Genomic DNA, 57,671 nt, shown 5'->3' with positions numbered 1-57,671 from the left:
TCTCCTCTGGAGCATGTCCATCGTCCTGACCAGCCTCCTGCCTGAATTCCTCAATCCCCGCCTGTCCAATGTCGTAGTTGCTATTGTCGGCGCTATTACCCTAGCCCTGCGCTTCTATCTCAAAAAACGCTTCAACATCAAGAGCGCGACTATGGGACCGACGAGATAAGAAATCTTTAAATCAAATAATACTTAAAAAGACAGTCCGATTGAACTGTCTTTTTAAGTATTCTATTCTTCTATTATCTAAAAAACCCTGCCTCGGCAGGGAATCTAATTAGTCTTCATTTACGAAAGGCATCAAAGCCATTACGCGAGCGCGTTTGATAGCTGTTGTTACTTTACGTTGGTTTTTAGCTGAAGTTCCTGTTACACGACGAGGAAGGATTTTCCCACGTTCTGAAACGAAACGGCTAAGAAGCTCAGTATCTTTGTAATCAACATATTCAATTTTGTTTGCTGCGATGTAATCAACTTTTTTACGGCGTTTGAATCCGCCACGACGTTGTTGAGCCATGTGTTTTCTCCTTTATATTATAGTTAGATTCGATCCTTAGAAAGGTAGATCGTCGTCTGAGATATCCATCGGGTTAGAATTGCCAAATGGGCTCTCATCACGAGAAAAGTTCGGTACTTGGTTAGACGAGTCTGCACTGCCATAACTTGGAGCAGAGCTGCCGCCGAAGCTGTTCCCACCGTATCCGCCAGATGACTGACCTTCACGATTAGAGCGGCTTTCCAAGAGTTGGAAATTGTCCGCAACAACTTCTGTGACATAGACACGCTGGCCTTGCTGATTCTCGTAGTTACGCGTTTGAATACGGCCTGTAATTCCGATCAGGGCTCCTTTTTTAGCCCAGTTTGCAAGATTCTCTGCCTGCTGACGCCAGATGACAACATTGATAAAGTCTGCTTCTCGCTCGCCACTTTGATTTTTAAAGTTACGATTGACAGCCAGAGTAAATGTTGCGACCGCTTGGTTCTGCGGAGTATAGCGAAGCTCGGCATCACGGGTCATGCGACCCACCAGTACAACGTTATTAATCATAGTCTACCTTCTTAAGCGTCAAGTTTGACGATCATGTGACGAAGAATGTCAGCGTTGATTTTTGAAAGACGGTCAAACTCTTTAAGAGCTGCATCGTCGTTTGCTTCAACGTTAACGATGTGGTAAAGTCCTTCACGGAAATCTTGGATTTCGTATGCAAGACGACGTTTTTCCCAATCTTTTGATTCAACAACAGTTGCACCGTTGTCAGTCAAGATAGAGTCAAAGCGTGCTACCAAAGCGTTTTTTGCTTCTTCTTCAATGTTTGGACGAATAATATAAAGAATTTCGTATTTAGCCATTGATTTTTCCTCCTTTTGGTCTAATGACCCCAAGACTTTGCAAGGGGTAAGTGAGGTTTGCTCACAAATAACTATTATAGCAGACTTCCAGCAGAATGGCAAGGGAAAGTTTTGATACAAAGAAAACTCTCCCTGTCACCAGAGAGAGTCCGAAAAATACGATTCGTTTTTAGAGAGGCTAGACAATTCTACCTTGATCGACGACCAGTTTTCCAGCCTTGTAAACCTGATGGGTCAGGTTGGTCGCAAAGAAATAAAGTGGATAGTCAATATTCTTAGCGTCTAGGATGGTAATATCAGCCTGCTTGCCAGTGTCAAAGCTGCCAATCTTATCTTGGCGGTTAACTGAGTAGGCCGCATTGATGGTTACAGCGTTAAGGACTTCCACTGGCGTCAGACGCATCATAAAGCAGCCTAGCTGCATAACGAACTGCAGGTTAGCTGTTGGACAAGAGCCTGGATTGCTGTCCGTGGTCAGGGTAATGGCCATACCAGCTTCCAGCATCTTGCGAGCTGGTGCATAGGTATCTTCCATCAGACTGAAGGTAGTTGCCGGCAGGAGATTGCCGATAACCTTGGCTTCTGCCATCTTGCGAATGCCCTCATCGGTCGCTACCATCAAGTGCTCTGCACTAGTTGCTCCTAGCTCAGCTGCGACATCTACTCCACCGATAGACTCGATTTCATCAGCATGGATACGAAGCTTGAAGCCCATTTCCTTAGCCTTAGAAAGCAAGTAGCGTGACTCGTCAGCTGTAAAGACGCCTTTTTCACAGAAAATATCACAAAACTCAGCTAGATTTTCTGCTTTTACCCGAGGTAGCATTTCCTCAACGATAAGCTCCAGATATTCCTGAGAACGTCCTTTGTATTCTGGTGGAACGGCGTGGGCAGCCATAAAGGTCGAAACCAAATCAATATCGTGGTCACGGTCCAAAGCCCCAACGACATCCAGCTGGCGCTTCTCTGTTTCCCAGTCCAAACCATAGCCACTCTTGGCCTCAACAGTCGTCACCCCATGTAGCAGCATATAGTCCAGCAGTCTCTTAGACTTATCATAGAGAGTATCAAAAGAAGCTTCTCGCGTCGCCCGGACCGTACTGAGAATACCGCCGCCTTGGGCAAGAATTTCCAGATAAGGGACACCGGCTAATTTCTTAGCAAATTCATGCTCCCGGCTGCCACCGTAGACCAAGTGAGTATGGCAGTCGATCAAGCCAGGCGTAGCAATCTTGCCCTCATAAGACTGAACCTTAGTATCAGGTCCAACCAGACTGGCATCCGGCTCTCCGCTGCCAACTGCTAGGATTTTGCCGTCTTTGACTGCAATGTAGCCGTCCTCCAAGACCTGAGCTTCCTTCATCTCCTCACCAAAAAGTGGATGACCGAGATCCTTGGGACAGAAGACTTGATTAAAGTGAGTTAATAGTAAATCAGCAGTCATGCTTGTTCCTCCATTTCATTTTCCGACATATTTGCTTTTCATCATAATACACTATCGTCAAATTATAGTCAAAAGCTTGTAAAAGATAGGAGCCCCACTTTTTTTACTGTTTTTGTCATTTTCTTGACTCTTTATGGACGGGAGTCTTATAAAATGTAGGAGAAAGATATTTTACACTTGACTAAAAGGAGGATTTTTCATGTCATACTTTAGCGAAAATGAAATTGCAGCAGCAATGACCGTCAAATTAGACGATGTACTGCCTGAAAAAACAGTTTTCCAAGAAGGCATCCGTCGAGCACCTGACCGTGGCTTCCGTTTGACTCAAGCTCAAACCGAAATTGCTCTAAAAAATGCCCTTCGCTATATTCCGAAGAGATTCCATGAGGAAGTGATTCCAGAATTCTTGGAAGAACTGAAAACTCGCGGACGGATTTATGGCTACCGCTGGCGTCCAAAAGAACGCATCTACGGCAAACCAATTGACGAGTACAAAGGGAACTGTACTGCAGCCAAAGCTATGCAGGTCATGATTGACAACAACCTGAGCTTTGAAATCGCCCTTTATCCTTATGAATTGGTTACTTATGGGGAAACTGGATCTGTCTGCGCTAACTGGATGCAGTACAATCTGATCAAGAAATATTTGGAAATCATGACCGACCATCAAACCTTGGTCGTGGAATCTGGCCACCCGCTCGGACTTTTCAAGTCCAAACCAGAAGCACCTCGCGTTATCATCACCAATGGCCTCTTGGTTGGTGAATATGACAATATGAAGGACTGGGAAATTGCAGAAGAAATGGGCGTGACCAACTATGGTCAAATGACAGCCGGCGGCTGGATGTACATCGGCCCTCAAGGCATCGTCCATGGCACTTTCAACACCCTCCTCAATGCTGGACGTTTGAAGCTGGGTGTGGCTGACGACGGTGACCTAACTGGTAAACTCTTCATTTCTTCTGGTCTGGGCGGCATGAGTGGAGCTCAAGGGAAAGCAGCTGAAATTGCTAAAGCTGTGGCAATCGTAGCTGAAGTAGACCAATCTCGGATTGAAACTCGTCACTCCCAAGGCTGGATTAGCCAATTGGCTGAAAGTCCGAAGGAAGCTATCGACTTGGCTCAAAAAGCTCTGGAAGCTGGCGAATCAACTTCTATTGCCTATCATGGTAACATCGTAGATCTCTTAGAATATGTCAACGAGAACAATATCCATGTAGACCTACTGTCTGACCAAACTTCTTGCCACAATGTCTATGACGGCGGCTACTGTCCAGCTGGTATCAGCTTTGAAGAGCGGACTCGCCTCCTGGCTGAAGACAAGGAAACCTTTGCTAATTTGGTTGACCAAACATTGGAACGTCACTTCAAGGCTATCAAGACCTTGACTAGCAACGGCACCTACTTCTTTGACTACGGTAATGCCTTTATGAAGGCAGTCTATGACTCTGGCATCAAGGAAATTTCTAAGAATGGCTTTGATGACAAAGACGGCTTCATCTGGCCATCTTATGTAGAAGATATCATGGGCCCAATGCTCTTTGACTATGGTTATGGTCCTTTCCGTTGGGTATGTCTGAGCGGTAAGCACGAAGACCTAGTCGCTACTGACCATGCAGCTATGGAAGTGATCGACCCTAACCGCCGCTACCAAGACCGCGACAACTACAACTGGATTCGCGATGCAGAAAAGAACCAGTTGGTTGTTGGAACTCAGGCTCGGATTCTCTACCAAGACTGTATGGGTCGTGTCAATATCGCCCTCAAGTTCAATGAATTAGTACGCGAAGGCAAGATTGGTCCTGTCATGATTGGTCGTGACCACCACGACGTATCTGGTACTGACTCTCCATTCCGTGAAACTTCTAATATTAAAGATGGATCTAACGTTACTTGCGACATGGCCGTGCAATGTTACGCTGGTAACGCAGCTCGTGGTATGAGTCTGGTAGCTCTCCACAACGGTGGCGGAACTGGTATCGGTAAAGCAATCAACGGTGGCTTTGGCTTGGTACTGGACGGTAGCGAACGCATTGATGAAATCATCAAATCTGCTATCGCTTGGGATACAATCGGAGGAGTCGCTCGTCGTAACTGGGCACGTAATGAGCATGCCATCGAAACTGCTATCGAGTACAACCGCCTCCACCAAGGAACAGACCACATTACCATTCCATACTTAACTGACGAAGATTTGGTCAAAGAATCTGTTAAGAAATTGTTCGAATAGGAAAACTTGTCCCCCAACTTCCGACCTGAGCTGGGTATCAACCTAGCTCAGGAGGAGATTCTGCTTTATTAAGTTCATATTATAAATTAAAATTATTGATATCACGAGGTAATATCTTATGGCAAAAATTGTTGAATGTATTCCTAACTTTTCTGAAGGCCGCAACCAAGCGGTCATTGACGGTCTAGTGGAAACAGCTAAGAGCGTGCCAGGCGTAACACTTTTGGACCACTCTTCTGATGCCAGCCACAATCGCAGCGTCTTTACCTTGGTCGGTGATGACCAAAACATTCAGGAAGTTGCCTTCCGTTTGGTTAAATACGCTTCTGAAAATATTGACTTGACCAAGCACCAGGGTGAACACCCTCGTATGGGCGCAACTGATGTCCTGCCTTTTGTACCGATCAAGGACATCACAAGTGAGGAATGCGTAGAAATTGCGAAGACCGTATCTGAGCGGATCAATCGTGAGCTCGGTATTCCTATCTTCCTCTATGAAGATGCAGCGACTCGTCCTGAGCGTAAGAACTTGGCTAAGGTTCGTAAAGGACAGTTTGAAGGCATGCCTGAAAAACTCTTGGAACCTGACTGGGCTCCAGACTATGGTGAAAGAAAGATTCACCCAACTGCTGGTGTCACTGCTGTCGGAGCTAGAATGCCGCTCATCGCCTACAATATCAACTTGGATACAGACAATCTGGAAATTGCCAACAACATTGCCAAAATCATCCGTGGTTCAAGCGGTGGCTACAAATACTGTAAAGCGATCGGTGTTATGCTGGAAGACCGCAACATTGCTCAGGTTTCTATCAACATGGTCAATCTGGAAAAATTCCCACTCTATCGCGTCTTTGAAACTGTTCGCTTTGAAGCCAAGCGTTACGGAGTTGGAATCCTCGGCTCAGAAGTCATCGGTTTGGCACCAGCCAAGGCTTTGATTGACGCAGCAGAATACTATCTGCAAATCGAAGACTTTGACTACGGCAAGCAAGTTCTGGAAAACCATTTGCTGGGCTAGGAGGACAGAAAACTATGAAATTAGTAGATTTAAGTTTGACAGACTTTGCCCAAGTCCTAGGCTCAGATGCTCCTGCACCAGGAGGCGGCTCTGCCGCTGCTCTTTCCGCAGCGAACGGTATTTCCCTGACTAAGATGGTCTGTGAATTGACCCTTGGCAAGAAAAAATACGCAGAATTTGAAGCAGAAATTGCTCAAGTGCACACAGAAAGTGCTCGCCTCCAAGAAAGTCTGCTCGCAGCTATTGACAAGGACACTGAAGCCTTCAATCTAGTCTCCGCCGTCTTTGATATGCCTAAGGAAACAGACGAAGACAAGGCTGCCCGTCGAGAAGCGATGCAACAAGCCCTCAAGGAAGCGACCAAGTCCCCTTATAGCATGATGGAAGACATCTTGGCTTCCCTGCAAACAACTCAAAAGGCTGTCGGCAAGTCCAATACCAATGCTGCCAGCGACTTGGGAGTAGCAGCTCTCAATCTTAAGGCTGGTCTGCAAGGAGCTTGGCTCAATGTCCTCATCAACCTGTCAGGTGTCAAGGATGAAGCATTTGTCGCTGATTACCGCAAAAAGGGTGAAGAGCTACTGCAAAAAGGCTGCGCTCTAGCCGATGAAATTTATCAAGAAATTTTGAAAGTTGTCTAATAGATAAACGGAAGAGAAGTCCGCTCTTTCCTGTGAATGGACTTCCTCTTCTCAAGAGGTAACAATATGGTTTTATCAGATATTGAAATTGCGAATTCGGTTCAAATGAAGCCTATCAAAGAGGTGGCAGAAAAGCTAGGAATTGCTGAAGATGCCTTGTCTCTTTATGGAAATTACAAGGCAAAAATCAGTGCTGGCCAACTGGAAGCCTTAAAAGACAAGCCAGACGGCAAACTGATTCTCGTGACCGCTATTTCTCCGACACCAGCTGGAGAAGGCAAGACCACGACTTCTGTCGGATTGGTCGATGCTCTGGCTGCTATCGGTAAAAAAGCCGTTATCGCTCTGCGGGAGCCTTCACTCGGACCTGTCTTTGGTATCAAAGGCGGAGCTGCTGGCGGTGGTCACGCTCAAGTTGTGCCCATGGAGGACATCAACCTCCACTTCACTGGTGACTTTCATGCCATCGGTGTTGCCAACAACCTGCTGGCGGCCCTCATTGATAACCACATTCACCATGGCAATGCCTTAGGCATCGACTCTCGCCGCATCACTTGGAAGCGGGCAGTGGATATGAATGACCGGCAACTGCGCCACATTGTAGATGGCTTGCAGGGCAAGGTCAACGGTGTTCCACGTGAAGATGGTTTTGACATTACAGTTGCTTCTGAGGTTATGGCTATTCTCTGTCTGTCAGAAAATATCACTGACCTCAAGAACCGTTTGGAAAAAATCATCATCGGCTACAGCTTTGAAGGTAAGCCAATAACTGCTAAGGATTTGAAAGCTGGTGGCGCTATGGCTGCTGTGCTCAAAGACGCTATCCATCCAAACTTGGTTCAAACTCTGGAACACACGCCAGCCTTGATTCACGGTGGACCTTTTGCCAACATTGCCCATGGCTGTAACAGTGTCCTAGCTACCAAGCTGGCTCTCAAATATGCCGACTATGCAGTTACAGAAGCTGGTTTCGGTGCTGACCTCGGTGCTGAAAAATTCATTGATATCAAGTGTCGTACATCTGGACTTCGTCCAGCAGCTGTAGTTCTAGTTGCTACCATCCGCGCTCTCAAGATGCACGGTGGTGTGGCTAAGAGCGATCTAGCTGAAGAAAATGTCCAAGCCGTTGTAGATGGACTGCCAAACTTGGAAAAACATCTGGAAAACATTCAAGATGTTTATGGCCTGCCAGCAGTCGTTGCCATCAATAAATTCCCGCTGGATACCGAAGCAGAATTGCAAGCAGTTTATGACGCCTGCCAAAAACGCGGAGTTGACGTCGTGATTTCTGATGTCTGGGCAAATGGCGGAGCTGGTGGTAAAGAGTTGGCTGAAAAAGTCGTGGAACTGGCCGAAGGAGACAATCACTTCCAATTTGTATATAATGAAGAGGACTCCATTGAGACCAAGCTGAACAAAATTGTTACTAAGGTTTATGGAGGCAAGGGTGTTCGCCTGACTCCTGCTGCTAAACGCGAGCTCAAACAACTGGAAGAACTGGGCTTCTCCAACTATCCTATCTGTATGGCCAAGACTCAGTACTCCTTCTCAGACGATGCTAAAAAACTGGGCGCACCTAAAGACTTTGTTGTGACAATCAGCCAGCTCAAAGTTTCTGCTGGTGCAGGTTTTATCGTTGCTCTGACGGGTGCAATCATGACCATGCCAGGGCTGCCTAAAGTACCAGCCAGCGAAAAGATTGATGTTGACAAAGATGGCAATATCAGCGGTTTGTTCTAATAAATACCAAAAATGACAAATGTAACCCTTTTAAGAGTAAATGATTTTCAAGTTTCCGATTGGTCGGGGGGAAAGACAAAACAGCTTTATCTTTCCCCGCCAACTGGCCACTATAGCAAGCGTGACTTTGACTATCGACTCTCAACAGCGACTGTGGAGTTGGCTGAAAGTCAGTTTTCTGACCTCAGCGGCTTTCACCGTATTCTCATGAGCCTGGACCACACACTTCATCTCCACAATGCCAGCCGGCAGGAGGAAACGGTTCTAGCTCCCTTTACTCCCTATGTCTTTGAAGGGAGTGATTCTATCACAAGTCGGGGGACTTGTACCGACTTTAACTTAATCTACAGCGACCATTATCAGGGACAGATGATTGCCATCTCGAATGGGCAAGAGCTTAGCCGAGATGACGAAATTCAATTTATCTATGCCTTAGAGGATCTGACGGTGACGGTAACAAACCTGCCAGTGCTTAACCTAGAGGCAGAGCAGCTTCTGATAGTGGAAAAAGAGACTCAGGAAACTGAGCTGCATATAATGTTTTCGAGTAACCAGCCAAAGGGTGCTCCCCTTGCTATATGGGCTGGTTTGACCCACATCCCTACTAAGTAAAGATACCATGATGTCTTGTCACCATTCTATCTTTACTTGGAAAGGATCCCATATCTCTAAAGGAGAAACATTATTATGGATGCAACTAAACTCACTGCACAAGAACAAGAACAGGAAAAAGCGAAATTCAGCTTTTCCGGTGCAACCCTCTACGGTATCAATGCCGTTATCGGATCAGGGATTTTCCTCCTACCGCAAAAGATTTATAAAGGACTTGGTCCTGCCTCTCTAGCTGTCATGCTTGGAACTGCCCTTCTCGTTATTCTCCTAGCCGTCTGCTTGGCAGAAACTGCTGGTTATTTTAATAAAAATGGCGGAGCCTTCCAATATTCTAAAGCAGCCTTTGGAGACTTTGTCGGATTTAATGTTGGCTTCCTAGGCTGGGCAGTTACCATCATCGCTTGGTCTGCTATGGCTGCAGGATTTGCGAGACTTTTTGTCATTACTTTTAAATCCTTTGCCCCCTATGAACTTCTGCTCAGTGTGAGCCTGATTATTTTGCTCAGTCTAATGAATATATCAGGTCTTAAGACTTCCAAAATGTTCACCTTGACCGCAACCGTAGCCAAGCTCATCCCAATTGTCGCTTTCAGTCTATGTGCGATTTTCTTCATCAAAGGAGGAATTGACAAAGGAAACTTCACTCCGTTTCTTCAGCTAGAACCTGGCGTAGATATCATGAAAGCTATCTCTAGTACAGCCATTTATATCTTCTACGGATTTATCGGATTTGAAACCATGTCTATCGTTGCTGGTGAAATGCGCAATCCGGAAAAGAATGTACCTCGGGCTATTTTGGGCTCTATCAGTATTGTCTCTGTTCTCTATATGCTGATTATCGCAGGAACTATCGCCATGTTAGGCAGCCGTATCCTGCAAACAGATGCCTCTGTACAAGACGCCTTTGTAGAGATGATTGGCCCTGTTGGAGCATGGATTGTTTCTATCGGAGCGCTGATTTCTATTGCTGGACTTAACATCGGGGAATCTATCATGGTTCCACGTTATGGTGCAGCTATCGCAAATGAAGGTCTGCTTCCTAAGAAAATTGCAGAAACCAACTCTAAAAATGCCCCTATAGTTGCCATTATTATTTCAGGAATCCTGGCCATCGTCCTGCTCTTCTCTGGTAAATTTGAAGAATTAGCAGCTCTCAGCGTGGTCTTCCGCTTCTTCCAATACATCCCAACTGCTCTAGCTGTACTAGTATTAAGAAAGAAATATCCAGACAAGAAAGTAGTTTTCCGCGTTCCATTTGGTCCAGTAATTCCAATTTTGGCGGTTCTAGTCAGCCTCGTCATGATTTGGGGTGAAAACCCAATGAACTATGTCTACGGCCTCATCGGTGTCCTTATCGCCAGTGCAGTATACTTTATCTATATAGTACTGATTTGTAAAAATAAAGTTCTTGAACAAGAAGGAGAATGAATCTTATGACACATGTAATCAATTTGGATGGCGAACACCTTACTTTAGAAGACGTCATCGCAGTAGCTCGTCATGGAGCCATTTGCGAAATCGACCAAGAAGCTAAGAAAGCTGTAGAAGCTTCCCGCAAAATCGTGGATGACATCGTCCGCGAAAAGCGGGTCGTATACGGTGTTACAACCGGATTCGGCTCTCTCTGCAATGTCAGCATCTCACCAGAAGATACGACTCAACTGCAAGAAAACCTAATTCGGACGCACTCCTCAGGCTACGGTGATCCCCTGCCTGAAGATGCAGTCCGTGCGATTATGCTAATCCGGATTAATTCCTTGGTCAAAGGTTATTCTGGTATTCGTCTCTCTACTGTCGAAAAGCTCCTGGAATTGCTCAATAAAGGCGTTGTCCCTTACATTCCAGAAAAAGGCTCTTTGGGAGCTTCTGGTGACTTGGCACCACTGGCTCACATGGTTCTGCCTATGCTAGGACTGGGCCGTGCTTACTATCAAGGCCAATTGCTCTCTGGACAAGAAGCTTTGGCCAAGGCTGGTATCGAGAAAATTGCTCTAGCAGCCAAGGAAGGGCTGGCGCTGATTAACGGAACGACTGTCCTGACAGGTATCGGAGCTCTGGCTACCTACGATGCCATCCAGCTGCTTAAACTGTCAGATGTCGCTGGCGCTCTTTCCATGGAAGTCCACAATGGTATTACCAGTCCTTTCGAAGAAGACTTGCATACCATTCGACCTCAAAGCGGACAGCTGGCTACAGCCCGCAATATCCGCAACCTTCTAGAAGGCAGTGGCAACACAACCGTAGCCACTCAACAGCGGGTCCAAGACCCATATACCCTGCGTTGTATTCCGCAGATTCATGGTGCCAGCAAGGACTCTATCGCTTATGTCAAGACCAAGGTTGAGATTGAAATCAACTCTGTTACAGACAACCCTATCATCACCAAGGAAGGCCATGTTATCTCAGGCGGTAACTTCCACGGTGAACCAATGGCTCAGCCATTCGATTTTCTCGGCATCGCTATTTCTGAAATCGGTAATGTATCCGAGCGTCGTGTAGAACGTCTGGTCAACAGCCAACTGAGCAAGCTCCCATCCTTCTTGGTCAAACACCCTGGCCTCAACTCTGGCTTTATGATTACCCAGTATGCTTGTGCTTCGCTCGCTTCTGAAAACAAGGTTCTATCTCATCCAGCCAGCGTAGACTCTATCCCATCTTGTGAAAACCAAGAAGACTTTGTCAGCATGGGAACAACCGCAGCACGCAAGGCAGCTGAAATTCTCAAGAATTCTCGCCGCATCGTGGCAACAGAAATCATGGCAGCCTGCCAAGCTCTGGATCTGAAACCAGAAAACCATGAACTTGGTAAAGGAACCAAGCCGGCCTACGACCTCTTCCGTCAGCATGTCCGCTTTATCGAGTTTGACAAGGATATCGAAATCTATGAGGAACTCAACAAGGCTTCTGAGCTGATTGAAAACGAAAAATTCCTAGCAGCCGTTGAAAAGGCTGTGGACTTGAGCATTCAGTTCTAAAGCTGGTGGCTCTGTAAAAAACTAACATAAGAAGCCCGCTCTCATGCAGCTGGGCTTCTTTTCCCGCCAAAAGTCATTGACAGGCTTGGTGGAAACTCTTATAATAAAGTCGCAAGTATCGTTATGGAAAAGGACAAAATCATGTTAGAAGATTACTATCAGCTAGATAACAGCTACTATCATAAGAGACTAGACGATGATTTATATGCTGCCAAATGGGGTATGGTTATTGAGTTTTTAGACTTAAATGATCCCCACTTAAAACCCTTTGACGGGGTCAACTTTGCCTTGATTGGCTTCAAGAGTGACAAAGGGGTTTATATCAACCACGGCCGAGTGGGGGCTGTCGAAGGACCACAAGCTATCCGAACTCAGCTGGCCAAGCTTCCTTGGCATCTTGGCAGAAACGTCCGCGTCTTTGATGTTGGCGATATTGACGGTCCTAACCGCTCTCTGGAGCAGCTGCAGCAAAGCTTGGCTCAGGCAGTCAAACGCCTGCGAGAGCTTAATCTCCGGCCTATCGTTCTGGGAGGGGGCCACGAAACAGCCTACGGCCACTATCTGGGTCTCAAGTCATCACTAGGACCTGACCAAGACTTGGCCGTTATCAATATGGATGCCCATTTCGATTTGCGGCCTTATGACCAGACTGGTCCCAACTCTGGTACCGGTTTTCGCCAGATGTTTGATGACACTCTGGCTCAGAAGCAGGCCTTTAACTACCTTATCCTAGGGATTCAGGAGCATAATAACAATCTCTTTCTCTTTGACTTTGTGGCAAAATCCAAGGCCATCCAGTTCCTGACTGGAATGGATATGTACCAAATGGGTTACAAGGAAGTCTGCAAGGTGGTCGATGCCTTTTTGGCCGACAAGGAGCAGGTCTATTTGACCATTGATATCGACTGTTTTGCAGCTGGTGCAGCGCCTGGTGTCAGTGCCATTCAGTCGCTCGGTGTGGATCCCAATCTAGCGGTTCTGGTCTTCCAGCACATCGCTGCCTCAGGCAAGCTGATCGGCTTTGACATTGTCGAAGTCTCTCCACCTCACGATATAGACAACCATACAGCTAATCTGGCAGCCAGCTTTGTCTTTTACCTTACCCAAGTCTGGGCACAAGCCCATGACTGATAGGCATTTAAAAACTTCATTAGAAACATCAAAAAAGGATGAATATAAATTTCATCCTCTTTTATTTTTTGTTTAATGCCTGAGATAGGCCTTGGCGTAAGTTTTCTAATTCCTTTAGCTGGTGCCGGTCTCGGTAGGGATTGAGCTGGCTTTTAGCCGTTTCATAGTAGGTGTCAAAGTCCTGATCCAGCAAGACTTCAAAGCCTGCTCCCTGCAAGTTTCCGGTCAGCAGTCCATACTTAATCACAGCCATCAGATAGTAGATCAGCCCCTTGTCCCTCGGATTGCCATAGCGACTGATGAGACTATCCTTTTTCCGCAGCAGATCAAGCATCGGCTGGTAGTCTCTCTTCTCACAGCCAATCAAGGCCAAGTAAACTTCTAACTGGGTCTCTTTCCAAGGGAAGCTAAGGGACTTCAGAGCTGTTTTCGCCTTGAGGAAAATCTCCTCCGCCTGCTCATAATCTTTCAGCTGATAATAGGTCGTGCCCAAGCCGATGTAGAAAGCAAAAATCGAAGGCTCTGCTGTTTTATTTTCCGTCAGCTTAATGGCCTCCTTCTGATGAGCCAGAGCTGTCGTGAAATTCCCGCGAATCTGCTCAATCTCCGCCAAATAGTCTAGAGCCGCCGCAATCTGAATCGAGTACTTGGAACGCAGCGAAGCCGTCAGGCTGAAACAGTCAATAGACTGGTAGAGATGGTGAAGCGACTGCTCCTCATCTCCAATCATGAGATGATAGAGCCCCTTGAGTCGGAGGTTGATAGCAATGGCCTCGTGATTGTTGGCCTGAACTGAAGCATCCAGAGCCAGCTCCGTATAGTAGCGCATCTCAGGGATATTCTCCGTCTGGATGCAGTAGTAAATCATCTGCCGATAGCCTTCTAGGAGAAACTCCATCTGCTGCAGCTCCTTGGCCGAAGCAATCACCTGCTGGATATTATCCATCCCCTGCTGGTAATTCCCAGTCCGGATAGCATAGCGCCCTTCTAGATAGAGAAAGCGGAGAACCAATAACTGAAAATCCTTGTGATTCTGGTGTTTTCTCTCTAAGCCCTCTATCTCCCGACGGATACGGTCAAATTGGTCTAAAACCGCGGACTGATTGCTATCATCCGACTTTTCGATAAAGCCAAACTCCCGTGAATAAATCGGAAAGAGCTCATGATGAAACTGCAAGGTAGCCTCAAGATAATGCAGCTCGTACTCCAGAGACTTAATCGGCTGCTTGGACAGCTTGTAGTGATAGGCGATTTCATTGAGCAGCTGGGCATGATAGAGAGAGTCTCCCAGCTGGTCTTCCATGCCTTGGGCAATCTGGTGATGCAGCATTCGCTTCTTGGCAAGCGATAAACGCTCATAGGTATAGATTCTCAGAAGCTCCTGGCTGAACCGCACCACTAATTCCTCGCCCTGCTCCTCTTCCATCAAGAGCTGCTTCTGTCCAAACTCCTCAGTGATTTCGACCACTTCTTCCATCGGCAGGCCTAGCAGTCTGGCTAAGAGAGAAACCGAGGCAGGAGCCCTAAAGCAAGCCAGATAGTCCACCAACTCTTCCTCTTGGCTGCTCAGGTAATCCAACTTCAGAGACAGCTTGGCCTTGATGGCCGAAGTCAGCGGATGAAACTTTTCTCCTCGCAGGAGCTGCTCAGCGTATTCCGATAGGAAGAAAGGGATACCTTGACTGACCCGATAAATATCCTCAAGGCGTTCTTCAGGTATGGCTAACTGACCTGTCTGGGCTTGCAAGTAAGCCACACTATCTTTAAAATTCAGCGGCTGCAGCTCAATAAAGCCTAGCTTATTGCGTACCAGCAGGTGATTGAAAAAATGTTCCAAATAAGAAGGGGTGCTCAGATGCTTGGTCAGCACAAAGGCCACAGGATAGCCAGTCAAATGATTCATAACTTGCTCCAAGACAGCAACGCTAGCCTCATCCATCCAGTGACAGTCCTCAATTAAGATTATCAAAGCTTTTTTCTTAGAAATCTTCTGCAGAATATCCACCACAAACTGAGCCAGCTTGTCCGCATCTAACTGACGACCAGAAGTGCCTCCTGTCAAAATGGGAAAATAACTCTCCAAAATGACCTGCCACTGGCTGATAGAAAGAATCTGGTGCTGAATGACCAAGTCGCCCAGGCCGTCCAGCAAGCCACGCCAAGGCTGGAGTTCTGTCTTCATCTCTTCCTTGAAGCACTCAGCCATGACAATCTGGAAATACTTGGTCTGATTGGCCAGTACTTGACGAGTCACTGTCCGCTTTCCGATACCAGTACCACCGACTAGGACCAGAGCACGCGCCTCCTGAGTCTCTATCACTTTTGAAAAATAAGATTCCAAACGCTTGATTTCATCGACCCGCCCGAAAAAGTGGTCTGTATTGCGCAGAAACTGCTTAGTCTTGCGCTCGCTCCGGTCCTTGGCAAGCACCTCATGATATAGTTGCTGAATAGGTTCCGTAGGACTAATTCCCAGTTCCTTATCCAAAATATTGACCAATTTATAATAAGTCTCTATCACCTTGCCAGGCCGATCATTATCCTGATAAAGCTTCATGAGCAAATGATAGTTCTTCTCATCAAACTCATCAATGCTGATCAAGCGGCGCAAATTCCGCTCAGCCTCTTCCAAATCCAGCTGCTCTTTTTCTGTTTCCAGCTGCTGGTAGCAGGCTTGGATATAAAGCTGCTCATATCGCGTCCGCATTTTGGACACCCAGTAATCAAAAGCCTCGCTGTCCTTGAGATAGAAGCCCTGCAGAAAATCACCCTGATAGAGCGACAGATGCTCCGCAGGATGGTCCGTGAAACGTTCTACATCACTTTCAATCATACACTCGGGATTAAGCGACAGCACAGTCCGGTTGGGAGCGACAATCCATTCCCCACCTAGTAACTTGTTAGCTTGATAAATGGTGTTGCGCAGATTCTTTTTGGCGGTCTGATTATCCTTGTTTTCCCAGAGGATTCCTGCAATCTCCTCCCGATTGACTGCTCCATTGATGTGGAGATAGTAAAGCAGAGCATTGATTTTAGCAAAAGGAAAAAAGACTTCCTCTTGATTGAGAAAGACACTCGGACTTCCCAGCAATTTCAACCTCAACAGATTTTTCGACATGCAAACGCCTCCAAGAAACCTTATAGAACTAATATAAACAAAAAGAGACAGTTTGGCAAGTAAAGTATTATACCAGCTCTTAATTTCCAGTTTTTAAATTGGTTTTATTTAGGATTTTTTTGTTATACTAGGATGAAAATAAAATTTTAGAAAGTTACTTATGAAGAAAAATATTGTTCTTTTCATTTTTCTCCTTCTGAGCGCGATTGGCTTAGAATACGAGACACAAGCCTATACTACTGGCAGTATGTCAGGCACTTCCTATGGGATTGTCGGACTGTCAGCCCTCTTGGCTCTGCTCTATATCGTCCCTGCCCTGCTCTTGATTCGTCAACTGGGAAAAAAATGGCAGACTCCTGCACTTAGCCTTGGGGTAGCTCTGCTAGGCGGCCTTTTCATCTCTGGCTGGACCTCTGGCTTGGCCAATACCTATATCCACGAGTGGGTCAGCACCAACTTCCCAAACACCTTGCTCAGTGACCTAGAAAATGCTATCGCAGCTCCGCTGGTTGAAGAACCGCTTAAGCTGTTGGCAGTTGCCTTCGCTGTCTATCTAGTCCCCGTCAAAAAGCTCAAATCCTTCTTGGTGCTGGGGATTACGGCTGGCATGGGCTTTCAGATTAGCGAGGACTTCTCTTATATCCTCTCTGACCTGCCCGAAGGCTTCTCCTTCACTATCTCTGGTATCCTAGGCCGTATCACTGGCGGCATTGCCTCTCACTGGCTCTACACCGCCCTGACCACTCTCGGTCTAGCTCTCATGCTGCGCTATGCCAAAACTCAGAAAAACTACTTCCGAGTGGGGCTCTTCTACTTCCTAGCAGCCTTCGTTCTCCACTTCTTCTGGAACTCACCGCTGACTGCTATCGAAACAGATATCCCAATCATTGTACCGGCTATGACTGCTCTGGCTGTCTTTATCTTTTACCAAGCCTACCGAACAGCCCATAAAATCGACCAAGAAGAATTGGAAGTGGAATAATGCAAAAAAACGACCATAAGGGTCGTTTTTTTTGGGGTATTCAAGAATATTTTTTAACATTCTACATTTAAGACATACCAAGCAATTGCAAAAATCGGAATGACCTATTTTTAGAGATATCTACATAACCACCTTGCCATACTCTAGCATTCATTTCGCAAAATTATCTCTAATCCTCTCCCCAACGGCATTTCTATCCTATTTTCCCCATGCTCTTTCCTTAAAGAAATGTTAACATTTTCTTAAAACTAACTTATATCAGGAACTTTTAAGCCGCAGTCTGTATACTTTCTACAAATCATCTAAGAAAGAGGTATGGATATGGATTATCTAGTGATTCCGGCCTATGAGCCTGATTATAATCTTATTAAGCTGATAAAAAAAATTCACCATAAGAGTGATTTTCATATCATTGTTATCGATGACGGCAGCTCTTCTAAATGCCAGATAGTCTTTGAGCAGGCAGAGCAGTACGCGATCGTGCTCCGTCATCAGGTCAATCAAGGCAAGGGGCACGCGCTGAAAACTGCTTTTACCTTTATCCAAGCACTGAAAATATATGGAACGGTGGTAACAGCAGATGCGGACGGCCAGCACAAGGTCTGGGATATTTTCCGTGTAGCGAGCAAGGCTTCTGAAAATCCCAATCGGCTGATTCTGGGAGCACGCGCCTTTACTGGAAAGGTGCCTCTGCGTAGCCGCTTCGGCAACAGTCTGACTCGGGCTCTCTTCAAAGTCCAAACTGGCGTGAGTGTCTCCGATACTCAGACAGGCTTACGAGGCTTTACGACCAACATGATTCCATTTATGCTAAAGGTAGAAGGGCAGCTCTATGAGTATGAAATGAACATGCTCTTAGAAGCCAGCAAGGAATATCCCATTTTGGAAGTCCCCATTGAGACGGTCTATATCAATGACAATCAAGGCTCGCACTTCCGGCCGATTCGGGATGGACTCATGATTTATAAAAATATTTTCAAATTTGCCCTGACTTCTCTCAGCAGTTTCATCGTGGACTACATCGTCTACGCACTGGCTCTCTTGTTTTTAGCTGCTGTGCCGACCAGCCTGAGAATTCTTTTAGCTAACGGGATTGCCCGCGTGACCAGCTCAATCTTTAACTATTCGACCAATAAAAGGCTGGTCTTTAAGAACGACGACAGTATACTCAAGACAGGAACTGGCTATTTCAGCCTAGCTGTAGTGCTCTTTATCCTAGACACACTGCTGATTCGCCTCTTCTATGCTGTCTTTGGTCTTAATCTTCTGATTGTCAAAATCATCGTCAGCATCTTGCTCTTTACCGTCTCCTGGATGGTGCAAAAGAGATTTATTTTTAAAGAAAGGACACACACCGCATCATGAAATTTTTAAAGAAACGCTATGCCTACGCCTCCATTTTCGGGCTGCTTCTGACAGCTTCCTTCAGCTACTCTATGCTGAAAACCTTTGTCATCGCAGAGACCATTTCCACGGTTTCAAGCACAAGTTCGTCGTCCAATGCCGAGGCTGCCAGCAAGGCTGCGGAAACAGCGACAGTGACGGATACCAGCTATTCAGACGACAACATCTCGGTCACACTGACTGAAAAGACCGTCAGCAACACCCAGGTCTACATCGCTGATGTGACCGTCAGCTCATCAGAATACCTGAAAACAGCCTTTGCCCAAAACACTTACGGAAACAATGTCACCGCCAAGACCTCAGAAACGGCCGCCAACAACAATGCTATCCTAGCGGTCAATGGTGACTACTATGGAGCCAATACGACTGGCTATGTCATCCGCAATGGCGTCGTCTACCGCGATACCGTCCGAGAAGACTCCAGCAATGGTGATTTGGCTATTTACAAAGACGGCTCCTTCAAGATTATCTATGAAGACCAAGTCTCTGCCAATCAACTGGTCAAAGACGGCGTGGTCAATCTCTTGGCCTTCGGCCCATCTCTTGTAGAAAATGGTGAGATTGTCGTTGATACCAACTCCGAAGTCGGCCAGTCCATGTCTTCCAATCCTCGGACTGCTATCGGTATCATTGACGAAAACCACTACATCATCATCGTCTCAGACGGACGCACCTCAGAAAGCAAGGGACTTTCCCTCTACCAGATGGCAGAAATCATGAAATCTTATGGTGTTAAGACCGCATACAACCTCGACGGCGGGGGTTCCTCTACACTTTACTTTAACGGTCAGGTCATTAACAAACCTACAACCAACGGAAATACTATCTCAGAAAGGTCGGTGAGTGATATTGTCTACATCGGTTACTAATCCTAGCAAAAAACGTTTTAGAAAAACAGCCCTTATCTACGCACTATTAACTATTTTCTTCTTTGCTTTCAGCAGAATCTATGAATCATTCAGCTTCGGCGAAACATCTAGCCACATGCACTATCTCTTTGCCATTCCTCTAGCGGGCGGCATCCTCCTCCTGCTCTTTATGAAGGTCATCCCTAATCTCTCTCGGCTCAGCTTCAACCTCTGGAACTCAGCTGTAGCCATTATGACAGCTGGCATGCTCTTCCGTGGCATCGTCAACCTATCTGGCCGCTCAACGACGCTAGATATGCCCTACTGGTTCGTAGGAGCAGCCTTTACGGCTCTAGCACTACTCTCCATGGTCTTTACCCGAAGTGTGTGGAAGGCAGAAGGGGAAGCACAGCCGATAACCAGCAAAAAAGAAGACGCAAAACTAAGTCGTCGTGAAACCTACAGTCAAGCATAGACCAAAAAACCTCAGAAAAATCTGAGGTTTTTATTGTAGTAATAATCTTTCTGATTCTTCATTCACACTCATACACAGTACCCGTCAGCGGGTCAATGACTTCTGCCAGCTTAAAATGTCCCTGCTCATAATAGTAATGGCAGATGGCGCAGTTGCCAAAGCGCACCTTGGGGTCCAGGGCTTGAGCTGCAATCTTGAGATAGAAGGCCCACATGGCACCGCCGTGGCTAACAGCCAAGACTGGCTCTGCTCCTGCCTGCTCCATAACCTCAGTCAGAGTGATTAGCACACGCTCACCGACTTGGTCCACTCCTTCTCCACCATAAGGGACAAAAAGGTCTTCAAAAGAGGTGGCTCCTGGTCGAAATTTCGGCTGCAGGCGTTCGGGCTGAGCCTCAAAAAGACCAAAGTTCCATTCTTTAATGCCTTTAAGGCGAGTATAGTCGGTCCGACCGGAGACAAGTTCTAAAGTATCAGAAGCCCGCTCCTGGGTGGAGGAGTAGAGCTGACCAAAACGAATGCCCCGCTCTTGCAAATAAGCTCCTGCTTGCCGGGCTTGATCCTGCCCCAGTTCTGTCAAAGGAGAATCGCAAGCTCCCTGTACCAAGCCCTCTTGATTGAAAAAAGTCTGACCATGCCGCATCAAATATAAATCTTTCATTTTCCCTCCCATTCGCTAAAATCGTGGCCAATGGCCTCTTCTAGGTAAAATTGGTCATCTTCAAAAGTAAACTTCAAAATCCCGCAGTTGGTCATGTGACCTAGGTCATCCAGACGCCAGTTTTTCCGCCAAGCTCTGGCAAAATTGGCCATAGCCCCGCCATGGGAGACCATGAGCACAGACTGACCATCCGTCTCTTGCATGAGCTGGAGAATGGTCGCTGCCATACGCTCCTGCACCTGATCTTGTGATTCACCGCCATAGGTCACAAAGAAATCTCCATAGGGCAGGGGCGGATTAAGATCCTCGCTTTCCCCTTCAAAGGTCCCGAAGTTCCACTCCTTGAGTCCCTTGACACGCTTATAGGGAAGCTTCCCGTCTGTTACCAATTCCAAGGTATCACAGGCCCGCTCTTGAGTAGAACTATAAGCATCATCAAATGTAATACCGGCATCCTTAAAATATTGACCTGCCACCTTGGCCTGATAGATGCCAAAATCAGTCAGAGGAGCATCACACCAGCCCTGCACCTTGTGGCGCAGGTTGAAAAGCGTTTGGCCATGCCGCATCAGATAAAGAGTTTTTGCCATCATTCACATCTCCTTTAGATGAGTTCTAACTTTTCAAAGGCCTTGTAGAGACCATCTTGGCTGACCGAATCTGTCACCAGATCGGCCATGGCCTTGATTTCCGCTCCGCCATTTCCCATAGCAACTCCGACCTGACAATAGTCTAGCATAGGAATATCAACCTTGGCATCCCCGAAAGCCAGAGTATCTGCCCTGTCAGCATGAAGATGCTTCAGCAGAACCTCAATGGCATGCGCCTTGGTAATATCTTTGACTCCTAAGTCACCAAAGAGAGCATGCTCGCCCTTGCCTCCCCAAGTACCCGCCTTGAGCTCAGGAAAAGCTGCCTTGGAATCCAGATGGTCTTGGTAACTCTTTAGGATAAAACTGACTTTGTTCAGATCGTCTCGGTAGAGCTCCCCACCATAAACCAGGCCATGAAGGGCTTCTTCTGCCTCCATATTTACGACTTCTTCTGGCTTAGCACCTTTTCCAAGGACGTAGGTCTGAAGCACTGGTCGTGCTGCTTCGCGGAAGCCTTTGCTGGCAAAGAGACCGTTATTACTCTCCAGGTAAAACTCTAGCCCCCGCTCCTGAAGCCAGTCGACTAGCCTCTTAGCAACCTCTCGCGGAATCAGCTGGTGCAGAATAACCTGACCCTTATGCTCCACATAAGAACCGTTGCCACCAATCATGCCATCAAAGCCAATATCCCAAATTTCCGGCGGCATCTCAGCCTTGCTACGACCTGTGCAGACATAGACCAGATGTCCCTTTTCCCGCGCCCGTCGAATGGCGACCACAGCAGACTCCGGTATATGATTATCGTAGTTGATGAGGGGCCCATCCACATCCAGAAAGATGATTTTTCTCGTCATAAAACTTCCTCTTACTCGCATTTACCGATTACTTTCTTTTAATAATCCAATCTGGCAAATGCTTTCTTCATTTTTTACAAATTCTCTCACTTTTGGCCAATATTATTTTACTAACTCTTCATCCTATTATATACCTTTCCGAAAGCCTTTTCCTATAGAATTATCAGAGATAATGGTACTATCCTTTTTTTTCAGAGAAAAAAACAAGAAGGACAGCTTTTAATCAGCTTGTTCCTTCTGATCTTTTTATTCCCATCTTATCTACTCATCCTCTGCTTCAAATAGCCAGAGTTTAGAATCAAAGTCATAGCTCGGCTTTTGCTCAGAATCCTCCAGAAGCTGACCGCTGGAAGCGTCCGTTGTGATCAGCCCAACTCGCATAAGCTCAGCTCCAGTATAGGTACGCCCCTCTAGCCGATAGACCGTATCCGCAGCCAGCCCTTTCAGTTGCAAACGCTGATGAGAGCGATTGACTTGATTGAGGACCTTGAAAGTGCCTAAAAGCGCAGTGTTCTGATCCTGACTGACAAGCATCCAAGCTGTCTGCCCATCTCCCTTAAATGGCGACTGCAGCCGATAAAAAGTTCCATTATGAATCAGTTCTCGATGGCGCTTGTAAAAAGCTATCTGTTCCCTGACTTCAGCCAATTCTCCTGGGCTTAGCTGATTAAGATCCAGCTCATAGCCAAAGGAACCGAAAAAGGCGACATTGCCCCGCGTCTTCAACGGAGTCAGACGGTTGGTCTGGTGATTGGGCACGATGGAGACATGGGCTCCCATGGATGAAAGCGGATAGAGAAGGCTAGTCCCGTACTGGATCTTCAAGCGCTCAATCGCATCCGAATCATCGCTGGTCCAAGCTTGAGGAGCATAGTAGAGCATACCTGGATCAAAGCGGCCTCCACCTGAAGAGCAGGATTCAAATAACAGTCTCGGATAGCGACTGATTAAACGCTCATACAAGTCATAAACACCCAAGACATAGCGGTGAAAAATCTCCCCTTGCTGATCGGCTGGCCAGGCAGCTGAGAAGACATCCGTCAGAGGGCGATTCATATCCCATTTGATATAATCCAGCTGCGCTTCTTCGATAACCGCCGATAGACGCTCAAAAATCTCATCCACTACTTCCGGCCGAGAATAGTCCAAAACAAACTGGTTCCGACCATGGTGGGGCTGTCTATCTGGCACTGCCAGCAGCCAGTCAGGATGAGTTCGGTAGAGTTGGCTGTCCTTATTGACCATTTCCGGCTCAAACCAAAGACCAAACTGCATGCCCAAACCGTGAATACGCTCTGCTAGCGAGCCCAGCCCCTTCGGCAGCCTTTCTGGATTGACAAACCAATCCCCCAGCCCAGCGCGATCGTTAGTCCGCTGGCCAAACCATCCGTCATCTAGCACAAAGAGCTCCACTCCTACATCTTGAGCCTTTTCAGCAAGCTCCAGCAGCTGATTCTCACTAAAGTCAAAATAGGTAGCTTCCCAGTTATTGATGAGAACAGGACGCGCTCGCTCGCGCCAGTAGCCCCTAGCTAGGCGTCGACGAAATAGCTGATGAAAGACTTGACTCATGCCGTTGAGGCCCCGCTCAGAATATACTAGCAGAGCTTCTGGACTGGTAAAGGACTGGCCTGCAGCCAGCTTCCACTCAAAACCAAAAGGATTGATGGCTAGCTGCAACCGGGTCACATCATAGGTATCCACCTCAGCCTGAATGAGAAAATTACCTGAATACACCAAGGCCGTTCCTAGTACTGGACCTGAAAATTCAGTCGTTTCCGGTCGCTTAAGAGCCACAAAAGGATTGTGGTGGGGACTGGAAATGCCGCGGGTTGACTCAATAGACTGAATCCCCTGCTGAAGCGGGCGCTCCTTGATATGGCGTTCCCGAGCCCATGCCCCTGATAACTGCAGCCAGTCATAATCAGCATCTGGCAGATCAAGCGACAGACTAGCTAGGGATTCCAAGTAGCAAGTTTCCCTGCCTTGATTAATCACTTTGCTGGAGCGAGTGATAACCGGCCAATCAGCAAAAATCGTATAAAACAGCTGAACTTCTACTTCTGTCACCTCATCTCGTAGGGTTAGAATAAGAGTCTTAGCCTCCGTTTGAGTCTCTGTATAAGTAACGGGCAGCCCCTCTAAAGCAGGCTTACCATCTACTATCTGATGACTGACATAGACAAAATCAGTAATACGCGAGCCATTTTCCTGCCGCAGACAGATAGCGGGATGACGAAAATCTGTCGTGCCGTATTCTGGAAATTCCTGACGCACATGCTCCAAAGAATAGCGTAAATCTCCTTCTTTCCGATAGGTCGTCATGGGCCGATGCTGCAGCTCCACCAAATAAGAATAATCCCGCTCTGGTACCACCGCTCCGTAGTAAAGCTGCAAGAGTTTACCATCCTCATAAACCCGAAAGATATAAGAAATCTCACCGTTAGTCAGATGAAATTGCCTGCACTCTTCCTTAAACCAAATACTCGCCTTATTCATGGTCTTCTCCTTTCACAGTCTGCAGTCAAACTTCCACTTTCATTATAAAAAAGGCCACCCCTTTTGGTAAGCCTTTCTTTCTAGTATTATTTATCCAAATGTGACTTTTTACAGCTCTTGCCCCAGATGAGAGCTAGCCTTGCGAAAGTTCAAAGGCGACTGGCCGCGCGCCTTCTTGAAGGCTTTTGAAAAGCTCTGTGTTCCGGCAAAGCCTGTCTTATTGGCAATCTCTTCCACCGAAAGCTGGCTGCCCGTCAGCAAATCAGCTGCCATATTGAGTCGCAAATCATTGCTGTACTCCTTGATCCCCTTGCCTACTTCATCCTTGAAAAGCCGAGATAGGTAGGAAGGGTGCAGCGCCAATTTCTGCGCCAACTCCTGCACAGATAAACTTTCTGGCAGATGACTGCTCAGTAGTTCCAAGACCTGCTGGACATAAGGATTGATCCGACGGCTTTCCGTGATTAAAGAGGTCTGCTTGAGACGCTGGGACAAGAGTTCTAAAAAGCGATAAACTTGCCTTTGCAGAGCTAGTTCAGCTGTTATTCCGCTGCCCTCATAGGCCAAACTTTCAAAGACCAAGGCCTTAAATTCCTGCAAAGAAGTCAGCTCAAAAGACCACTGGTCAGACTGTAAGCCCAGATCCTGCAGATAGCGAGGCAAGAGATGCCCACCCAGTCCCATCCAGACATAAGACCAAGGCTCTTCTCCATCAGCCTGATAAAAGACCGACTGACTCGGCGGCACCACAAAGCCCTGCCCTTCCTGCAAATCATAGCGCTGATTGCCCACGGAGTAAGTCCCCCGTCCCTTCAGTACGATGTGAATGACATAAACATCCCGGACAGCCGGCCCAAAGCTATGATGGGCTTCCGTTTTTGAATAACCACAGAAGGCAAAAAAACAATCTTCTTGGCCAAACTGCATAGACTTAACCAAGGTCAGTGAATGCTCCATCAGCCCCTCCTTAGATTTGGATAAAACTTTTACCCTTATTATAAAACAAAAACCACTAAACAGCAACTGAATCTGATTAGTGGTTTCTTCATTCATCTTAAAAAGATTGGACGGATGGGTTATGATTAAAGAGAGCATGGGTAGCCTTATAGATATGATAGGCTGTTGCAGCGTTATTCATAGTATAAAGGTGTATGCCCGCCACATCCTGAGTCACCAAGTCAACAATTTGATCCACAGCATAAGCCAGACCAGCTGCTCTCAGAGACTCTGGGTCATGTTCGTATTTATCCAGAATAGCCCGGAATTTTCTTGGCAGCTTGATATTCTCACAGGTCTTGAGCAGGCGCAGAGCCTGATTGCGATTGAGAATCGGCATAATCCCAGCATGGATTGGCACTTCAATACCCGCTAAAATGCACTTGTCCTGAAAGTCATAAAAGCGCTCATTGTCAAAGAAAAGCTGGGTGACCAGACTAGAACAGCCAGCATCGACCTTTTTCTTCAGATTTTGAATATCCGAAATCTGATTTGGAGAATCCGGATGGCCCTCCGGATAGCAGGCTCCGATGATGTCAAAGTGCGGTGCTTCTGTCTTGATGTATTCGATCAAGTCAGTCGCATAGGTAAAATCATCCTTAGGCGCTACATCTGGAAAAATATCCCCTCGCAAAGCTAAAATCTGATGGACACCAACCCGATCTAGAGACTGCAAGATATTGGACACCATGTCCTTGGTCAGATAAACCGCGGGTAGGTGAGCAATCGTCGGTATCTTGAGGTCGTTGGCGATGAACTCAGTCAAACGAACCGTCGTCTCCTCAATGTCAAACTTATTATTGCTGGCCGTCACACTGATAAAGTGAGGAGCCAAATCTTGCATCTCTCTCAATGCCTGAAAAATCTTATCATTGCCTACTGCCGGATTGGGAGGAAATACTTCAAATGAGAGACTAGGTGTATGACGACGAACCATATAACAAAAAGTTCCTTTCAATGATGGTAGTGATAGCTGAGGACAATCCTAGGAGAACAACTTCTGCAGGATTGTCAGCTCTGCTTCAATTTTGGTATGTTCCTCCATCAAGATCAACTTTTGAGGTTCGAGGAGGATTATTTCAAGTGTTTTCTAGCTGCTTTGGCTGCTTCTACTAAGCGCACCAAGCTAGCCTTGGTTTCTGGGATACCACGAGTTTTAAGACCACAGTCAGGGTTGATCCAGACCTTGCTGCTTGGCACCTTAGCCAAGATAGCTTCGATCGTGTGGTCGATTTCCCCTTCATTTGGCACGCGCGGTGAGTGGATATCGTAAACTCCAGGTCCTACTTCTGTCTGGAAGTTCTTAGCCTTGAGCTCATCCAGGATTTCCAAGTTAGAGCGGCTAGCTTCAAAGGAAATCACGTCCGCATCCATGTTGTCGATAGCAGGGATGATATCGGTAAATTCTGAGTAGCACATGTGAGTATGGATTTGCGTATCAGGCGCTACTGTAGAGTGTACCAAGCGGAAGGCTGGAATTGCCCAGTCAAGGTAATCTTCATACCAATCGCTGCGACGGAGTGGCAATTTCTCACGAAGAGCAGCCTCGTCGATTTGGATAATCTTCACGCCTGCAGCTTCAAGGTCAAGAACTTCATCCTTGATTGCAAGAGCGATTTGAAGAGTAGAATCCTTGATAGAGATGTCTTCACGTGGGAATGACCAGTTGAGGATGGTTACAGGTCCAGTCAGCATACCTTTGACAGGTTTGTCTGTACGGCTTTGTGCATAGCTAGACCATTTAACAGTGATTGGGTTGAGACGAGTAACATCACCCCAGATGATTGGTGGTTTGACCCCACGCATACCGTATGATTGTACCCAACCATTTTTAGAGAAGAGGTAGCCTGACAGGTTTTGACCGAAGTACTCAACCATGTCATTACGCTCGAACTCACCGTGCACCAGCACGTCAAAGCCGACTTCTTCTTGCCACTTGATCCATTCATCGATTTGCTCAGCCAAGAACTTGTCATAGTCTTCTGCCGACAGCTCACCCTTGCGGAAGGCCAAGCGCTTAGCACGGACTTCCTTGGTTTGAGGGAAGGATCCAATTGTCGTAGTTGGCAACGGTGGCAGATTGAGTGTCTTGTGTTGGATTTCCTCACGCTCTGCAAAGGCTGGCAAACGAGTGTAGTCAGCATCTGTCAAGCCAGCGATGCGAGCACGAAGTTCGGCATTTTCACCAACACGTTCAGTCGCAAAGAGTTCTTTGTTAGCAGCAAGTGCTTCTGCACCGCCGCCATTCCGGATAGCATCCAAGTCACGAATTTCATCCAATTTTTCCACCGCAAAGGCAAAGTGGTTCAAGATTGCTGGTTCAAATTCTTCATTAGCCGTTGTAAATGGCACATGGAGCAGCGAACATGAGCTTGTCAAGACGATGTTTTCAGCTGGGATTTGCTCAAGCACTGCCAAGCTCTTTTCGTAGTTGTTGCGCCAGATGTTTTTACCGTTGACAATCCCTGCATAAAGAGTCTTGTCAGCAGGGAAGCCACCTTTGATAAGCTCAAGTGTTTTCTTACCTTCGACAAAGTCCAAACCAATCGCATCTACTGGTAACTCTACAAGGTCTGCATAGATGTCACGAACATCACCAAAGTAGGTTTGAACCAAGACTTCCAGGCCTTTCTTATCTGCCAAAAGCTTCTTATAAAGGTCCAAGAAAAGAGCTTTTTCTTCTGCTGACAGGTCCTTGACCAAACTTGGCTCATCCAGCTGGATGCGCTTTGCGCCCAGCTCTGCTAATGTTGCAAAAACTTCTTGATAAGCTGCAGCTAGTGCATCTACAAAGTCAGCCGGAGCCACACCGTCTTCAAAGTCAGATACTTGCAGGAGAGTGAATGGACCAACCACAACTGGACGGGTTACCAAGCCCAACTCTTTAGCTTCTGCAAATTCATCAAAAATCTTATGACCTGCAAGCTTGACTTGGGTTTCTTTTTCAAATTTAGGAACGATATAGTGGTAATTGGTGTTGAACCATTTCTTCATCGGAAGGGCGCGGACATCCCCTTTTTCGCCCTGATAGCCACGAGCCAAGGCAAAATACCGCTCCAAGTCAGTCAGCTCCAAGCCTTGCACAGATGACGGCACCACATTAAAGAGAAAAGCCGCATCCAGCACATTGTCATAATGAGAAAAATCATTTGACGGAATCTCTGAAATTCCTTTTTCCTTAACAATATTCCAGTGCTTAGCGCGTAGCTCTTTGGCCGCAGCCAGAAGCTCTTCTGCTGAGATTTCATGTCTAAAGTATTTTTCAGTTGTAAATTTTAATTCGCGGAATTCACCCAAACGAGGGAAACCAATGATAGTCGTTGACATAAACGTCCTCCAAAATTTTTCTTGATTTTATCTTATCAGAAAATCCCCCCTCTGTATAATTGGAATTTCCCAGAGTTTGATATAGTCTAAAACTATAACCAACCTCATCAACCAATCCAAAATCCCCATTCTAGCAACACTATTGACTGAAATTATTGTTTGCTATAGGTAGAAATTATGACCTTGGAAAAAGAAAAACCAGCGATTTTTTATTCTCGCTGGTTTCGTAATAGCTTGTCTTGCTTATTCTGTTTCGTGGTAAGCCTTCTTAGCTTTTTCAATATCATAGTATCTGTCAAACTCTTCTTTAGAGTTGACGACATGCTCCTGACTGTCAACAGACAGTTCTGAGGGAATAGTTGTATTTTTAAACGGATTAATGCTTGGTAAAAATAAACTATAAATTCTTGCTTCTTTACTGTACTTCTCTGCACTATTTTGAGCGGTTAAAATATATGTCAATGTCTCTTTTTTGTCTAATAGCCTGTAAGCAGAAGTGTTTTCCTCAAATTGAGAATTTTCAAGAACCTTTTTATTTATAGAAAATTGATTACTACCAGGTATTGTATTAATACCACTATCATTACTATACCAGTAATTAAAGAGACTAACCTTTGGTAAAGGAGATTCATCAGTCAAGCTTTTTATTTCCTCAATTTTTCTTGTCTTTAAATCAAGAAAAATAGTTTTTCTCCCTTGTCTATCATTTATATGGTGAATGTCTATTCCTAAGTATTCCTTACTATTCCAACGATAAATCCCTCTTAACTCTCTAGGAAGATAATCAGAATCATAGTTCTCTACAGTATCATAAATATCTAGTTCATCCTCTTTTTGAAGCTTATTACCATCAATATGATAAACACTGAGAGTCCAATAAGAACCGTCAGACGGTCGTGTACTTAAATACTTAGGATCGTCTTTTAATTTTACATTATGGTGCAAAATATAATTTGAACTTTTAGGATCCCCCCTCAGATAGGTGGTATAATTGCCAAATTCATCCATCTTTTTATCTTCTTCCGGAGTCGTTGAAGTCCAATGGACAATAGCTCCTGCACCATCCGCAATGATTTCATAGTCATCAATTTCAGCTTTACCGGTATACTGACGGAACTGTTTGTAATATTGCTCATTGTAGTAACGATAAAGGGTCCAAGATACCAAAGATAAACCAGCTAATACTAGCAGTGTAATAAGACTCTTTGTTTTACTCCATTTCATAATTAAGCTCCTATTTTGCAAATTTATCGTCTAAGTAATTAGGCAACTTCTCCACTTTCATTCCTCTCCTCCTTCTCCTCAACAAACTCTCTAACCAAGCGATAGATAACTGCAAAGATAGGCGTGAAGAAGATCATACCGACCAAACCGAAGAGATTACCCCCAATCAGGGCTGCGGCTAGGGTAAAGAGAGTTGGGAGACCAACCGACTGGCCGACCACACGCGGATAGATGATATTGCCCTCAATCAGCTGCACTCCCTGAAAGACTGCGATTGAAAGAAGGGCTTTCCAAGGGCTGTCGGTGAAGATAAAGATAGCTCCCAGAGCACAAGCTGAGAATGGCCCAATGTAGGGAATGAAAGAGAGCACTCCAGCCAGAACTCCTGTCAAGGCCGCATAAGGCAAACCCGTCAGCGAGTAGGCGATAAAGACTAAGAACCCTACAATGACGGCCTCAATCATCTGACCCATCAGAAACTTATCATAGGTCTCCACAATGACAGAACCTACGTAGGACAGGCGTTTGACAGCCTTCTCTGGAAGCATAACCTGCAGGAGACGGCTAGTGATTGTCTGCAAGTGCTCTTTGCTGCTCAAGAAGGCAAACATGAGAAAAATAGACATGATGACAGAGAAGAAATTGCCAAAGATGGCAGAGATATTGCCTGTCAGACTGCCCAGAAGAGAGATGGCTCGGTTGACAATGTCACTGTTTTGCAGTTGCTTGGTTAAATCTTGCAACTGACTAGAGGAAAGCAAGCCAGACTGCTGTAGCCACTTGGCTACCTGAGGCGCTACCTTTCCGATGGTCGCGCTTAGCTGATTGACCGCTGTGGTCAAAGTCGGCACGACGATGGAAACAATCCCCGTCATAATGAGAGCTAAAATCAGCACCTCTAAAACCAAGGCTAAACCGCGCTGTAGCTTCTGGGGCACTCGGCATTTGTCCAAGAAGTCTTCCAGCTTTTTCATTGGGACGTTAAAGATAAAGGCTAGGACTCCGCCCAGTATAATGGGTGAAAAAACCGAAGTCAGACTCTGCAGGCCAGACCAGATATTCCCGATATAGAGAACCAGAGCCAGAGCGAGCGCCGCAAAGACGATTAGTTTATAAGATTCATTTATTTTTTTCATAAGGCTTCCTTTTAAGGTTTTGTCATTTCCTTATTTTATCATAATTTTCGAGGGCTTTCGAGCAGGAAGAAGCAGAGCGACACATAGGTCAGTCTGCTTTGTCATCGCTCTTGAATCTTGGTACATCTTGAAGATAAAAAATCCCCGATATGATAGCTAGAAGACACGAAAAAATAGATAGAAAAGAGATGAATCCCATGATAGAGGCGCAAAATAGAAGCTCGTGGCTCGTCTTATTGACTCTTAGCTCGTGGCTATAATGAAATATTCCGGCTATAGAAAACACCAAAAACAGCAAGCTTATTAATACTATCAAGCCGCCCCAACCAGAGTTTTCAACCAGTTTGGAAACTAAAGCAACTATTTCCCAGTGCCATCTATTCGAAGAAGCGTAAAGGATTATCAGACCTCCTAAGATACCGGCAATTCCATTTACTAATATCAGTTTATTTGATTTCATAGCAATCTCATTCTTTCTTTTTTTAAAATAGTATACCTAGACACTTTCTAATCTGTCAACCTTTATAAAAGAATGACTGTTTCATCCGATAAATCCGTTTTCATTCATATTATCTTATGATAAAATAAGCTTATGCACAAGAAAACGATTATTGATTTTAAGCAGTTGGGTCAACGCCTGATTTTTACGAATCCCATCAAGGAGCTAAAGACTCGTCGTCTTGACCAAGTAAAGGAACTTTTGACAGAGATTGAGAGCTGGCAGGAGAAAGGATACTATGCTGTCGGCTATGTCAGCTATGAAGCAGCTCCAGCCTTCGAGGAAAAGTTCCAAGTTCATTCGGCTCCGCTCCAGAAAGAATACCTCCTCTACTTTACTATCCACGATAAGGCCGAGGAGGCTTCCATTCCCTTGACCTATGAGGAAGTGGAAATGCCAGTAGCTTGGCGAGGGCTGACTTCTGAGCAAGAGTATGAAAAAGCCATCGAAACTATTCATCATCATATCCGTCAGGGCGATACCTATCAGGTCAACTACACGGTACAGCTGTGCGCGGAGCTCAATTCTGAGGACAGCTTGGCTATTTACAATAGGCTGGTCGTCGAGCAAAATGCGGCCTACAATGCCTATGTAGAGCATGACGAGACTGCCATTTTATCCATCAGTCCTGAACTCTTTTTCGAGGAGCACCGAGGTCAACTGACCACCCGTCCTATGAAAGGAACCACCAATCGGGGACTGACCTTAGAGCAGGATAGAGAGCAGGCTGCATGGTTAGCTCAAGATGCCAAAAACCGAGCAGAAAATATGATGATTGTCGATTTGCTCCGCAATGATATGAACCGCATTTCACAGACGGGCAGCGAGCACGTTGAGCGCCTCTGCAGCGTAGAGCAATACTCTACCGTCTGGCAGATGACCTCTACCATCAAAAGCTTGCTGCATGAGGGAATCGGGCTGGCAGAGCTTTTCAGGGCGCTCTTTCCTTGCGGATCCATTACAGGCGCTCCTAAGATTTCGACCATGGCTATCATCAAGACGACAGAAAAAGCTGCCCGCGGGGTCTACTGCGGTACAGTCGGCATCTGCCTACCAGACCAGAGACGGATTTTTAACGTTGCCATCCGCACCATTCAGCTGGAGGGAAGGAAAGCCATCTATGGTGTTGGCGGCGGCATCACTTGGGATAGCACGTGGAAATCCGAATACATCGAAACCCAGCAAAAATCAGCCGTCCTCTATCGGAAAAATCCGCGATTCGACCTGATTTCTACCGGAAAAGTAACGAATGGAAAGCTGACCTTGCAAGACCAACACCTGCAAAGACTGACAGAAGCAGCCGGCTACTTCGCCTATCCTTTTGACCAAGACAAACTAAAGCAAGAGCTAGAAGAAACCTGCGCTCAGCTGGATAAAGGGCAGGATTACAGGCTGCGTATAGCTCTTAAAAAAGACGGCGGCATTGAGCTAGAAACGGCTCCTCTACTACCGCTGACGGAAACTTTCAGAAAGGCAAAATTGGTCGAGCAAACAGCCAATCTAGACCAGCCTTTCACCTATTTCAAGACCAGCCATCGGCCACATCTGACCTTGGAGCAGCAAGAGCAGATTTATTACAATGCCCAAGGCCAGCTGCTGGAAACCTCTATCGGAAATCTACTGCTGGTGCTAGACGGCAAGCTCTACACGTCTCCAGCTGAACTGGGTCTGCTCAAGGGCATCTACCGTCAGCAGCTACTGGATGAGGGTCAAGCTACTGAGAGAGTTTTAACGCTGACTGATCTGGCTCAGGCTGAGAAAATCTATGCCTGCAATGCAGTCAGGGGGCTGTACGAGCTGGAGATTGAGGACTAAGAGTTCCACAATTTGCCACTTGCTTTTAATCCTCATCAAAAACTTTAGAAATATTTGAGAAATTCTTTATAAATATTTGAAAGTTTGGCGCTATACTAGTTAATAAGAAGAGGAGTTTTCTCTCCTAACATCATGAAAAGGAGAATTGATCATGGAAAATGTTTTGGTTTTACAGCAAGTCAGCAAGAAATTCGGCCGGAAGTACGCTCTGACCGATGTGAGTCTGACGATAAAAAAAGGAGATATTTACGGTTTGATTGGCAAGAACGGGGCCGGAAAGACCACTCTGATCAAGGTCATCACCCAGCTTTTGGAAGCAAGCAGTGGCAATGTCTCCCTCTTTAGCTCTCAGAACTATCAAGAATGGACGCAGAGCCTCAAACGGGTCGGTTCTGTCATCGAAACGCCAGTCGCTCACAACCACCTGACAGCCTATGAAAATCTCAGCTACTACTGTAAGCTCCGCCATATTCCCCATGCGGACAAGGTCATCCGTGAAACCTTGGAATATGTAGACTTGACGGATACCGGCAAGAAGAAATTCCGCGACTTCTCACTCGGGATGAAACAACGGCTGGGTCTGGCTATTGCGCTTCTTACTAGACCTGACCTGATGATACTGGACGAGCCTATCAATGGCCTGGATCCAGTCGGCATCAAGGAATTCCGCCAGCTGGTACAGCGGCTAAACGAAGAGTTGGGCATGACCTTTATCATCTCCAGCCATATCCTGTCTGAACTCTACTTAGTGGGGACCCGGTTCGGCATTATCGAGGAAGGACGGCTGATTCGCGAGATTTCCAAGGCGGAGTTTGAAGAACAGAGCGAAGACTATATCGTGCTTAAAACGTCGCAGTTAGAAGAAGCCAGCCGGCTGATTCACGACCAGCTCATGCATCGTATCAAGGTGGTCAATGCTTCTGACGAGATTCATATCTTCACCCATTCGCATGAGATTAGCAAGATTGTCAAGGAACTTGCGGTTGCAGATATACCGGTGCAGGAGATTTACTATGCACGACAAAACCTAGAAAACTTCTTTACAGACTTGGTCAAATGAAAAAGGGAGGCTTATCATGATGGATTTCATTCGAGCCGATTTTTACCGGCTCATGCGCTCAAAAGGCTTTTGGATTACTGAGTTTTTATTATTCTGTGCGATTATCTCAACAACCTTCTTCCATGCAAATATTCATTTTGGAGCAAATATCTCAAGTAATGCGTCTGCTACTCAATCTCTAGGAAAACTAACCGGCCTTCAAGCTCTGGACTATTTTGCAGGCAATACAGACAGTCTGCTCTTTTTCACCATCATTGGTATCGGTATGGTCCTTGGAGTGGATCTGTCTCGGAAACTTTATAAAAACTGTCTGAGCTATGGCATCTCTAAGCTCAGCTATTATTTTTCTAAATTCTTTGTCTGCGTTAGCATCGCAGCCTTTCACTTCCTAATGATTGTATCTATCTCCTTTGTGACCGCTAGTCTGTCCAACGGAATTGGAAGTGCCCCCAGCTCTTTTTTGCCTCAGCTGGGAACTGCTCTCTTCATTCAATTTCTCAGCACGGTTACGTGGATTGCCATCATTTCTTTTGTACTCTATGCCAGCCACTCCATCGTGTCTAGCTTTCTGACCTATTTCCTTGGCGGTACCTTACTGACTATTCCCCTCATCTTTTACCCGGACAATGAATGGCTGATCTATCTGACTCTGCGTTTTAACACAAATATGGCAGCAGATGGCGGGGCTGTTATCAAGGCTATCCTGACAGTGGTAACGGTCACCCTGCTCTTTCTAGGTGGCGGGCTGATGGTTTTCAAAAAGAAAGATTTATAAAAAGCAGGAACAATCTTAATCATTCAGAGGAGATTTCATGTTACATACTATTCAGGCAGAACTCTACCAGCTTGTCCGCTCCAAACTTTTTTGGCTAATAGAAGGCTTGCTCTTTTTTCTTATTTTCATCAGCTCTCTTGGTGAAAGAAACTTTAATTTTTATATCTCTACATCTTCTGATCCAGAAGAAATAGTCAGCCAAGGTTGGACAGGATTTGAAGCTCTCGGGCAGCTTGCTAAAGACTTCCTGCCCTTTGTCATGATTACTATCCTTGTGCTCATCATCTTTCTGTTAGGTCGTGACCTGACTAGAAAACTGTACAACAATATATTAGCTGGCGGGATTTCTCGAAAAGAATTTTACTTATCTAAAATAGCTGTTCTTATCATAATTATCATCTTTCAACTAGTGGCAGCCTTTGCTATAGCCTTTATCTTTGGGAGCCTCTTCCACGGACTTGGGACTATGCCAAAGAACTTTTTCTGGAGCTTCTCCTTGTCTTTCTTTCGCTCCTTTCTCTTTATTATGACCTGCAGTTCCGTAGTTACCTGTCTTCTCTACCTGATCCGCTCCACCCTAGCCAGCTATCTCGTCTTTTTCGCCCTGATTATGCTTCAGTCTAGCCTCGTCATCGTTTTCCCTCAGATAAATTCTGAACTATTCTTATTCCTTATCCTAGCTGCTTCTCTCTTAGGTGGTTACCAAGCCTTTCAGCACAGAGACTTATAAATTTAAGCAGTCAGCCCTTTGACTGCTTTTTTATTGCTTTTGGATTGGTTCTGCATTTCTTTAGAAATATTTTAGAATTTCTTGAGAAATATTTGAAGTCTAGGCTGTAAACTAAAAGTAAGCACAAAGAAACGGAGTATCACCATGCAGCATATCTTAGAGATTAAACATATTACGAAACAATCCAACCAGCAAGAGTCCCTTGATCAAGTCAGCCTATCTATCCAAAAAGGCGATATTTATGGATTGATTGGCAAGAAAGAGAGTGAAAAAACGAACCTGATTAAGATGATTTCCCAGCTCATTCATGCCAGCAACGGAACCACTGCCCTCTTTTCCTCTGCTGACAATCAGAAGGAATGGAAGAAAGCGCTCAAGCAAAGCGGAGCTATCATCGAAACACCGATTGCACACGAGCATCTGACAGCCTTTGATAATCTGCTCTATTATTGCATTGATCGAAAGGTTGCCAATCCTGATAGGGTTATCCAAGAATGCCTAACTTATACCGGACTGACCAAGGCTGGCAAGAAAACATTCAGTGAATTTTCCCTAGGTATGAAGCAGCGGCTAGGCATCGCTATCGCCCTTATTGATAAGCCAGACCTGCTGATATTGGATGAGCCTTTTAATAATCTAGGACCTATTGATATCAAGGAATTCCACCTCATGATCCAGCGAATCAGCCAAGAACTAGGAACGCCCCTTATCATTTCCAGTCACATCCTATCTGAACTTTCTTTGGTTGCCACCAAATTTGGCATTCTGGAACAAGGCAAGCTTGTAACAGAATTTAGCAAAGAAGAATTCGACCCTCAACTTATACCAGAACAGCTTAACTAGCTACAGGTCTAGCAATGACTATTCTTCTTCACAAAGCATTGCTGAAACCTTTGTTGCTTTTGAGAACTTGACATCTTTTAACATAAAAAATGAACACCCCAAGCAGCCAGTCAGCCGATTGGTTGTTCTGCATTTCTTTAGAAATATTTTAGAATTTCTTGAGAAATATTTGAAGTCTAGCCTGTATACTAAAATCAAACCTAAGAAAGCGAGAATATACCATGCAAACTGTTTTAGAAGTAAAGCAAGTTACCAAACAATATGGTCAGCAATATGCCCTCGATCACGTGAGTCTTTCGATCCAGAAAGGCGATATTTATGGACTGATTGGCAAGAACGGAGCTGGCAAAACCACTCTTCTCAAGACCATTAGCCGGCTCATTCATGCCAACAGCGGAACCGTGTCTGTATTTGGTTCGCAGAACTCTAAGGAATGGAATGAAGCCCTGCGCAAGATAGGAACCGTCATCGAAACACCGGTCGCTTACAATCAAATGACTGCTTATCAAAATCTTAACTACTACTGCAAGGTCCACCAGATTGCCCAGCCTGACCAGCTCATCAAGGAAACTCTGGCCTATGTCGGACTGAGCAATACTGGTAAAAAGAAATTCCGCAACTTTTCGCTAGGAATGAAGCAGCGTCTGGGAATCGCTATTGCCCTTATCAGCAAGCCTCAACTCATGATTCTAGACGAGCCCATCAACGGCCTAGATCCGCTTGGCATCAAGGAATTTCGACTGATGATTCAGCGGCTCAATCAAGAACTGGGAATCACTTTTATTATTTCCAGCCACATCTTGTCTGAGCTTTATCTGGTAGCCACCAAGTTTGGTGTGATTGACCAAGGACGGCTTGTCGCAGAATTCACCAAGGATGACTTTGACCGAGCCAGCGAAGATTATATCGTCCTCAAGACTAGCGAAAAAGAACAGGCTGCCAATCTCATCCAAGACAAGCTCCACTATCAGCTCAAGGACGCTGATAAATCTGACGAACTGCACATTGTCGCCCAAGAGCAGGAACTAAATGACATCAACAGGGAGTTGGTTCTATCCAACATTCATGTCAATGGTATCTATGCAGCTCACAAAGATTTAGAAAAATACTTTACAGATTTAGTCCAGTAAGGAGAAAAACCATGTTACATACTTTTCAAGCAGATTTTTACCGTTTCTTTCGTTCCAAGGCGGTTTGGATTACCGAATTCATCTTTCTACTGACGACCTTGAGCGCAGTCTTTGGCAAATTAAATGCCGTCCAGCTTATACAAGCGGTGTCCAACGCTATCGGTAATAATACATTTATCATCATTATCCTCTCTATGGTCATCATCGGGACAGATCTGAACAAGCAGCTTTACAAGAATACTTTAACCAGCGGCGTTTCCCGTACCAGTTTCTTCGTCTCTAAAGCCCTAGTCATGGTCTGCGTAACGTTCCTGCAGTTGGCTCTCTTTTATAGCATCAACTTTATCCTAGCTGCTATCCTAAACGGTATTGGTGATTTTTCCACTACCTTCCTGCTTCAGTTTATTCTTCTATTCTTTGTGCAGTGCCTGACTGTCATTGCTTGGACAGCCATTATTTCCTTTATTCTTTATCTGAGTAAATCTATGATTGCTGCCCTGGGAGGTTACCTTTTCTGCGCATCCTTAACCGGAGCTCTTGCTCAATTTTATCCCAAATCTCTATGGCTGCAGCATTTCACCATGAGCTTTGACTTTGAGACGCTCCAAAGCAACGGTGTAACCTTAAGAATTGTTCTAATCGCCTTGGTCTTAGGAACAATCTTCACCGCAGCAAGTCTTTATACTTTCCACAAAAAGGATTTATAGTAGAAAATGAGCTGGTTCTCGACTGGCTCATTTTAATCTTTCCAATTTTAAATTTCTTTAGAAATATTTTAGAATTTCTTGAGAAATATTTGAAATTTAGTTTGTATACTAAAAGTATAAACAAAGTAATTAAAGGAGAAACATCATGCAAAATGTTTTAGAAGTGAAAGGACTCACTAAAAAATACGGTGATCAATATGCTCTGAAAGATGTCAGTCTTTCCATCAAGAAAGGAGAGATTTACGGTCTCATCGGAAAAAACGGTGCTGGTAAGACCACGCTGATCAAAATCATCACGCAAGTCATCTATCCTAGCGGAGGGACCGTGTCTGTTCTGGGCTCTCAGAACCAACAAGAATGGACAAAAGCCCTCAACCATACTGGATCTGTTATCGAGACCCCTGTAGCTCATGCCCACATGTCGGCCTATGAAAATCTACGCTACTACTGTACCGACCGGGGCATTCCAAATGCTGACAAAGTCATCAAAGAAACCCTGCAATATGTCGGACTGACCGATACTGGAAAGAAAAAATTTCGCAATTTCTCTCTAGGGATGAAACAGCGGTTGGGCATTGCCATTGCCATTTTGGGGCGTCCCGACTTGCTCATCCTAGACGAGCCCATTAATGGTTTAGATCCAGTTGGGATTCAGGAATTTAGAGAAATGGTCAAGCGCCTCAATCAAGAATTAGGCATCACCATCATCATTTCCAGCCATATCCTGTCCGAGCTTTATCTAGTCGCAACTCGCTTTGGTTTTATCAATCAAGGGCATTTCATCAAGGAGCTGTCTAAGGAAGAATTTAACCGAGAAAGCGGCGACTATATCATCCTAAAAACGGATAATATCAAGCAAGCTGCTCATTTAGTGCAAGACAGGCTAGGCTACCAGCTCAGACCAACCAACAAGGAAGATGAGCTACATATTTCCGGCCAAGTACAAGAAATTCGCAAGATTGCCAAGGAATTAGTCCTAGCCGACATCCCAATCGGGGAAATCTACTACGCCCACAAAGACTTAGAAAAATACTTTACAGACTTAATCAACCAACAAGGAGGAAACACTCATGTTTAATAGTATCAAGGCGGATTACTACCGTCTCTTCCGCTCCGTAGGATTCTGGGGAGTGCAGGCTTTCTGCATCTTTGGAATTCTCCTCGCCATTTTCACTTCCCAAGTCGCCATTTCCGACAACGGTATCTTTTTTGCCATAGATGTCGTCTCCTACAACATCGGCATGCTCTTTATTGCCTGCAATGTCATGACTAGCTTGCTTCTCGGTGTTGATCTCAATGACAAACTTTATCACAATAACCTGACTACAGGCAAGACTCGGACCCAGTATTACTTCTCTAAAGCACTGGTTATCGCTAGCTTACTTCCTATGCAGTTCATACTGCTCTACATTTTAGGTATTGTCATCGAATTTGTCCGAACCGGCGGTAATATGGGAGCCCTGCCAGCTAATTTCTGGGGACAATTCGCAATACTCTTTGTCATGCAGGTCATCTGTATCTATGCTTGGTACTGCATTACCAGCTTTGTCCTCTACTTGACTCGAAACTATAGTGTCGTCTTTATCACCTATATCATGACCTACATCTTACTCGGTCTCCCTAGTCAAATGGTTGATGCCAATAATGAATGGTTCAAGGCTATCAAGATGGAGTTCTTCTACGGAGACGCTTCAATACCAGGTGTCATCACCAAAACAGCTATCTTTGCTCTCAGTCTAATCACGGTCTTTACAATAGCAGGACTGGCTACACTGAAGAAGAGAGATTTGTAAAATAAAAACTCAGCTAATCACTAAATTAGCTGAGTTTTTTTGAGCGGATTTTGATTGGATGATGAGCGGATTTCACCCTTTCTGGTCTAGCCCTCTTTATCGGCTTTCTTTCACTGCTTCCAATCTTGCTTCTTCAAGAACAGACTGATGCAGACTCCTAGGATAAGGTAGAAAGTGACAAAGGCAAGGCTGGCTGCCAGACTGGTCGGATATGGAAAGATCTTGCCCAGAGGAAAAAGAACATTAGATAGAAATCCGAGGGGAACAAAGAGCAAGAATAAAATCAAGGCTAGCTTAACCTGAAAAGAAGGTCTTACCTCGGATAGATTGCGGCCCGTTCCCCACACCAGCAACCCTACTCCCTGAACAATCAGCACCGGCGTTAGCAAGATACTGATCTTGAGAAAATCAGCTAGGATAATGGAGAGGATGATGCCCAGACCGATAAAGCCAAGAGAGAGCTGATAGCAAATATTACTGGCTATTCTCCTGTACTTGATTGACTGCTCTTCCTCTTTCTGGACTACAGGCTCAATTCCCTTGAGCAGATAGTCTGTGGTCACATCAAAATAGTCACTCATGGAAATGATCTTATCCAAATCAGGCATACTCTGCTCGCTCTCCCACTTGGAAACGGCCTGTCTAGACACACCGAGTTGGTCGGCTAGCCCCTCCTGAGAAATGCCCCGCGCTTTTCGCAGGTACTGGATTCTGTCTGATAGATTCATGGATTGTTTTACCTACTCTTTCTTATTTTTTATACTTTCTTTCATTGAAACTTATTATAGCACAAGGCGGAGAAACTGCAAAGTCTGATTGTCATCTCTTCATCAAATGCTAGACTTCTTCTTTAGATGGAAGAGCTTTTTCCTCCCTATCCGTCCGATACCAGAGATAGATACTATAAAGTGTCAGGAGAATCACACCTCCAAAGTAAAAGAAGGGATTAACTTGAGAAAAATCCAAATTGTTAGCTTGAGCTATTCCAACAAAAGTCGGGATGAGAGTGTTGGAGAGTGCATGAAAGATGTTACAAGCAAGGGCAGACTGGGTCTTCTTATAAAGTGCAGCAAGCCAGAAAGAGAGAAGGATACTGAAAATGATAAAAACTGAGAAAAGATCATGGCTTCGATCATAAAAGCGATCGTAAAACCAGAGAGGAATATGCCAGATGGCCCAAATAATACCAGTCATCAAGGTAGAAACAAAAAAAGAAAACTTTTTCTCTAAGGCCGGCTGTAGAAAGCCGCGCCAGCCGAATTCTTCAATCCCGCCCGATAGGACAATACAATAGATAAAAAACCAAGGAAATCTTACTAAAGCGCCGTCTACCAGCTTGCCGCCAGAAGCTAGGGCATAGAAGGTGGTCAGACCGCCACCATAGATTAGCAAGTAGAGCCAGGTCTCTTTCTTGCCTGAAAAGAGATAGGAGCAAATGGCCTTGAAGCCTTTCTTTTTCAGTACGATTAGGCTGGCCAGCATAGGCCCAAACATAGCAATACCATTTAGAATAGCTTCAAGAGCTAGATAGGCTGTAGGTGGACTGTCTGGCCAAAGGTTTTTGAGGATAATGTCCAGCAGCCAGAATCCCCATGTCCAGCCGAAGTTCCAAGCTAGGAACGGCAAAATTAGTTTTGGTTGTGGTTTGATAGTTGTTTCTGTATTCATGAGAATACCTCCTTATAATATAATTAAACTCAAGTTTTGTTCCAAATCTTCAAAGACAGCGACTCGTTCATTCCGAAATCAAAAACTTGGTTTCTGCTTTCAGATTAACAAAAAAGCCAGTTGCCTTTCTAGCGACTGGACTTGGAATAAAGAAAAAATCTAGTTGCTTTTTGAGTGATTGAACTTGGAATCTTTGTCAACTGTCAGTTGCAAGTCAGTTATATCAAGGGTTTAGAGCAGTTAGCTGATTTTTCACTTTGACTGGTAAAATGACCTCGCTAATATGACTAGCTTTTCAGATCACAAAACAAAAAGGCATATTTATCATACCTTTCTTCGATTTAATCTAAAAATAAACCTCAGCCAATTCGAAAATTAGCTGAGGTTTATGAGCGGATTTTGAGCGGATTTTGAGCGGATTTTGAGCGGATTTTTAAGCTAACTGATAGACCCTATCCCGCGTTGTTCCACTTGTTTTCAGAAGACCGAATTCTACAAATATATTCAAATATCTACGGGTTGTAGCCTCGCTTAATCCTGTAATCTCTTGTACTTTTGCATTAGCTATTTGTGAATGTTCCTCCAAGTAAGCTTTTATCAGCTGATAAATTTCTAACTCTCTTGGCTTTAATGTCTTGTGAAGTATCCTGTCTGCATCTTCATCTGCTTTTTCTTGGTATTCTTCTAGTGTTTCTAGTATGGCCTGCAACATAAACTCGGTAAATACTGTAGAGTCATTGGTATCATTGCTGATGGTCAAGGCATCATAATAACCCTGCTGATGAGCATAAATAACTGATTCTACTGGTAGCCATTCAAAAATTGGATTCCATTGACTGAGAATCAGACTCTGCCATAGACGTCCCATTCGCCCATTACCATCTTCAAAAGGGTGAATAATCTCTAATTCAAAGTGAACGATACAGGACTTGACAATGGCCGAGACCTCGCTTTGCTCTGCCCATTTGAATAAATCCTTGACCAAATTGGGGACAAACTGTGGTCTAGCCCCAACATGAACTACTCTCCCCTCGCCATCATAGACTCCAACATCCCCTAGCCGAAACTGTCCCGACCGCTTGACTAAATCCTTAGTCAGCAAGCCATGTGCTAGGAGAAAATCATCCAGACTATAAGGGTTGAGCCTGAACACTCGCTCATAGGCTTCATAGGCATTTTGCACCTCATGAATATCTTTTAACGGACCAAGTACACGCCTGCCTTCAATGATGTCCGTTACCTGTTCTAGTGATAAGCTATTATTCTCAATAGCAAGTGATGATTGAATAGATCGGATTCGGTTTTCCTTACGCAAATACAGCTTACGTTTTTCAATCGAAAGTTGAGTCGTCAGTTCAGAAATTCTCTGAACTAGGTTTAATATCTTCTCTGTAATACGATAATTCGGTTGCATTTTACTCCTTTAAAAAAACATTTTCCCTTATCATACACTATCCTCTACAAAGTCACAACCAGTTCAAACCAGTCGTCCTCGGCTTTCATTGTCAAGTCCCCGCCTAGGATTTCGACTAACTGCTGGGTGATGTAGAGCCCCAACCCTGAAGACTCCTCACTGCTGGATAGATTTTCTGAGTAAAAGCGATTGGTCAGCTTATCCAGATATTGGATAGGCTGCTGGACGATATTTTTGACGGTAAAGATACAATGCTCGCCCTCTTTTTTCAAAGAAATACTTGCAGCCTTACGACCGTGCTTGAGGACATTGCTTATCATATTCTGAACAATGCGCTCTAGAATTTCTGGGTCTGTCTCTAGCTCTAGACCTTCAGCCAGCTCTACCTGCAGGTCAATCTGGGCTTTCTGAAAGGCATCATAATAAGTAAAAAGCTGCTGAGTTACTAGCTGGGATATATCTGTCGGCTGGACATTGGCTCGAATGGCACCCTCCATCAGCCGGCGGTACTCCATCAAGGCTTCCAGCCGTTTGGACACCATTCCCAGACTATCTGCAATTTTGATTAGCTGCTGACTTTCCTGACTATCATCCTTCAGCAGCTGCTGCGTATAGCCACTGGCAATGGTCAGAGGGGTGCGGATATCATGGGCGATATTACTGATAGCCATATCCAGTGTCTTCTTTTCCTGCTGGACGACAAAGGTCGTCTTATCTAGCTCCCGAAAGAGCATCTCTGCTTCCTCTGTCAACTCCAAAATACTGGGGGCATGAGCAGCAGGAGCCAGACGATTCTGGCTCCCTGTCTGTCGCTTCCGACGAATCTGCTGTGCCACATCCTTGACCGCCAGATGATAGCGTACGAAACCAATGGCCAGAAACAGACTGATAAGGGCAAATAAAATGACTAACACCAACATATCAGTCCTCCTTGAGCCGGACACCCAGACCCCAAACAGTCTCTATGTATTCCTCTGTTGGGTCCAACTGAGCCAGTTTCTTACGTAGATTGCTGAGGTGGGTATTCAGGGTATTATCCCCAGGCAGGTAGCTCTCTTCCCAGACCTGCTCAAAGAGCTCTTCCTTGGTGTAGATCTTCTTGGGATGACGGAGCAAGAGCTGGAGGATATGATATTCTTTCTTGCTCAGACGGACGCTTTTCTCTCCACAGACCGCCTCAAAGGTAGTCTTGAGCAGCCGGATATTTTTAAAGGACTGGCCTTCTTCCTCGCCAGTCAAAGCCTGCTGGCTGCGCAGCTGCACGGTAATACGGGCAAAAACCTCATCCAGATTGAAGGGTTTGACAATATAATCATTAGCACCATTCAGCAGGTACTGGCTAACCAGCGCTTTCTCACCAAGGGCTGTCAGCATAACCACTGGCACCGTAGCATTGCTGCTGCGAATTTCCCTCAACACTTCATCACCGTTCTTCCCTGGTAGCATGATATCCAAAAGGACCAAATCAATCTCCTCCCGCTCAAACAGCGAAATGCCCTCCGTCCCCGAATAGGCGGAATAAACCGTGTGTTCCTTCTGAAAAAGATCTTTTAGAATTTCATGAATATCACTATTGTCTTCGATGAGTAAAATATGAGCCATAAACACTCGCCTCCAGAAATTTCCTATCACTAGTGTAGCAAGGATAAGAGGCTAAGTCAATAAAAGATGGACTATTCGAAAAACTTTAGAAATATTTTAGAATTACTTGAAGGATATTTGAGAATCGAACTTTAAAATAGAAAGAAATAAGAAATGTATGTGCTATAAAAAGGAGGCTTAGAATGTTTAAAATTTTTTGCAAAATCATTTTTAGAAGTATTACTTTCGCCCTTGAGGGCTAAGGAAAAAGGAGACTCGCATGAAAAAATCATTTATTCTAACGCTTCTAACGATTATAACTCTAGGACTCTTCCGGCCAATTACTGCATCGGCTGAGGAGTCTCAAAAGCTGCCATCTGGTATCGAACGTGACCAGATCGGTCAGAAAATCCAAGACTATGTCAAGGAACATGAAAAAACAACAGCCGGCATGGCAACGGCAGTCTTTGATAAGGACGGTACCATTTATCAAGGCAACTTTGGATACATGGATAAGGAAAAAGGGGTCAAGGCCGATGATGATAACGTCTTTGAATGGGGCTCCGTAACCAAATTAACCGTCTGGGTCTCTGTTATGCAGCTCTGGGAGCAAGGTAAGATTAACCTAGAAGAAGACATCCGCACCTATCTGCCAGAAGGCTTCCTCAAAAATCTCCGCTATGACAAACCTATCACCATGCTGGATCTGATGAATCATCAGGCAGGATTTGACGAGACTACCTTCTACATGCGAAGCGACAAAAGTATCGAAGAAATCCTTAAAGAACAACAACCTATCCAGTCTTTTGAACCCGGTACAGTCACAGCGTATTCAAATTACGGTGCCGGCTTGGCTGCTCTGATTGTCGAGCGGATCTCCGGTCAGACCTTTGCCGACTATGCCCATAAGCATATTTTCCAACCACTGGGCATGGATAAAACGGCTATTTTGCCGGACCTATCAGACAATTCCTACGTTCAGAAAAAGCGTCAAGAAACCAAGGGTTACGACACTAAAGGAAACTTACTGAGCAAGGACCATTTCATCACTAGCATCTATCCTATCGGAGCGGCTACTGGCACCTTGAAAGACTTGGAGAAGTTCGCCCAAGCCCTGCTGGCTCGCAAGACGCTCTTTGAGCGCCCAGAGACCTGGAACACCCTCTATACTGCCAGTTCCACCTACCCTGACTCGGATATCATCCGCAATGCTCATGGCTTTTGGGCCAACGAATACGGTACTACTGTGTTGGGCCACGGCGGAAATACAGCTGGCGCTACTTCACGGATAATGTTGGACTTGGAACACGGTATCGGCTATGTCGTCATGACTAATCAAGGTGCAGAGCAAAATTATAATTTCCAAATGCCAGAGCTCGTCTTTGGACCACGTAAAACGGCCAGCAAGGAAAACCAAGAGCAGTTCAGTCCAGGCTATTATCGCACTCTGCGTAACTTTAATCAAGGGCCTCTAGCTATCTTTAAAATGATTCCAGCCTCCGCAGACTACTTGCAGGAACCATCTGACGATCAGCGATTGCCAAACAACTTCTGGACCATTTATCAGAGCCAAGGCAAGACCCGTATCGCAGTGGCTGTCGCAGACTATGAGAAAGTCTCTGACTTTGATTTCTTTAAAGACTATGTTGTTCTAGGCTTGGCCGGACTTGGTATCACCTACGCCCTTGGCCTCCTCATCATCAGCCCGCTTCTAGGAGTCTATAGGCTTATCTTTCGCAAGAAACAAGACCAGCCAGACCTCACTTGGAAGGTCTGGAACCTCCTAACAGCTGTTGGTATTTTGGCTGTTCCAATCAATCTCTTTCTGCTATTCATGTCAGCAACTTCGGGAGATTTCAGCGAGATCGCTCAGTGGCGCTACATGCTCTTTGCTGCTTTGGGACTCCTGTTAACCTCAGCCGCTCTGTTACCTCTCTTCAGAAAGTTCAGAGAAAAGCTCAGCAAAGGCCGCCTATTCCTGACGGCCATGACCAGTCTATCAGCCTTAGCAGTGACCGCTAATATCCTCTATTGGTCCCTCTATCAGTGGTGGGTATTCTAACATGAAAGGAGCCAGCTATGAAAAAAACATTTCCCCTAATCCTTTTAACTCTGTTGACTATAGGACTCTTTCGACCAATTACCGCACTGGCTGAAGAACAGAAACTCCCATCTGGCATTGACCGCAACCAAGTTGGGCAAAAAATCGAAGACTATGTCAAGGAGCATGAAAAGACGACTGCCGCTATGGAAACAGCAGTATTTGACAAGGATAGCACCATTTACCAAGGCAACTTCGGTTATATGGATAAAGAAAAAGGCATCAAAGCTGACAACAGCAGCGTCTTTGATTGGGGCTCTGTGACCAAGCTGACCGTCTGGATAGCTGTCATGCAACTCTGGGAACAAGGAAAGATTGACCTAGAGGAAGATATCAAGACCTACCTGCCAGAGAATTTTCTTAAAAATCTGCACTTCGACAAAGCTATCACGATGCTGGATCTCATGAATCATCAGACGGGATTTGATGAATCTCTGTCTTACACAAAAGGTGATAAAAATATAGAGGAAAATCTACGCATGCTCCAGCCTGTCCAGTCCTTTGAACCTGGAACAGTAACCTCTTATTCCAACTATGGTGCTGGGCTCGCTTCTCTGATTGTCGAGCGGATTTCCGGCCAGACCTTTGCTGACTATACCCACGAACATATCTTCCAGCCGCTTGGCATGGACAAGACAGCTCTCCTACCGAACTTATCTGATAATCCCTATGTCCAGAAAAAACGCCAAGAGTCTAAGGCCTATGATACAAAGGGAAATTCACTAGGGACAGCTTTTTATGAATATGGTCTCTACTCAATTGGCCAAGCAGCCGGCACCTTGGAGGATTTACAGAAATTTGCTCAGGCTCTGCTGGGGCGCAAGGTTCTCTTTGAACGTCCAGAAACTTGGAATACCCTCTACAATCCCACTTCGACTTATCCAGGTACAGACATTGCTCGCAATGCCCACGGTTTTTGGATCAATGAATACGGAGTCAGCATCATTGGCCACGGCGGCAATACTGATGGTTTCAGCTCCCGGCTTATGCTAGACTTGGAAAGTGGCATCGGCTACATAGTCATGACCAATCAAAGCATGGAAGAGAATTACAACTACCAAATGCCTGAACTGGTTTTCGGAAAACGTAAAACAGCTGACGAAGAGACTCAAAAGCAGTTTACACCAGGCTACTACCTTTCTCCACGTACCTTTCTCCATGGTCCCTTGTCCTTTCTAAGACTCATGATGCCCTCAATAGAAAAGATTGACAATCCTGCTCAGAACCGAATCTTGAGTACCAATTTTTGGACCATCTATGAGAGCAAGGGAAAGATTACAATTCCCGTCGCTGTGGTGGACTATGAGAAAATCTCTGCTTTTGACTTCTATAAGGACTATATCATCTTAGGATTAGGCATCCTTGGAATTGTCTATAGTTTTGGAACGATCATCATCAGCCTTTTATTAGGAGCTTATCGCTTGATTTCCCGAAAAACGGTTGAGCACTCAGACCGCACTTGGAAGGTCTGGAATCTACTGACTTCTCTTGGTATTCTGGCTGTTCCCCTAAACCTGCTAATGATTATGATACCTTTGATGTCAGATGATCTCAATTCTCTAGCTCCCTGGCGCTACATGCTCTTTGCTGCCTTGGGACTCCTGCTAACCGCTGCTGCTCTGCTGCCGCTCTTCAGAAAATTCAGAGAAAAGCTCAGCAAGGGCCGCCTCTTCCTGACGGCCATGACCAGTCTATCTGCTTTGGCAGTGGTCGCTAACATCCTTTACTGGTCTCTTTACCAGTGGTGGGTACTTTGATAAATGAGGTGTTGTTATGTTCAAACTGATTTCTGTTTGGTTAAAAATCTGGATTCCCATTCTTTTTGTTATGGGAATCGGTATTCTCTTATATCTTATCACACATTGGACTACACTAGATGCTGGAAGCAGATTTGTCGCTATAATCTATGTCATGCTCCCTTTACACTGTCTAGAGGAATGGAGATTTCCTGGCGGTTTTCATTATAACTACAACATGCTTCGGCGCTCTCAACAGCCCGATCGCTATCCTATGAATCAATTTTCTGATATGCTGACTATCATGTTAGCTGAATTAATTGGTATTGTCTGTCTCTTCTACGGTGTCAATCAGATCATTGTCATCTGGAATCTTATCTTTTGCTTTTTTGAAATGATTGGCCACCTGATTTTTGGGTTCAGTATGTACCGACGTTTTCGTACAGTAGGAAAAAGAACCATTTATAACCCAGGTTTTGCGACAGCGGTTGTCTTTACGCTTCATGCTCTCTACTATGTTCTGAACCAGTATCCTACAAATCTCCCCAGCTTGTCAATAATCATTTTAGCTATTATCAGTGGAACAGTTCTTGTAAGTAGTGTCGTTCTTATCCCTGAGCAACTGTTCAAATCAAAAGAGACCCCTTATCCTTTTGATAGCAATCGTTATTATGAAAAATATATTGCAAGAGAAAAAATCTGAATTCCCTTCCCTATTTCATAATCTTCTTTAAAAATTCTATGAGAAGTCGAAGGCATAACTGAGCGACTAATACTCACCGAAAATCAAAAAGTGACCTAGTTTTATTCTGCTATTTTAAGTTTGGCCTTGCGACTCAATCAAACATATCTAATGTTTGTTAGCTGCTATTTCCAACTCTGTCGCGACAGAAACAATAATATAGACACACCTGACCGGTCTCTCTGGCTTTCTATTTTTTGACCACTAAATTGTATTTAGTTTTTTCTTGATTTTTTATCTTTTATTTACTATAATATGAACAAGTTCATAAAATGAACACATTCATATTAAAAAGGGATTTAAAAATGAAAGTAAGTAAAAAAGAAAAAAATCGTCAAGCTATTTTAGAAGTGGCAGGGGAGTTGTTTCGCTCTAAGGGCTTTGGAGCAGTTTCTATGCGAGAGATTGCAGAAGTCTGTGATATAGCTACTGGAACTCTATATAATTATTTTAAAAGCAAGGGGCAAATTTTTATTGAAATAGTCATCCAGAAGCAGTTTAAGCTGACTACAAAATTTGATGAAAATGCTGAAACTTATACAGAGCTTGTGGCAAGTATTAAAAAGCAGATTATATCTGATGTTGGCACTATAACTGAAGTTGAGAAATCCGACTGGCAGAGCATTTTTCAAATTCTCACCTCTGATACTGATTCCAGTCAATATTTGAGCAACTTGCTGTATCTTGATAGTCAATATCTTCAATCAATTAAGACTTACTTGGAAAGCAAGGCTCATCTACTGCCAGAAAACTACCCAATCGACCTCCTGCTGGAAATACTTTATAACAATTTAGGGCTTTTGGTAATCCGATATCTTTATACGGATATGCCACCATCACTTTTAATGGAAAAAGGATTGGAACAGATAGAATTTATCATGGGGCAGGGAGGAATAAAATATTGAGAGATATTTGCACACCTAAGTTTTTACAGGAACTATTTGGACGGAAAACAAGCCTGATAACCATAGCTATCACGATGACCTTCTCTATTATGGTAACTGGATTACTCTGGCGTCTTTCCTTGCCAGATCAGAATTGGCCATTATGGCAAATCATCACTTTTTACCTCTTATCTGTAGATATCAGCGGAGGAGTGATTGCTAATTTATCTCAAGGGACTAATCATTATTATCAGGAGTCTGTAAAACGACGATGTATTTTCCTCCTGATTCACATTCAGCCCTTACTTCTAGCTCTACTTTTTAATCAATCTTTACTAATCTGTACTATGGTCTGGCTTGGTGCGATGATAGGCGCTCTGTTTGTTAGCGAACTACTGAAAGATTGCAGGGAGCAAGCATTAACTGGTGCTTCTATGGCGGGGTTGGGTTGCATTCTTCTTATTAGTTACAGTAAATTGCCAATCAGTATGACAGCTCTTTTATCACTTTACCTGATTAAACTTCTATTCGCTTTTAGTGTAAATCACGATATGACCGCTTGAAGTAAAGATTATAAATAAAAGTATGCGAGTCTAAAATATGATGAACAGAAAGGAATCCCTATGTTGAAAAGAATCTTTATATTTATCCTTAAAACAATCACTTGGCTGGTAGGACTCTTAGCTCTGGCCTTATTGGCTATCTTTCTCTATCACCGCTTTCAAATAGCTAAGGAAAGCAAACTCATTGAGAAGCCGATTGGCCAACTGGTCGAGGTAGAGGGTAAGAAGCTTAATGTCTACACTGCCGGCAAGGGCAAGAAGACCTTGGTTTTCCTAGCAGGTCTGGGCACCAATGCTCCGGTTCTGGATTTCAAGGCTCTTTATTCCAAGCTGGAGGACGATTATCGCATCGTCGTGGTAGAACGTCTAGGCTATGGTTACAGTGATGATGGGAACAATGACCGCTCATTGGATAGACAAGTGGAGCAGACCCGTAAAGCCCTCAAAGCTGCTAAGATATCCGGTCCTTATGTTTTGGTTCCGCATTCGATTGCCGGTTTAGAAACGATTCACTGGGCCAATCATTACCCAGAAGAAGTAGAAGCTATTATCGGGCTGGATATGACCATGCCTCATACAGAGGTGGCCGACCAGCAGAAATTTTATGGCTCTTATCAGACTATCCAGCTGGGGAGAATGCTAGGCTTAGCTCGCCTACCGATTTTCTTTGATGAAAATAGCAGCCCAGCCATAAAGTCTGGAGCTCTCAATGATCAGGAAAAAGCTGTATTTAAAGCCTTGTTCCACCAGCGATCAATCACTCAGGCGGTCATGAACGAAGTCAAGAATCGGAAGAAAAATGTTGAAAGGATTAACAAAGAACCCGTGCCTCAGATTCCGACTCTTATCTTTGCAGCTGTCCAAAAAGGCGGAGAAGCTCCCAAGCTGGAAAAAGAGTTTGTCGCGCAGAATGCCCAAGCCAAACTTGTGACATTAGAAGGCTCCCACTATATCCATGACGAAAAGCCAGAGGAAATCGCCCAGCAAATAAAGGATTTCTTGAAATAATAAATCTTGAAAAGTATTTAAATTTCAGTTAGACTAAAATTCCTATAAAACATACATACTTGAAAAAGGCTGAGACATTCATATCTCAGCCTTTTTCCTATTTCACAGATGCTCCGTTAGTCGCGATGACTTCCTTGTACCAGTCAAAGGATTTCTTCTTAGAGCGTTTGAGTGTTCCCTTACCTTCATTGTCCCGGTCCACATAGATAAAGCCGTAGCGCTTCTTCATCTCACCAGTGCCGGCTGATACCAGGTCGATACAGCCCCAGGTCGTGTAGCCCCACAACACCACACCGTCCTCATTGATGGCTTCCCGCATAGCCTTGACATGGGCCGCCAGATAGTCAATGCGGTAGTCATCAGCTACATAGCCATTTTCATCCGGACTATCCACTGCACCCAGGCCATTCTCCACGATAAACATGGGCTTTTGATAACGATCCCAAATGGTATTAAGCGTAATGCGCAAGCCCAGAGGATCGATCTGCCAGCCCCACTCAGAAGCTTCCAAATAAGGGTTCTTGAGAGAAGCAAAGATATTGCCCTCGGTCAGCTCATTAACCTTAGGATCGCCCGAAGCCACCCGACTAGCATAGTAAGAGAAGGAAATGAAGTCTACCGTATGCTCCTTGAGCAGCTGCAGGTCTTCTTCTGTCATTTCAACAGTAATGCCCTCGCGCTCCCAAGCTTTCTTGGCGTAGTTGGGATATTCACCACGCGCCTGCACATCAATGAAGAAATAGTTTTTCCTGTCTTCCTCCATACCAGCCCATACATCGCGTGGATGGCAGGTGTTAGGATAATTTTGACCCGCTGCCAGCATACAGCCGACCTTGTTTTCCGGGTAAATCTCATGAGCCAGCTTGGTGGCAATGGCTGAGGCGACCAGCTCATGATGGGCTGCTTGGTATTTGACCTGCTCCTCATTTTCACCTTCTTCAAAGCAGAGCCCCGCCCCCATAAATGGTGCATGCAGAATCATATTAATTTCATTGAAGGTCAGCCAGTATTTGACCAAGCCCTTGTAGCGAGTGAAGAGAGTGCGGCAGAGACGCTCGTAAAATTCCAGTATCTTACGACTCCGCCAACCACCATATTGCTCAATCAAGTGCATGGGACAGTCAAAGTGAGTAATGGTCACCAAGGGCTCAATGCCATACTTGTGGCATTCCTTAAAGAGGTCTTCGTAAAATTTCAAGCCAGCTTCATTGGGCTCCAGTTCATCCCCCTTAGGAAAAATCCTGCTCCAAGCAATGGATAGACGATATGTCTTAAAGCCCATCTCACCAAAGAGGGCAATGTCCTCCTTAAAGCGATGATACATATCAATGGCTTCCTTGGCTGGGTAGAAATAGCCTTCCTCAAAGTCAAACATCTTTTTCTTACCCGTGATGATGGCCAAACGGTCCTCACCAATCGGCACCACATCTACATTAGCCAACCCTCGACCATCTGCATCATAAGCTCCCTCGCACTGGTTGGCAGCTGTCGCTCCGCCCCACAAGAAACCATCCGGAAAAGTCAGTTTTTTGCTCATATTTTCCTCCTTAGTAAGATAAAAGATTTTCTATACTTTATAGTATAACAAAGTAAAATCTAAAAAACTTATAACATAATGTCGAATAATAATATTATTCTATGACCGATTGATTTCACAGCTGAAATAACAAACTCCCAATCTAGCATTTCTCTTCAGACCAGTGATAGATTTTCCTTATCAGTGCGATAAAAAATACATATTACTAAAGGTCTGTTATCTATGCTAAACTAGGAACATCAAGTGTTTAAGGAGTGAGAGCCGTGAACTGGGACGTCGTCAGTGATTACTATCCCCTCTATCAAGAGGCCTTTCTTTTAACCATGTTCATAGCCTTTTGGGGAATTTTGGGATCAATTGCTGTCGGATTCTTAGTCAGTCTGATTCGCTTTTACAAGATTCCAATTTTGAAGTCGCTAGCAACCGCCTATATCGAGTTTTCCCGCAATACGCCGCTGTTGCTGCAGCTTTTCTTTCTCTACTTCGGCCTGCCTCGTGTTGGACTCGTTCTGTCCTCTGAGGCTTGTGCGACGATTGGGCTAATCTTTCTGGGTGGTTCCTATATGGCTGAGTCTTTCCGAAGCGGCCTTGAAGCAGTCAGCCAAACGCAGAGGGAAGTCGGACTCTCTATCGGCCTGCGACCAGTACAAGTCTTCTACTATGTCATCCTGCCTCAGGCTGCAGCTATTGCCCTGCCTTCCTTTAGTGCCAATGTCATCTTTTTAATCAAGGAAACCTCAGTATTTTCAGCTGTTGCCTTGGCAGACCTAATGTTTGTAGCTAAGGACTTGATTGGCCTTTACTACGAGACAGATACAGCTCTACTCATGTTGGTCATTGCTTATCTGATTATTTTGCTGCCAATTTCACTTGGCTTTAGCTGGATAGAAAGGAGGCTGCGGCGTGCAGGATTCGGGCATTCAAGTTCTCTTTCAGGGGAATAATTTCTTACGTATCTTACAGGGGCTAGGTGTTACCATTGGTATTTCCATCCTCTCGGTCATCATCTCCCTTATCTTGGGAACTATTTTTGGCATCATCATGACCTCGCACTCAAAAGTCGTGCGCTTTCTGTCCAGAGCCTATCTAGAGTTTATCCGCGTCATGCCCCAGCTGGTTCTGCTCTTTCTGGTTTACTTTGGCCTAGCCAGAAACTTCGACATCAATATCTCTGGTGAGCTTTCAGCCATTATAGTCTTCTCTCTTTGGGGAACGGCGGAGATGGGTGACTTGGTACGGGGTGCCATCACTTCCCTGCCCAAGCATCAGTTTGAGAGCGGTCAGGCACTGGGACTGTCGCAGCGCCAGCTCTATGTCTACATTATCATCCCACAGGTACTGCGACGGCTTTTGCCGCAGGCGATTAATCTAATCACGCGGATGATTAAGACAACCTCACTCATCGTCCTTATCGGAGTCATCGAGGTCGTCAAGGTCGGCCAGCAGATCATTGACAGTAATCGTCTGTCTATCCCTTCTGCTGCTTTTTGGATTTATGGCTGCATTCTGCTGCTTTACTTCGCAGTCTGCTTTCCTATTTCTAAGCTGTCCTCTTATTTGGAAACCATCTGGAAGGAGTAACGGACATCATGTCAGAAATCATTTTAGAATTAAGGGACATTCGCAAGTCTTTCGGCAGCAATGCCATCCTTAAAGGCCTGTCTCTCTCTGTCCAAAAAGGAGAGGTCGTGGTCATCCTAGGATCATCTGGCTGTGGCAAGTCAACCCTGCTTCGCTGCATCAACGGCCTTGAAAGCATCCAATCTGGCGATATTTTACTGGACGGCCAATCCATCCTCAGCCAGAAAAAGGACTTCCATCTCGTTCGTCAGAAGATTGGCATGGTCTTTCAAAGCTATGAGCTCTTCCCCCATTTGGATGTTCTCCAAAATCTGATTCTTGCTCCAATAAAGGCTCAGGGGCGCAAGAAGGACGAGGTCATCAAGGAAGCTGAAAGTCTGCTGGAGCGGGTCGGCCTGGCTGATAAAAAGCACAGCTTTGCTCGCCAGCTGTCTGGCGGCCAAAAGCAGCGGGTGGCAATCGTCCGTTCGCTCCTCATGCACCCGGAAATCATCCTTTTTGATGAGGTGACTGCTTCGCTGGATCCCGAGATGGTCCGTGAAGTGCTAGAGCTCATTAATGACCTAGCCGAGGAAGGCCGGACCATGCTGATTGTGACCCACGAAATGCAGTTCGCCCGCGCCATTGCCGATCGGATTATCTTCATGGACCAAGGTGGTATCCTCGAGGAAAACACCGCCCAACAGTTCTTCAGCCAACCAAAAACCCAGCGAGCCCAGGAATTTCTCAATGTCTTTGACTTCAGTCATCTAGGCTGACAGTTATGCCTATCCCACCACTGATATTGCTACTCTTTGGTATCTCTGTGTTTTCTTCACATTCCCATATCTTATAAAGGAGTCTCTTATGAAATTATCTAAAACAATCTTTGCTTTAACAACTCTTACTCTGGCTTTCTTCCTTGTCGCTTGCGGCAGTTCCAGCAAGAAAGATGCCGGTAACAAAGACGCAGCTTCCAGCAAAACGGTCAAGGCCCGCAGTCTTGAGGAAATTAAAAAGAGCGGTAAGCTCCGTATTGCGGTTTTCAGCGACAAGAAACCGTTCGGCTATGTAGATAACAACGGCAAATATCAAGGCTATGACATTTATCTGGGCGACCAGCTAGCCAAAGATTTGGGTGTTAAGCCAGAGTACGTGCCTGTGGATGCTGCTAACCGGGCTGAATACTTAATCTCCAACAAGGTCGATATTACCCTAGCCAACTTCACTGTCACAGACGAGCGGAAAAAACAAGTTGACTTCGCTCTGCCCTATATGAAAGTATCTCTCGGAGTTGTATCACCAAAAGGCTCAGTTATCACCAAGCCTGAGCAGTTGGAAGGTAAGACCCTGATCATCACCAAGGGAACCACGGCTGAAACCTACTTTGAAAAGAACTACCCGAATATCAAACTGCAAAAGTATGATCAATACAGCGATGCTTACCAAGCCCTGCTAGACGGCCGCGGCGATGCCTTTTCTACGGACAACACTGAAGTCCTAGCCTGGGCGCTGGAAAACAAAGGCTTTGAAGTCGGCATCACTTCGCTGGGTGATCCAGATACCATTGCCCCAGCTGTGCAAAAAGGCAATACCGAGTTGCTCAACTACATCAACGACGAAATCAAGAAACTGGGCAAAGAAAACTTCTTCCACAAGGCCTATGAAGAAACTCTCCACCCAACATACGGCGAAGCTGCTAAGGCTGACGACCTAGTTGTTGAAGGCGGGGAAGTTAAATAAACCTGCTGATATAGAGCAAGAAGTTGGATAAAACTTAATTTCTAGCCGATATATAATAATAGTTCACATAAAAACGCATAAAATCAACTGATTACAAAAGTGTTGATTTTATGCGTTTCTTCTATGTTAAACAGACCTATTTCATTCGATAAAAATCAATCATTAGACCGGCAGGTCCTTTAACTAGCAGGGACACCGTTCCCCAATCGGTCACAGCTGGGCCGTGTAAAATCTCAGCACCAAGCTCTTTCAACCGCTGGTAGTTCTGGTCTACATCCTCAATCTCGATATGAAGAATGATTCCTGTCTGGAAATTTTCCAAAGGAATCAAATGATTTTGGGACAACATGAGGCAATGACTGCCAATCGTGAACTGAGCAAAACTGTCGTCAACATAGTCTGCCTTTTTATCAAAAATACGCTCCAAGTCAGCACAGACTTGAGGAACATCTGAAACGATGATATCTAATTGATTTAAATTCATTTACTATCCTCCATAAAAAGACCGGATTACTCCGATCTTT

54 protein-coding genes (1 of these 54 running past the window's edge) are annotated in these 57,671 nt (G+C 45.1%); 32 read left to right on the top strand and 22 right to left on the bottom strand.

The annotated features are described in order from the left end of the window. A protein-coding gene (locus RWX26_RS04405) for a DUF1129 family protein (RefSeq protein ID WP_314579586.1) crosses the window boundary here: on the top strand, nt 1-169 show its end. It extends 503 nt beyond the left edge of the window; 169 of the gene's 672 nt are visible here — the last part of the coding sequence; its start codon lies off the left edge, out of view; it ends in the stop codon at nt 167-169. 108 nt (nt 170-277) lie between these two features. Here the strand turns inward: RWX26_RS04405 and rpsR are convergent, their stop codons facing one another. The 4 genes from rpsR to hutI form a co-directional block, all read right to left on the bottom strand. Further along, entirely contained in the window at nt 278-517 is a 240-nt protein-coding gene (rpsR, locus tag RWX26_RS04400) for a 30S ribosomal protein S18 (protein ID WP_000068664.1), read from the bottom strand. A gap of 36 nt (nt 518-553) precedes the next feature. Beyond that, entirely contained in the window at nt 554-1,048 is a 495-nt protein-coding gene (locus tag RWX26_RS04395; protein WP_002896496.1) for a single-stranded DNA-binding protein, read from the bottom strand. An 11-nt stretch (nt 1,049-1,059) separates the two neighbouring features. Next, the gene (gene rpsF / locus RWX26_RS04390) at nt 1,060-1,350 is read right to left on the bottom strand and encodes a 30S ribosomal protein S6 (RefSeq protein WP_002896497.1); all 291 of its coding nucleotides are present in this window, start codon (nt 1,348-1,350) and stop codon (nt 1,060-1,062) included. Between the two features lie 178 nt (nt 1,351-1,528). Continuing rightward, nucleotides 1,529-2,794 (bottom strand): imidazolonepropionase, encoded by a 1,266-nt coding sequence (hutI, locus tag RWX26_RS04385; RefSeq protein WP_314579572.1) that lies wholly within the window; start codon nt 2,792-2,794, stop codon nt 1,529-1,531. A gap of 199 nt (nt 2,795-2,993) precedes the next feature. Between hutI and RWX26_RS04380 the strand changes: the two genes are divergently transcribed. The 8 genes from RWX26_RS04380 to hutG all read left to right on the top strand — a co-directional run bounded on the left by RWX26_RS04380 (nt 2,994) and on the right by hutG (nt 13,141). Next, nucleotides 2,994-5,024 carry a urocanate hydratase gene (locus tag RWX26_RS04380; RefSeq protein ID WP_125438411.1) on the top strand — a complete coding sequence of 677 codons (2,031 nt, stop codon included), beginning with the start codon at nt 2,994-2,996 and terminating at the stop codon, nt 5,022-5,024. A 118-nt stretch (nt 5,025-5,142) separates the two neighbouring features. Further along, nucleotides 5,143-6,042 (top strand): glutamate formimidoyltransferase, encoded by a 900-nt coding sequence (gene ftcD, locus RWX26_RS04375; protein ID WP_002907222.1) that lies wholly within the window; start codon nt 5,143-5,145, stop codon nt 6,040-6,042. Between the two features lie 14 nt (nt 6,043-6,056). Beyond that, nucleotides 6,057-6,683, top strand: a complete 627-nt coding sequence (locus RWX26_RS04370) for a cyclodeaminase/cyclohydrolase family protein (protein ID WP_314579568.1) — start codon at nt 6,057-6,059, stop codon at nt 6,681-6,683. A gap of 66 nt (nt 6,684-6,749) precedes the next feature. After that, nucleotides 6,750-8,423, top strand: coding sequence for a formate--tetrahydrofolate ligase (locus RWX26_RS04365; RefSeq protein ID WP_314579565.1), 1,674 nt, complete (start codon nt 6,750-6,752; stop codon nt 8,421-8,423). A 12-nt stretch (nt 8,424-8,435) separates the two neighbouring features. Continuing rightward, nucleotides 8,436-9,035, top strand: a complete 600-nt coding sequence (locus RWX26_RS04360; protein ID WP_002896503.1) for a HutD family protein — start codon at nt 8,436-8,438, stop codon at nt 9,033-9,035. A gap of 75 nt (nt 9,036-9,110) precedes the next feature. Further along, nucleotides 9,111-10,463 (top strand): APC family permease, encoded by a 1,353-nt coding sequence (locus RWX26_RS04355; protein ID WP_002898305.1) that lies wholly within the window; start codon nt 9,111-9,113, stop codon nt 10,461-10,463. 5 nt (nt 10,464-10,468) lie between these two features. Beyond that, the gene (gene hutH, locus RWX26_RS04350; RefSeq protein WP_032911396.1) at nt 10,469-12,010 is read left to right on the top strand and encodes a histidine ammonia-lyase; all 1,542 of its coding nucleotides are present in this window, start codon (nt 10,469-10,471) and stop codon (nt 12,008-12,010) included. Between the two features lie 141 nt (nt 12,011-12,151). After that, on the top strand, nt 12,152-13,141 hold the full coding sequence (gene hutG / locus RWX26_RS04345) for a formimidoylglutamase (RefSeq protein ID WP_314579557.1): 990 nt from the start codon (nt 12,152-12,154) through the stop codon (nt 13,139-13,141). A gap of 61 nt (nt 13,142-13,202) precedes the next feature. Here the strand turns inward: hutG and RWX26_RS04340 are convergent, their stop codons facing one another. Beyond that, a complete protein-coding gene (locus RWX26_RS04340) occupies nt 13,203-16,259 on the bottom strand; it encodes an AAA family ATPase (protein WP_314579555.1) in 3,057 nt (1,018 codons plus the stop codon). 160 nt (nt 16,260-16,419) lie between these two features. On the opposite strand from RWX26_RS04340, the gene RWX26_RS04335 reads away from it, so the two are divergent. The 4 genes from RWX26_RS04335 (at nt 16,420) to RWX26_RS04320 (ending at nt 19,968) form a co-directional block, all read left to right on the top strand. Beyond that, entirely contained in the window at nt 16,420-17,241 is an 822-nt protein-coding gene (locus tag RWX26_RS04335) for a PrsW family glutamic-type intramembrane protease (RefSeq protein WP_314579553.1), read from the top strand. A 315-nt stretch (nt 17,242-17,556) separates the two neighbouring features. Beyond that, nucleotides 17,557-18,606 carry a bifunctional glycosyltransferase family 2/GtrA family protein gene (locus RWX26_RS04330; RefSeq protein ID WP_314579550.1) on the top strand — a complete coding sequence of 350 codons (1,050 nt, stop codon included), beginning with the start codon at nt 17,557-17,559 and terminating at the stop codon, nt 18,604-18,606. Then, a complete protein-coding gene (locus RWX26_RS04325) occupies nt 18,603-19,514 on the top strand; it encodes a phosphodiester glycosidase family protein (protein WP_314579548.1) in 912 nt (303 codons plus the stop codon). Before RWX26_RS04330 ends, RWX26_RS04325 begins: the two co-directional genes overlap by 4 nt. Then, nucleotides 19,495-19,968, top strand: coding sequence for a hypothetical protein (locus RWX26_RS04320; protein ID WP_314579545.1), 474 nt, complete (start codon nt 19,495-19,497; stop codon nt 19,966-19,968). Before RWX26_RS04325 ends, RWX26_RS04320 begins: the two co-directional genes overlap by 20 nt. A gap of 58 nt (nt 19,969-20,026) precedes the next feature. On the opposite strand, the gene RWX26_RS04315 is transcribed toward RWX26_RS04320, so the two are convergent. The 10 genes from RWX26_RS04315 to RWX26_RS04270 form a co-directional block, all read right to left on the bottom strand. Continuing rightward, nucleotides 20,027-20,629 (bottom strand): histidine phosphatase family protein, encoded by a 603-nt coding sequence (locus RWX26_RS04315; protein WP_314579542.1) that lies wholly within the window; start codon nt 20,627-20,629, stop codon nt 20,027-20,029. Continuing rightward, nucleotides 20,626-21,222 carry a histidine phosphatase family protein gene (locus tag RWX26_RS04310; RefSeq protein ID WP_002907237.1) on the bottom strand — a complete coding sequence of 199 codons (597 nt, stop codon included), beginning with the start codon at nt 21,220-21,222 and terminating at the stop codon, nt 20,626-20,628. Before RWX26_RS04310 ends, RWX26_RS04315 begins: the two co-directional genes overlap by 4 nt. A gap of 11 nt (nt 21,223-21,233) precedes the next feature. Next, nucleotides 21,234-22,097, bottom strand: a complete 864-nt coding sequence (locus tag RWX26_RS04305; RefSeq protein WP_032909197.1) for an HAD family hydrolase — start codon at nt 22,095-22,097, stop codon at nt 21,234-21,236. Between the two features lie 240 nt (nt 22,098-22,337). Continuing rightward, the gene (locus tag RWX26_RS04300; RefSeq protein WP_314579540.1) at nt 22,338-24,575 is read right to left on the bottom strand and encodes an alpha-galactosidase; all 2,238 of its coding nucleotides are present in this window, start codon (nt 24,573-24,575) and stop codon (nt 22,338-22,340) included. A 108-nt stretch (nt 24,576-24,683) separates the two neighbouring features. Continuing rightward, nucleotides 24,684-25,628, bottom strand: a complete 945-nt coding sequence (locus RWX26_RS04295; RefSeq protein WP_187759415.1) for an AraC family transcriptional regulator — start codon at nt 25,626-25,628, stop codon at nt 24,684-24,686. Between the two features lies 1 nt (nt 25,629). Beyond that, nucleotides 25,630-26,508, bottom strand: coding sequence for a methylenetetrahydrofolate reductase [NAD(P)H] (metF, locus tag RWX26_RS04290; protein ID WP_002896521.1), 879 nt, complete (start codon nt 26,506-26,508; stop codon nt 25,630-25,632). A gap of 137 nt (nt 26,509-26,645) precedes the next feature. Then, on the bottom strand, nt 26,646-28,898 hold the full coding sequence (gene metE, locus RWX26_RS04285; protein ID WP_314579538.1) for a 5-methyltetrahydropteroyltriglutamate--homocysteine S-methyltransferase: 2,253 nt from the start codon (nt 28,896-28,898) through the stop codon (nt 26,646-26,648). A 243-nt stretch (nt 28,899-29,141) separates the two neighbouring features. Continuing rightward, nucleotides 29,142-30,122 carry a hypothetical protein gene (locus RWX26_RS04280; protein WP_314579535.1) on the bottom strand — a complete coding sequence of 327 codons (981 nt, stop codon included), beginning with the start codon at nt 30,120-30,122 and terminating at the stop codon, nt 29,142-29,144. Nucleotides 30,123-30,160: 38 nt separating this feature from the next. Continuing rightward, a complete protein-coding gene (locus RWX26_RS04275; protein ID WP_314579532.1) occupies nt 30,161-31,258 on the bottom strand; it encodes an AI-2E family transporter in 1,098 nt (365 codons plus the stop codon). Nucleotides 31,259-31,346: 88 nt separating this feature from the next. Then, complete coding sequence (locus tag RWX26_RS04270; protein ID WP_314579531.1) at nt 31,347-31,718, bottom strand: insulin activator factor; 372 nt, start codon at nt 31,716-31,718, stop codon at nt 31,347-31,349. 132 nt (nt 31,719-31,850) lie between these two features. On the opposite strand from RWX26_RS04270, the gene pabB reads away from it, so the two are divergent. The 9 genes from pabB (at nt 31,851) to RWX26_RS04225 (ending at nt 40,610) form a co-directional block, all read left to right on the top strand. Continuing rightward, nucleotides 31,851-33,572 carry an aminodeoxychorismate synthase component I gene (gene pabB / locus RWX26_RS04265; RefSeq protein WP_314579529.1) on the top strand — a complete coding sequence of 574 codons (1,722 nt, stop codon included), beginning with the start codon at nt 31,851-31,853 and terminating at the stop codon, nt 33,570-33,572. A gap of 151 nt (nt 33,573-33,723) precedes the next feature. Continuing rightward, nucleotides 33,724-34,632 (top strand): ATP-binding cassette domain-containing protein, encoded by a 909-nt coding sequence (locus RWX26_RS04260; protein ID WP_314579526.1) that lies wholly within the window; start codon nt 33,724-33,726, stop codon nt 34,630-34,632. Between the two features lie 16 nt (nt 34,633-34,648). Then, nucleotides 34,649-35,407 (top strand): ABC transporter permease, encoded by a 759-nt coding sequence (locus RWX26_RS04255; RefSeq protein WP_314579524.1) that lies wholly within the window; start codon nt 34,649-34,651, stop codon nt 35,405-35,407. A gap of 37 nt (nt 35,408-35,444) precedes the next feature. Beyond that, nucleotides 35,445-36,137 carry an ABC transporter permease gene (locus RWX26_RS04250; protein WP_314579523.1) on the top strand — a complete coding sequence of 231 codons (693 nt, stop codon included), beginning with the start codon at nt 35,445-35,447 and terminating at the stop codon, nt 36,135-36,137. A gap of 144 nt (nt 36,138-36,281) precedes the next feature. After that, nucleotides 36,282-36,980 carry an ATP-binding cassette domain-containing protein gene (locus RWX26_RS04245; RefSeq protein WP_314579522.1) on the top strand — a complete coding sequence of 233 codons (699 nt, stop codon included), beginning with the start codon at nt 36,282-36,284 and terminating at the stop codon, nt 36,978-36,980. Nucleotides 36,981-37,201: 221 nt separating this feature from the next. After that, nucleotides 37,202-38,110, top strand: coding sequence for an ATP-binding cassette domain-containing protein (locus tag RWX26_RS04240; RefSeq protein ID WP_314579519.1), 909 nt, complete (start codon nt 37,202-37,204; stop codon nt 38,108-38,110). A gap of 11 nt (nt 38,111-38,121) precedes the next feature. Further along, entirely contained in the window at nt 38,122-38,817 is a 696-nt protein-coding gene (locus RWX26_RS04235) for an ABC transporter permease (protein ID WP_314579517.1), read from the top strand. 145 nt (nt 38,818-38,962) lie between these two features. Continuing rightward, nucleotides 38,963-39,895, top strand: a complete 933-nt coding sequence (locus RWX26_RS04230; protein ID WP_314579516.1) for an ABC transporter ATP-binding protein — start codon at nt 38,963-38,965, stop codon at nt 39,893-39,895. Then, nucleotides 39,888-40,610: a lantibiotic ABC transporter permease gene (locus RWX26_RS04225; RefSeq protein ID WP_314579515.1), complete on the top strand. Its 723-nt coding sequence runs from the start codon at nt 39,888-39,890 to the stop codon at nt 40,608-40,610. Before RWX26_RS04230 ends, RWX26_RS04225 begins: the two co-directional genes overlap by 8 nt. 110 nt (nt 40,611-40,720) lie before the next feature. Here the strand turns inward: RWX26_RS04225 and RWX26_RS04220 are convergent, their stop codons facing one another. From RWX26_RS04220 to RWX26_RS04200, 5 genes are all read right to left on the bottom strand, one after another. Continuing rightward, nucleotides 40,721-41,338 (bottom strand): helix-turn-helix transcriptional regulator, encoded by a 618-nt coding sequence (locus tag RWX26_RS04220; RefSeq protein ID WP_314579513.1) that lies wholly within the window; start codon nt 41,336-41,338, stop codon nt 40,721-40,723. A 109-nt stretch (nt 41,339-41,447) separates the two neighbouring features. Further along, nucleotides 41,448-42,278 carry a CPBP family intramembrane glutamic endopeptidase gene (locus RWX26_RS04215; protein WP_314579510.1) on the bottom strand — a complete coding sequence of 277 codons (831 nt, stop codon included), beginning with the start codon at nt 42,276-42,278 and terminating at the stop codon, nt 41,448-41,450. Nucleotides 42,279-42,711: 433 nt separating this feature from the next. Beyond that, nucleotides 42,712-43,692, bottom strand: coding sequence for a Fic family protein (locus RWX26_RS04210; RefSeq protein WP_111676476.1), 981 nt, complete (start codon nt 43,690-43,692; stop codon nt 42,712-42,714). A gap of 44 nt (nt 43,693-43,736) precedes the next feature. Continuing rightward, a complete protein-coding gene (locus RWX26_RS04205) occupies nt 43,737-44,612 on the bottom strand; it encodes a HAMP domain-containing sensor histidine kinase (RefSeq protein WP_314579505.1) in 876 nt (291 codons plus the stop codon). Between the two features lies 1 nt (nt 44,613). Then, entirely contained in the window at nt 44,614-45,294 is a 681-nt protein-coding gene (locus RWX26_RS04200) for a response regulator transcription factor (protein WP_002914384.1), read from the bottom strand. 259 nt (nt 45,295-45,553) lie between these two features. Between RWX26_RS04200 and RWX26_RS04195 the strand changes: the two genes are divergently transcribed. The 6 genes from RWX26_RS04195 (at nt 45,554) to RWX26_RS04170 (ending at nt 52,307) form a co-directional block, all read left to right on the top strand. Further along, nucleotides 45,554-47,335 (top strand): serine hydrolase, encoded by a 1,782-nt coding sequence (locus RWX26_RS04195; RefSeq protein WP_314579502.1) that lies wholly within the window; start codon nt 45,554-45,556, stop codon nt 47,333-47,335. 17 nt (nt 47,336-47,352) lie between these two features. Beyond that, complete coding sequence (locus RWX26_RS04190) at nt 47,353-49,131, top strand: serine hydrolase domain-containing protein (protein ID WP_314579500.1); 1,779 nt, start codon at nt 47,353-47,355, stop codon at nt 49,129-49,131. A gap of 16 nt (nt 49,132-49,147) precedes the next feature. Beyond that, nucleotides 49,148-49,813 carry an HXXEE domain-containing protein gene (locus RWX26_RS04185; protein WP_314579498.1) on the top strand — a complete coding sequence of 222 codons (666 nt, stop codon included), beginning with the start codon at nt 49,148-49,150 and terminating at the stop codon, nt 49,811-49,813. A 344-nt stretch (nt 49,814-50,157) separates the two neighbouring features. Further along, complete coding sequence (locus tag RWX26_RS04180; protein ID WP_175859727.1) at nt 50,158-50,757, top strand: TetR/AcrR family transcriptional regulator; 600 nt, start codon at nt 50,158-50,160, stop codon at nt 50,755-50,757. Beyond that, on the top strand, nt 50,754-51,299 hold the full coding sequence (locus RWX26_RS04175) for a hypothetical protein (RefSeq protein ID WP_314579496.1): 546 nt from the start codon (nt 50,754-50,756) through the stop codon (nt 51,297-51,299). The genes RWX26_RS04180 and RWX26_RS04175 overlap by 4 nt, the downstream gene beginning before the upstream one ends. A 60-nt stretch (nt 51,300-51,359) precedes the next feature. Continuing rightward, the gene (locus RWX26_RS04170; RefSeq protein WP_314579493.1) at nt 51,360-52,307 is read left to right on the top strand and encodes an alpha/beta hydrolase; all 948 of its coding nucleotides are present in this window, start codon (nt 51,360-51,362) and stop codon (nt 52,305-52,307) included. 97 nt (nt 52,308-52,404) lie between these two features. On the opposite strand, the gene RWX26_RS04165 is transcribed toward RWX26_RS04170, so the two are convergent. Beyond that, on the bottom strand, nt 52,405-53,844 hold the full coding sequence (locus RWX26_RS04165) for a 6-phospho-beta-glucosidase (RefSeq protein WP_314579487.1): 1,440 nt from the start codon (nt 53,842-53,844) through the stop codon (nt 52,405-52,407). 263 nt (nt 53,845-54,107) lie between these two features. Here RWX26_RS04165 and RWX26_RS04160 point away from each other — a divergent pair, with 263 nt between their 5' ends. The 4 genes from RWX26_RS04160 to RWX26_RS04145 all read left to right on the top strand — a co-directional run bounded on the left by RWX26_RS04160 (nt 54,108) and on the right by RWX26_RS04145 (nt 57,147). Next, complete coding sequence (locus RWX26_RS04160) at nt 54,108-54,788, top strand: amino acid ABC transporter permease (RefSeq protein WP_049539304.1); 681 nt, start codon at nt 54,108-54,110, stop codon at nt 54,786-54,788. Then, nucleotides 54,748-55,425 carry an amino acid ABC transporter permease gene (locus RWX26_RS04155; protein WP_002901449.1) on the top strand — a complete coding sequence of 226 codons (678 nt, stop codon included), beginning with the start codon at nt 54,748-54,750 and terminating at the stop codon, nt 55,423-55,425. Before RWX26_RS04160 ends, RWX26_RS04155 begins: the two co-directional genes overlap by 41 nt. 8 nt (nt 55,426-55,433) lie before the next feature. Then, the gene (locus RWX26_RS04150; RefSeq protein WP_125406049.1) at nt 55,434-56,183 is read left to right on the top strand and encodes an amino acid ABC transporter ATP-binding protein; all 750 of its coding nucleotides are present in this window, start codon (nt 55,434-55,436) and stop codon (nt 56,181-56,183) included. A gap of 88 nt (nt 56,184-56,271) precedes the next feature. Then, nucleotides 56,272-57,147: a cysteine ABC transporter substrate-binding protein gene (locus tag RWX26_RS04145; protein ID WP_002901451.1), complete on the top strand. Its 876-nt coding sequence runs from the start codon at nt 56,272-56,274 to the stop codon at nt 57,145-57,147. A gap of 136 nt (nt 57,148-57,283) precedes the next feature. Here RWX26_RS04145 and RWX26_RS04140 read toward each other — a convergent pair whose 3' ends face one another. Continuing rightward, on the bottom strand, nt 57,284-57,631 hold the full coding sequence (locus tag RWX26_RS04140; protein ID WP_314579482.1) for a VOC family protein: 348 nt from the start codon (nt 57,629-57,631) through the stop codon (nt 57,284-57,286). Nucleotides 57,632-57,671: the final 40 nt, after the last annotated feature.

The organism is uncultured Streptococcus sp. (assembly GCF_963536705.1).
Taxonomy (GTDB): Bacteria; Bacillota; Bacilli; order Lactobacillales; family Streptococcaceae; genus Streptococcus.
The sequence above is the reverse complement of the archived record's forward strand: the minus strand, read 5'-3'. Positions and strand labels throughout refer to the sequence as shown.

What these genes read in the sequence shown, in the direction of transcription:
- rpsR (WP_000068664.1), bottom strand. Translation starts at nt 517, where the DNA reads ATGGCTCAACAACGTCGTGGCGGATTCAAACGCCGTAAAAAAGTTGAT.
- RWX26_RS04395 (WP_002896496.1), bottom strand. Translation starts at nt 1,048, where the DNA reads ATGATTAATAACGTTGTACTGGTGGGTCGCATGACCCGTGATGCCGAG.
- rpsF (WP_002896497.1), bottom strand. Translation starts at nt 1,350, where the DNA reads ATGGCTAAATACGAAATTCTTTATATTATTCGTCCAAACATTGAAGAA.
- hutI (WP_314579572.1), bottom strand. Translation starts at nt 2,794, where the DNA reads ATGACTGCTGATTTACTATTAACTCACTTTAATCAAGTCTTCTGTCCC.
- RWX26_RS04380 (WP_125438411.1), top strand. Translation starts at nt 2,994, where the DNA reads ATGTCATACTTTAGCGAAAATGAAATTGCAGCAGCAATGACCGTCAAA.
- ftcD (WP_002907222.1), top strand. Translation starts at nt 5,143, where the DNA reads ATGGCAAAAATTGTTGAATGTATTCCTAACTTTTCTGAAGGCCGCAAC.
- RWX26_RS04370 (WP_314579568.1), top strand. Translation starts at nt 6,057, where the DNA reads ATGAAATTAGTAGATTTAAGTTTGACAGACTTTGCCCAAGTCCTAGGC.
- RWX26_RS04365 (WP_314579565.1), top strand. Translation starts at nt 6,750, where the DNA reads ATGGTTTTATCAGATATTGAAATTGCGAATTCGGTTCAAATGAAGCCT.
- RWX26_RS04360 (WP_002896503.1), top strand. Translation starts at nt 8,436, where the DNA reads ATGACAAATGTAACCCTTTTAAGAGTAAATGATTTTCAAGTTTCCGAT.
- RWX26_RS04355 (WP_002898305.1), top strand. Translation starts at nt 9,111, where the DNA reads ATGGATGCAACTAAACTCACTGCACAAGAACAAGAACAGGAAAAAGCG.
- hutH (WP_032911396.1), top strand. Translation starts at nt 10,469, where the DNA reads ATGACACATGTAATCAATTTGGATGGCGAACACCTTACTTTAGAAGAC.
- hutG (WP_314579557.1), top strand. Translation starts at nt 12,152, where the DNA reads ATGTTAGAAGATTACTATCAGCTAGATAACAGCTACTATCATAAGAGA.
- RWX26_RS04340 (WP_314579555.1), bottom strand. Translation starts at nt 16,259, where the DNA reads ATGTCGAAAAATCTGTTGAGGTTGAAATTGCTGGGAAGTCCGAGTGTC.
- RWX26_RS04335 (WP_314579553.1), top strand. Translation starts at nt 16,420, where the DNA reads ATGAAGAAAAATATTGTTCTTTTCATTTTTCTCCTTCTGAGCGCGATT.
- RWX26_RS04330 (WP_314579550.1), top strand. Translation starts at nt 17,557, where the DNA reads ATGGATATGGATTATCTAGTGATTCCGGCCTATGAGCCTGATTATAAT.
- RWX26_RS04325 (WP_314579548.1), top strand. Translation starts at nt 18,603, where the DNA reads ATGAAATTTTTAAAGAAACGCTATGCCTACGCCTCCATTTTCGGGCTG.
- RWX26_RS04315 (WP_314579542.1), bottom strand. Translation starts at nt 20,629, where the DNA reads ATGAAAGATTTATATTTGATGCGGCATGGTCAGACTTTTTTCAATCAA.
- RWX26_RS04310 (WP_002907237.1), bottom strand. Translation starts at nt 21,222, where the DNA reads ATGATGGCAAAAACTCTTTATCTGATGCGGCATGGCCAAACGCTTTTC.
- RWX26_RS04305 (WP_032909197.1), bottom strand. Translation starts at nt 22,097, where the DNA reads ATGCGAGTAAGAGGAAGTTTTATGACGAGAAAAATCATCTTTCTGGAT.
- RWX26_RS04300 (WP_314579540.1), bottom strand. Translation starts at nt 24,575, where the DNA reads ATGAATAAGGCGAGTATTTGGTTTAAGGAAGAGTGCAGGCAATTTCAT.
- RWX26_RS04295 (WP_187759415.1), bottom strand. Translation starts at nt 25,628, where the DNA reads ATGAATGAAGAAACCACTAATCAGATTCAGTTGCTGTTTAGTGGTTTT.
- metF (WP_002896521.1), bottom strand. Translation starts at nt 26,508, where the DNA reads ATGGTTCGTCGTCATACACCTAGTCTCTCATTTGAAGTATTTCCTCCC.
- metE (WP_314579538.1), bottom strand. Translation starts at nt 28,898, where the DNA reads ATGTCAACGACTATCATTGGTTTCCCTCGTTTGGGTGAATTCCGCGAA.
- RWX26_RS04280 (WP_314579535.1), bottom strand. Translation starts at nt 30,122, where the DNA reads ATGAAATGGAGTAAAACAAAGAGTCTTATTACACTGCTAGTATTAGCT.
- RWX26_RS04275 (WP_314579532.1), bottom strand. Translation starts at nt 31,258, where the DNA reads ATGAAAAAAATAAATGAATCTTATAAACTAATCGTCTTTGCGGCGCTC.
- RWX26_RS04270 (WP_314579531.1), bottom strand. Translation starts at nt 31,718, where the DNA reads ATGAAATCAAATAAACTGATATTAGTAAATGGAATTGCCGGTATCTTA.
- pabB (WP_314579529.1), top strand. Translation starts at nt 31,851, where the DNA reads ATGCACAAGAAAACGATTATTGATTTTAAGCAGTTGGGTCAACGCCTG.
- RWX26_RS04260 (WP_314579526.1), top strand. Translation starts at nt 33,724, where the DNA reads ATGGAAAATGTTTTGGTTTTACAGCAAGTCAGCAAGAAATTCGGCCGG.
- RWX26_RS04255 (WP_314579524.1), top strand. Translation starts at nt 34,649, where the DNA reads ATGATGGATTTCATTCGAGCCGATTTTTACCGGCTCATGCGCTCAAAA.
- RWX26_RS04250 (WP_314579523.1), top strand. Translation starts at nt 35,445, where the DNA reads ATGTTACATACTATTCAGGCAGAACTCTACCAGCTTGTCCGCTCCAAA.
- RWX26_RS04245 (WP_314579522.1), top strand. Translation starts at nt 36,282, where the DNA reads ATGCAGCATATCTTAGAGATTAAACATATTACGAAACAATCCAACCAG.
- RWX26_RS04240 (WP_314579519.1), top strand. Translation starts at nt 37,202, where the DNA reads ATGCAAACTGTTTTAGAAGTAAAGCAAGTTACCAAACAATATGGTCAG.
- RWX26_RS04235 (WP_314579517.1), top strand. Translation starts at nt 38,122, where the DNA reads ATGTTACATACTTTTCAAGCAGATTTTTACCGTTTCTTTCGTTCCAAG.
- RWX26_RS04230 (WP_314579516.1), top strand. Translation starts at nt 38,963, where the DNA reads ATGCAAAATGTTTTAGAAGTGAAAGGACTCACTAAAAAATACGGTGAT.
- RWX26_RS04225 (WP_314579515.1), top strand. Translation starts at nt 39,888, where the DNA reads ATGTTTAATAGTATCAAGGCGGATTACTACCGTCTCTTCCGCTCCGTA.
- RWX26_RS04220 (WP_314579513.1), bottom strand. Translation starts at nt 41,338, where the DNA reads ATGAATCTATCAGACAGAATCCAGTACCTGCGAAAAGCGCGGGGCATT.
- RWX26_RS04215 (WP_314579510.1), bottom strand. Translation starts at nt 42,278, where the DNA reads ATGAATACAGAAACAACTATCAAACCACAACCAAAACTAATTTTGCCG.
- RWX26_RS04210 (WP_111676476.1), bottom strand. Translation starts at nt 43,692, where the DNA reads ATGCAACCGAATTATCGTATTACAGAGAAGATATTAAACCTAGTTCAG.
- RWX26_RS04205 (WP_314579505.1), bottom strand. Translation starts at nt 44,612, where the DNA reads ATGTTGGTGTTAGTCATTTTATTTGCCCTTATCAGTCTGTTTCTGGCC.
- RWX26_RS04200 (WP_002914384.1), bottom strand. Translation starts at nt 45,294, where the DNA reads ATGGCTCATATTTTACTCATCGAAGACAATAGTGATATTCATGAAATT.
- RWX26_RS04195 (WP_314579502.1), top strand. Translation starts at nt 45,554, where the DNA reads ATGAAAAAATCATTTATTCTAACGCTTCTAACGATTATAACTCTAGGA.
- RWX26_RS04190 (WP_314579500.1), top strand. Translation starts at nt 47,353, where the DNA reads ATGAAAAAAACATTTCCCCTAATCCTTTTAACTCTGTTGACTATAGGA.
- RWX26_RS04185 (WP_314579498.1), top strand. Translation starts at nt 49,148, where the DNA reads ATGTTCAAACTGATTTCTGTTTGGTTAAAAATCTGGATTCCCATTCTT.
- RWX26_RS04180 (WP_175859727.1), top strand. Translation starts at nt 50,158, where the DNA reads ATGAAAGTAAGTAAAAAAGAAAAAAATCGTCAAGCTATTTTAGAAGTG.
- RWX26_RS04170 (WP_314579493.1), top strand. Translation starts at nt 51,360, where the DNA reads ATGTTGAAAAGAATCTTTATATTTATCCTTAAAACAATCACTTGGCTG.
- RWX26_RS04165 (WP_314579487.1), bottom strand. Translation starts at nt 53,844, where the DNA reads ATGAGCAAAAAACTGACTTTTCCGGATGGTTTCTTGTGGGGCGGAGCG.
- RWX26_RS04150 (WP_125406049.1), top strand. Translation starts at nt 55,434, where the DNA reads ATGTCAGAAATCATTTTAGAATTAAGGGACATTCGCAAGTCTTTCGGC.
- RWX26_RS04145 (WP_002901451.1), top strand. Translation starts at nt 56,272, where the DNA reads ATGAAATTATCTAAAACAATCTTTGCTTTAACAACTCTTACTCTGGCT.
- RWX26_RS04140 (WP_314579482.1), bottom strand. Translation starts at nt 57,631, where the DNA reads ATGAATTTAAATCAATTAGATATCATCGTTTCAGATGTTCCTCAAGTC.